This is a genomic window from Leclercia sp. UBA5958, from assembly GCF_002430365.1.
In the GTDB taxonomy this organism is placed as follows: domain Bacteria; phylum Pseudomonadota; class Gammaproteobacteria; order Enterobacterales; family Enterobacteriaceae; genus Enterobacter; species Enterobacter pneumoniae.
Genome location: NZ_DJCE01000001.1, coordinates 285,179 through 341,820, shown reverse-complemented (window position 1 = coordinate 341,820; position 56,642 = coordinate 285,179). Strand labels below are relative to the sequence as shown.

General features: G+C 55.5%; 53 protein-coding genes (2 of these 53 running past the window's edge). 33 read left to right on the top strand and 20 right to left on the bottom strand.

Going from position 1 to position 56,642, the window contains the following annotated elements; genetic code table 11:
* A protein-coding gene (smrA, locus tag B2Q93_RS01690) for a DNA endonuclease SmrA (RefSeq protein WP_233804413.1) crosses the window boundary here: on the bottom strand, positions 1-114 show its beginning. 450 nt of this gene lie to the left of the window's left edge; only the first 114 of its 564 coding nucleotides appear in the window; it begins with the start codon at positions 112-114; its stop codon lies off the left edge, out of view.
* Positions 115-455: 341 nt separating this feature from the next.
* Positions 456-1,379, bottom strand: coding sequence for a LysR family transcriptional regulator (locus tag B2Q93_RS01685; RefSeq protein WP_046887247.1), 924 nt, complete (start codon positions 1,377-1,379; stop codon positions 456-458).
* Positions 1,380-1,554: 175 nt separating this feature from the next.
* On the opposite strand from B2Q93_RS01685, the gene B2Q93_RS01680 reads away from it, so the two are divergent.
* The 5 genes from B2Q93_RS01680 to fnr all read left to right on the top strand — a co-directional run bounded on the left by B2Q93_RS01680 (position 1,555) and on the right by fnr (position 7,338).
* The gene (locus B2Q93_RS01680) at positions 1,555-2,865 is read left to right on the top strand and encodes a M20 family metallo-hydrolase (RefSeq protein WP_233804411.1); all 1,311 of its coding nucleotides are present in this window, start codon (positions 1,555-1,557) and stop codon (positions 2,863-2,865) included.
* A complete protein-coding gene (locus B2Q93_RS01675; RefSeq protein WP_233804410.1) occupies positions 2,865-4,310 on the top strand; it encodes a M20 family metallopeptidase in 1,446 nt (481 codons plus the stop codon). The genes B2Q93_RS01680 and B2Q93_RS01675 overlap by 1 nt, the downstream gene beginning before the upstream one ends.
* Before the next feature lie 39 nt (positions 4,311-4,349).
* On the top strand, positions 4,350-5,876 hold the full coding sequence (gene abgT, locus B2Q93_RS01670; RefSeq protein ID WP_046887244.1) for a p-aminobenzoyl-glutamate transporter: 1,527 nt from the start codon (positions 4,350-4,352) through the stop codon (positions 5,874-5,876).
* Positions 5,877-5,886: 10 nt separating this feature from the next.
* Positions 5,887-6,402, top strand: a complete 516-nt coding sequence (ogt, locus tag B2Q93_RS01665; RefSeq protein WP_212478022.1) for a methylated-DNA--[protein]-cysteine S-methyltransferase — start codon at positions 5,887-5,889, stop codon at positions 6,400-6,402.
* Positions 6,403-6,585: 183 nt separating this feature from the next.
* Positions 6,586-7,338 (top strand): fumarate/nitrate reduction transcriptional regulator Fnr, encoded by a 753-nt coding sequence (gene fnr, locus B2Q93_RS01660; protein ID WP_286931663.1) that lies wholly within the window; start codon positions 6,586-6,588, stop codon positions 7,336-7,338.
* 125 nt (positions 7,339-7,463) lie between these two features.
* Here fnr and B2Q93_RS01655 read toward each other — a convergent pair whose 3' ends face one another.
* Positions 7,464-7,598: a hypothetical protein gene (locus B2Q93_RS01655; protein WP_233804409.1), complete on the bottom strand. Its 135-nt coding sequence runs from the start codon at positions 7,596-7,598 to the stop codon at positions 7,464-7,466.
* A gap of 476 nt (positions 7,599-8,074) precedes the next feature.
* On the opposite strand from B2Q93_RS01655, the gene B2Q93_RS01650 reads away from it, so the two are divergent.
* From B2Q93_RS01650 to uspE, 3 genes are all read left to right on the top strand, one after another.
* Complete coding sequence (locus B2Q93_RS01650; RefSeq protein WP_046887242.1) at positions 8,075-8,314, top strand: hypothetical protein; 240 nt, start codon at positions 8,075-8,077, stop codon at positions 8,312-8,314.
* 11 nt (positions 8,315-8,325) lie between these two features.
* On the top strand, positions 8,326-8,604 hold the full coding sequence (locus B2Q93_RS01645; protein WP_263616278.1) for a biofilm development regulator YmgB/AriR family protein: 279 nt from the start codon (positions 8,326-8,328) through the stop codon (positions 8,602-8,604).
* A 234-nt stretch (positions 8,605-8,838) separates the two neighbouring features.
* A complete protein-coding gene (gene uspE / locus B2Q93_RS01640) occupies positions 8,839-9,789 on the top strand; it encodes a universal stress protein UspE (RefSeq protein ID WP_040075844.1) in 951 nt (316 codons plus the stop codon).
* Positions 9,790-9,824: 35 nt separating this feature from the next.
* Here uspE and B2Q93_RS01635 read toward each other — a convergent pair whose 3' ends face one another.
* The 3 genes from B2Q93_RS01635 to pntA all read right to left on the bottom strand — a co-directional run bounded on the left by B2Q93_RS01635 (position 9,825) and on the right by pntA (position 13,987).
* Entirely contained in the window at positions 9,825-10,946 is a 1,122-nt protein-coding gene (locus B2Q93_RS01635) for a mechanosensitive ion channel family protein (RefSeq protein ID WP_046887240.1), read from the bottom strand.
* A gap of 112 nt (positions 10,947-11,058) precedes the next feature.
* The gene (gene pntB, locus B2Q93_RS01630; RefSeq protein WP_040075846.1) at positions 11,059-12,447 is read right to left on the bottom strand and encodes a Re/Si-specific NAD(P)(+) transhydrogenase subunit beta; all 1,389 of its coding nucleotides are present in this window, start codon (positions 12,445-12,447) and stop codon (positions 11,059-11,061) included.
* A 10-nt stretch (positions 12,448-12,457) separates the two neighbouring features.
* On the bottom strand, positions 12,458-13,987 hold the full coding sequence (pntA, locus tag B2Q93_RS01625; RefSeq protein ID WP_233804408.1) for a Re/Si-specific NAD(P)(+) transhydrogenase subunit alpha: 1,530 nt from the start codon (positions 13,985-13,987) through the stop codon (positions 12,458-12,460).
* A gap of 532 nt (positions 13,988-14,519) precedes the next feature.
* Here pntA and ydgH point away from each other — a divergent pair.
* The 3 genes from ydgH to folM all read left to right on the top strand — a co-directional run bounded on the left by ydgH (position 14,520) and on the right by folM (position 17,796).
* Positions 14,520-15,464 carry a DUF1471 family protein YdgH gene (ydgH, locus tag B2Q93_RS01620; protein WP_046887238.1) on the top strand — a complete coding sequence of 315 codons (945 nt, stop codon included), beginning with the start codon at positions 14,520-14,522 and terminating at the stop codon, positions 15,462-15,464.
* Between the two features lie 187 nt (positions 15,465-15,651).
* The gene (locus tag B2Q93_RS01615; RefSeq protein WP_286808858.1) at positions 15,652-17,034 is read left to right on the top strand and encodes an amino acid permease; all 1,383 of its coding nucleotides are present in this window, start codon (positions 15,652-15,654) and stop codon (positions 17,032-17,034) included.
* A 39-nt stretch (positions 17,035-17,073) separates the two neighbouring features.
* Positions 17,074-17,796, top strand: coding sequence for a dihydromonapterin reductase (gene folM / locus B2Q93_RS01610; RefSeq protein ID WP_040075851.1), 723 nt, complete (start codon positions 17,074-17,076; stop codon positions 17,794-17,796).
* Here folM and B2Q93_RS01605 read toward each other — a convergent pair.
* The gene (locus B2Q93_RS01605; protein ID WP_040075852.1) at positions 17,793-18,128 is read right to left on the bottom strand and encodes a GlpM family protein; all 336 of its coding nucleotides are present in this window, start codon (positions 18,126-18,128) and stop codon (positions 17,793-17,795) included. The genes folM and B2Q93_RS01605 overlap by 4 nt on opposite strands.
* Before the next feature lie 129 nt (positions 18,129-18,257).
* On the opposite strand from B2Q93_RS01605, the gene rstA reads away from it, so the two are divergent.
* The 3 genes from rstA (at position 18,258) to B2Q93_RS01590 (ending at position 21,656) form a co-directional block, all read left to right on the top strand.
* Complete coding sequence (gene rstA, locus B2Q93_RS01600) at positions 18,258-18,968, top strand: two-component system response regulator RstA (protein WP_046887236.1); 711 nt, start codon at positions 18,258-18,260, stop codon at positions 18,966-18,968.
* Positions 18,969-19,183: 215 nt separating this feature from the next.
* The gene (locus B2Q93_RS01595; protein ID WP_046887235.1) at positions 19,184-19,549 is read left to right on the top strand and encodes a hypothetical protein; all 366 of its coding nucleotides are present in this window, start codon (positions 19,184-19,186) and stop codon (positions 19,547-19,549) included.
* A 10-nt stretch (positions 19,550-19,559) separates the two neighbouring features.
* Positions 19,560-21,656 (top strand): pyrroloquinoline quinone-dependent dehydrogenase, encoded by a 2,097-nt coding sequence (locus B2Q93_RS01590; protein ID WP_046887234.1) that lies wholly within the window; start codon positions 19,560-19,562, stop codon positions 21,654-21,656.
* A 52-nt stretch (positions 21,657-21,708) separates the two neighbouring features.
* Here B2Q93_RS01590 and B2Q93_RS01585 read toward each other — a convergent pair whose 3' ends face one another.
* The gene (locus B2Q93_RS01585; protein ID WP_233804406.1) at positions 21,709-22,623 is read right to left on the bottom strand and encodes a LysR substrate-binding domain-containing protein; all 915 of its coding nucleotides are present in this window, start codon (positions 22,621-22,623) and stop codon (positions 21,709-21,711) included.
* A gap of 120 nt (positions 22,624-22,743) precedes the next feature.
* Here B2Q93_RS01585 and B2Q93_RS01580 point away from each other — a divergent pair, with 120 nt between their 5' ends.
* Complete coding sequence (locus B2Q93_RS01580; protein ID WP_154298981.1) at positions 22,744-23,292, top strand: hypothetical protein; 549 nt, start codon at positions 22,744-22,746, stop codon at positions 23,290-23,292.
* A 105-nt stretch (positions 23,293-23,397) separates the two neighbouring features.
* Positions 23,398-24,501 (top strand): NADH:flavin oxidoreductase/NADH oxidase, encoded by a 1,104-nt coding sequence (locus B2Q93_RS01575; RefSeq protein WP_286931662.1) that lies wholly within the window; start codon positions 23,398-23,400, stop codon positions 24,499-24,501.
* 242 nt (positions 24,502-24,743) lie between these two features.
* Here B2Q93_RS01575 and catA read toward each other — a convergent pair whose 3' ends face one another.
* Both catA and B2Q93_RS01565 read right to left on the bottom strand, forming a co-directional pair.
* Positions 24,744-25,421, bottom strand: coding sequence for a type A chloramphenicol O-acetyltransferase (catA, locus tag B2Q93_RS01570; protein WP_286808854.1), 678 nt, complete (start codon positions 25,419-25,421; stop codon positions 24,744-24,746).
* Between the two features lie 325 nt (positions 25,422-25,746).
* Positions 25,747-26,148: a RidA family protein gene (locus tag B2Q93_RS01565; protein ID WP_046887229.1), complete on the bottom strand. Its 402-nt coding sequence runs from the start codon at positions 26,146-26,148 to the stop codon at positions 25,747-25,749.
* A 145-nt stretch (positions 26,149-26,293) separates the two neighbouring features.
* On the opposite strand from B2Q93_RS01565, the gene B2Q93_RS01560 reads away from it, so the two are divergent.
* Entirely contained in the window at positions 26,294-26,884 is a 591-nt protein-coding gene (locus tag B2Q93_RS01560; RefSeq protein ID WP_233804405.1) for a TetR/AcrR family transcriptional regulator, read from the top strand.
* 99 nt (positions 26,885-26,983) lie between these two features.
* Here B2Q93_RS01560 and B2Q93_RS01555 read toward each other — a convergent pair whose 3' ends face one another.
* Complete coding sequence (locus B2Q93_RS01555; protein WP_286931661.1) at positions 26,984-27,877, bottom strand: DMT family transporter; 894 nt, start codon at positions 27,875-27,877, stop codon at positions 26,984-26,986.
* A 106-nt stretch (positions 27,878-27,983) separates the two neighbouring features.
* Between B2Q93_RS01555 and B2Q93_RS01550 the strand changes: the two genes are divergently transcribed.
* Positions 27,984-29,318 carry a PLP-dependent aminotransferase family protein gene (locus B2Q93_RS01550; RefSeq protein WP_233804403.1) on the top strand — a complete coding sequence of 445 codons (1,335 nt, stop codon included), beginning with the start codon at positions 27,984-27,986 and terminating at the stop codon, positions 29,316-29,318.
* 30 nt (positions 29,319-29,348) lie between these two features.
* Here the strand turns inward: B2Q93_RS01550 and B2Q93_RS01545 are convergent, their stop codons facing one another.
* Positions 29,349-29,951, bottom strand: coding sequence for a TetR/AcrR family transcriptional regulator (locus tag B2Q93_RS01545; RefSeq protein ID WP_233804402.1), 603 nt, complete (start codon positions 29,949-29,951; stop codon positions 29,349-29,351).
* Positions 29,952-30,086: 135 nt separating this feature from the next.
* Between B2Q93_RS01545 and B2Q93_RS01540 the strand changes: the two genes are divergently transcribed.
* From B2Q93_RS01540 to tus, 3 genes are all read left to right on the top strand, one after another.
* Positions 30,087-30,968 carry an oxidoreductase gene (locus B2Q93_RS01540; protein WP_046887224.1) on the top strand — a complete coding sequence of 294 codons (882 nt, stop codon included), beginning with the start codon at positions 30,087-30,089 and terminating at the stop codon, positions 30,966-30,968.
* A gap of 122 nt (positions 30,969-31,090) precedes the next feature.
* Positions 31,091-32,392, top strand: coding sequence for a two-component system sensor histidine kinase RstB (gene rstB, locus B2Q93_RS01535; RefSeq protein WP_046887223.1), 1,302 nt, complete (start codon positions 31,091-31,093; stop codon positions 32,390-32,392).
* A gap of 73 nt (positions 32,393-32,465) precedes the next feature.
* Positions 32,466-33,395 (top strand): DNA replication terminus site-binding protein, encoded by a 930-nt coding sequence (tus, locus tag B2Q93_RS01530; RefSeq protein ID WP_046887222.1) that lies wholly within the window; start codon positions 32,466-32,468, stop codon positions 33,393-33,395.
* Here tus and fumC read toward each other — a convergent pair whose 3' ends face one another.
* Both fumC and fumA read right to left on the bottom strand, forming a co-directional pair.
* Entirely contained in the window at positions 33,396-34,790 is a 1,395-nt protein-coding gene (gene fumC, locus B2Q93_RS01525) for a class II fumarate hydratase (RefSeq protein ID WP_040075874.1), read from the bottom strand.
* Between the two features lie 136 nt (positions 34,791-34,926).
* Positions 34,927-36,573 carry a class I fumarate hydratase FumA gene (gene fumA, locus B2Q93_RS01520; RefSeq protein WP_040075875.1) on the bottom strand — a complete coding sequence of 549 codons (1,647 nt, stop codon included), beginning with the start codon at positions 36,571-36,573 and terminating at the stop codon, positions 34,927-34,929.
* 198 nt (positions 36,574-36,771) lie between these two features.
* Here fumA and manA point away from each other — a divergent pair, with 198 nt between their 5' ends.
* The gene (manA, locus tag B2Q93_RS01515) at positions 36,772-37,944 is read left to right on the top strand and encodes a mannose-6-phosphate isomerase (RefSeq protein WP_233804401.1); all 1,173 of its coding nucleotides are present in this window, start codon (positions 36,772-36,774) and stop codon (positions 37,942-37,944) included.
* A gap of 100 nt (positions 37,945-38,044) precedes the next feature.
* On the top strand, positions 38,045-39,580 hold the full coding sequence (locus tag B2Q93_RS01510; protein ID WP_233804400.1) for a YdgA family protein: 1,536 nt from the start codon (positions 38,045-38,047) through the stop codon (positions 39,578-39,580).
* A 50-nt stretch (positions 39,581-39,630) separates the two neighbouring features.
* Here B2Q93_RS01510 and B2Q93_RS01505 read toward each other — a convergent pair whose 3' ends face one another.
* The 5 genes from B2Q93_RS01505 to B2Q93_RS01485 form a co-directional block, all read right to left on the bottom strand.
* Positions 39,631-40,806, bottom strand: a complete 1,176-nt coding sequence (locus tag B2Q93_RS01505; protein WP_233804399.1) for a YncE family protein — start codon at positions 40,804-40,806, stop codon at positions 39,631-39,633.
* Between the two features lie 34 nt (positions 40,807-40,840).
* Positions 40,841-43,060 (bottom strand): TonB-dependent receptor domain-containing protein, encoded by a 2,220-nt coding sequence (locus B2Q93_RS01500; RefSeq protein ID WP_286931660.1) that lies wholly within the window; start codon positions 43,058-43,060, stop codon positions 40,841-40,843.
* A gap of 184 nt (positions 43,061-43,244) precedes the next feature.
* Entirely contained in the window at positions 43,245-43,901 is a 657-nt protein-coding gene (locus tag B2Q93_RS01495) for an energy transducer TonB family protein (RefSeq protein WP_233804397.1), read from the bottom strand.
* Positions 43,902-44,023: 122 nt separating this feature from the next.
* Entirely contained in the window at positions 44,024-44,878 is an 855-nt protein-coding gene (locus B2Q93_RS01490; protein WP_233804396.1) for a ChaN family lipoprotein, read from the bottom strand.
* Between the two features lie 188 nt (positions 44,879-45,066).
* Positions 45,067-46,095, bottom strand: a complete 1,029-nt coding sequence (locus tag B2Q93_RS01485; RefSeq protein WP_207293644.1) for a Mal regulon transcriptional regulator MalI — start codon at positions 46,093-46,095, stop codon at positions 45,067-45,069.
* Between the two features lie 177 nt (positions 46,096-46,272).
* Between B2Q93_RS01485 and malX the strand changes: the two genes are divergently transcribed.
* From malX to add, 3 genes are all read left to right on the top strand, one after another.
* Entirely contained in the window at positions 46,273-47,865 is a 1,593-nt protein-coding gene (gene malX / locus B2Q93_RS01480; RefSeq protein ID WP_046887214.1) for a maltose/glucose-specific PTS transporter subunit IIBC, read from the top strand.
* Between the two features lie 48 nt (positions 47,866-47,913).
* The gene (locus B2Q93_RS01475; protein WP_286931659.1) at positions 47,914-49,086 is read left to right on the top strand and encodes a MalY/PatB family protein; all 1,173 of its coding nucleotides are present in this window, start codon (positions 47,914-47,916) and stop codon (positions 49,084-49,086) included.
* Positions 49,087-49,436: 350 nt separating this feature from the next.
* On the top strand, positions 49,437-50,438 hold the full coding sequence (gene add, locus B2Q93_RS01470; RefSeq protein ID WP_207293641.1) for an adenosine deaminase: 1,002 nt from the start codon (positions 49,437-49,439) through the stop codon (positions 50,436-50,438).
* A gap of 73 nt (positions 50,439-50,511) precedes the next feature.
* Here the strand turns inward: add and B2Q93_RS01465 are convergent, their stop codons facing one another.
* On the bottom strand, positions 50,512-51,552 hold the full coding sequence (locus tag B2Q93_RS01465) for an oxidoreductase (protein ID WP_286931658.1): 1,041 nt from the start codon (positions 51,550-51,552) through the stop codon (positions 50,512-50,514).
* A 246-nt stretch (positions 51,553-51,798) separates the two neighbouring features.
* Here B2Q93_RS01465 and blr point away from each other — a divergent pair, with 246 nt between their 5' ends.
* The 7 genes from blr to rsxD form a co-directional block, all read left to right on the top strand.
* Positions 51,799-51,927, top strand: a complete 129-nt coding sequence (gene blr, locus B2Q93_RS01460) for a division septum protein Blr (RefSeq protein WP_172657838.1) — start codon at positions 51,799-51,801, stop codon at positions 51,925-51,927.
* Positions 51,928-52,157: 230 nt separating this feature from the next.
* Complete coding sequence (ydgT, locus tag B2Q93_RS01455) at positions 52,158-52,373, top strand: transcription modulator YdgT (protein WP_040078505.1); 216 nt, start codon at positions 52,158-52,160, stop codon at positions 52,371-52,373.
* 84 nt (positions 52,374-52,457) lie between these two features.
* A complete protein-coding gene (locus tag B2Q93_RS01450; RefSeq protein WP_233802047.1) occupies positions 52,458-52,898 on the top strand; it encodes a DUF2569 domain-containing protein in 441 nt (146 codons plus the stop codon).
* A 75-nt stretch (positions 52,899-52,973) separates the two neighbouring features.
* On the top strand, positions 52,974-53,555 hold the full coding sequence (rsxA, locus tag B2Q93_RS01445; protein ID WP_046887210.1) for an electron transport complex subunit RsxA: 582 nt from the start codon (positions 52,974-52,976) through the stop codon (positions 53,553-53,555).
* Positions 53,555-54,130: an electron transport complex subunit RsxB gene (rsxB, locus tag B2Q93_RS01440; protein WP_212477993.1), complete on the top strand. Its 576-nt coding sequence runs from the start codon at positions 53,555-53,557 to the stop codon at positions 54,128-54,130. Before rsxA ends, rsxB begins: the two co-directional genes overlap by 1 nt.
* Positions 54,123-56,423, top strand: coding sequence for an electron transport complex subunit RsxC (gene rsxC, locus B2Q93_RS01435; protein ID WP_286931657.1), 2,301 nt, complete (start codon positions 54,123-54,125; stop codon positions 56,421-56,423). The genes rsxB and rsxC overlap by 8 nt, the downstream gene beginning before the upstream one ends.
* On the top strand, positions 56,424-56,642 hold the start of the coding sequence (rsxD, locus tag B2Q93_RS01430; protein ID WP_286931656.1) for an electron transport complex subunit RsxD. The gene runs 831 nt beyond the window's last position; the window shows 219 of its 1,050 coding nt (coding positions 1-219); the start codon lies at positions 56,424-56,426; the stop codon falls past the right edge of the window.

Genomic DNA, 56,642 nt, shown 5'->3' with positions numbered 1-56,642 from the left:
CGACTGTTTGTCACGCGCTTTTGGGGCGGGCTGCCAGTGGATATCGGTGCAGCGTTTCAGAGGCTGGACGTCCTGCATCGCATCAAGGAAAAGCGATCTATCATCGGGTTTCATGGCAATCCTCCTGCTTCTACTGACCCCTTACTATACCTGGGTAGTATAGATGGCTCAATGGGCAGGGGTAAGGCGAATATAACGCTGCCGTGAAATAAAAATAAAAGTTAAATAAGTAAATTAACCGATCCTTTAATCGCCACTTAAGTCAAATTTAATAATAGTTAATACCGAGCCCCAATATAAAAATTGTGACACTGAATGCGTTATTTCCTTTATTTATTCCAGGATAACAGTTATAAATGCATCCATCTGCACAAGGAATGATTAAGCAGTGTATGCATGTGGAGCATTGCTGTGGGTACTGTAGAGTCTGTTGGATGTCGACAGGCTCTATTTTTTTATCCTTCGTCCGCCATACTATTTATCTGCCTCGCATGCCGGCGGAACTGCGTGATCAACGATGTCGTCAGCGGCGTCTGGCGCGTGTCACGGCGCTGGATGAGGTAGTAGGTCGCCTTCGGCAGCGTCTCTTTGACCGGGAGCATCACCAGCCGGTTTGCCAGCAGCGGGTCACACCCCAACTCTTGCGGTAATATGCTCAAAAAATCACTTTGCGCCACCAGACTAATACTGGATGAGAATGTTTCGCATACAACGCCGATATTTGGGAATTGTTCTCGATTAATAAAAACTTCTTCTAACTGTTTATAATAACTACCCCGCGGTGTGGGCATCGTCCAGCTGTATTTTAACAATTCGCTTATCGATGTTGCGCCCAACGCCGGATGCCCCGCCCGGCAGAATATTGCAAAAGGCTTCTCAAAAAGTTTTTCAAAACTAAATTCGTGATCGTAAGGCCCCCGGTAATAGGTATTGATAGTAAAATCCAGTTCACCCTGCCTTAATTCATTGATCATCGACACCAGTTGGCCTTCCATGATGCGCACCTTCACCTGCGGGTGTTGCTGATGAAAGCGACTAATCACCCCGGGCATCAGCAGACGTGCCACGCTGGCCCCCATGCCGATGTTAATCTGCCCCGCGAGTTTCCCCTGACGTTGCAAAATGTCCTCTTGCGCCGAACGCAACTCCTCCAGAATGAGACTGGCATGGTGATAAAAGCTCTCGCCACATTCGGTCAGCGCCACCCCTTTACTGCGGCGGATAAAAAGCTGGGCGGCAATCCCCTCTTCAAGCTCTTTGATTGATTTCGTCAGCGCCGGTTGCGACAGATTCAATACCCGACTGGCACCGCGAATGCTCCCCTGACGCGCCACTTCCACAAAAGCCCGAATTTGATGAAATTTTACCTGGAATGTCATAGCTGCACCGATAACCGTTGTTTATCAGAGAAAAGAAACTGTCATCTACTTTAATGGAAATGATTGTGTCAGGGTAATTCCCGAAAGGTTAAATCTGTGAAAAAGCGGTGAGTGATAAGTAAAAACTATCACACCGTGAGGGAGTTCACATAATCTAATGATGACAGGAAACACGATGCAGGCATTAGCGCACTACCTTGAGACGTTATCTCCGCAACTTACCGCATGGCGGCGCGATTTCCACCATTATGCCGAATCCGGCTGGGTGGAGTTTCGTACCGCCGCAAAAGTGGCTGAAATTCTTGATCGGCTAGGATATGAACTGGCCCTGGGCCGTGACGTTGTGGACGCCGACAGCCGGATGGGCCTGCCGGATGAAGCAACCCTTGCCCGTGAATTTGCGCGTGCCCGTGCGCAGGGGGCGCCGGAAAAATGGCTGAGCGCCTTCGAAGGCGGTTTTACCGGAATCGTGGCTACCCTCCATACCGGACGTCCTGGCCCGACGCTTGCCTACCGGGTAGATATGGATGCGCTGGATCTCGACGAAGCCCTGCATGAGGAACACCGCCCTTACCGGGAAGGTTTTGCCTCTTGTAACGCGGGCATGATGCACGCCTGCGGGCACGACGGCCACACCACTATCGGTCTCGGTCTGGCCCATCTCCTGAAAGAGAACGAGGCGCAGCTTAACGGCACCATTAAGCTGATCTTCCAGCCTGCGGAAGAAGGTACACGCGGGGCCCGGGCGATGGTCGCCGCCGGCGCGCTGGACGGTGTGGATTACTTTACCGCCATCCACATCGGCACGGGCGTGCCGGCGGGCACGGTGATTTGCGGTAGCGATAACTTTATGGCCACCACCAAATTCGACGTGCGCTTTACCGGCGTGGCGGCGCACGCCGGCGGCAAACCGGAAGAGGGTCGCAATGCCCTGCTCGCCGCCGCGCAGGCCGCCCTGGGTCTGCACGCTATTGCGCCGCACAGCGAAGGGGCTTCCCGGGTGAATGTTGGCGTGATGCAGGCAGGTACCGGTCGCAACGTGGTGCCCGCCACCGCCCTGCTGAAGGTGGAGACCCGCGGCGAGACCGAGGCCATTAACCAGTATGTTTTTGAACGGGCAAAGTCAGTTATCGACGGCGCAACGGCGATGTATGGCGTACAGAGCGAGATGCGCCTGATGGGCGCCGCCACCTCCAGTTCGCCATCCCCCGCATGGGTCGACTACCTGCGAGAGCAAACCTCACAGGTAGCTGGCGTTGAACAGGTGCTTGATAAGGTGGCTGCGCCGGCGGGCTCAGAAGATGCCACCCTGATGATGGCCCGGGTACAGCAGAACGGCGGTCTGGCATCTTATATGGTCTTTGGCACCTCCCTCAGCGCCGGACATCACAACGAAAAGTTCGATTTCGATGAGCAGATCATGCAGATCGCGGTCGAAACCCTGGCGCGTACTGCGCTCAATTTTCCGTGGGCGCGAGGTGTGTGATGGAGGCGATTTACCGCTTTATCGACGATGCGATCGAAACACGCGCTCAGCAATTTACCGACATGGCTGACGATATCTGGGATCATCCGGAAACGCGTTTTGAAGAGTTCTGGTCGGCCGAACGGCTGGCCACGGCGCTGCAGGAGGCGGGGTTTAGCGTAACCCGCACCCCCGGCGATATTCCCAATGCCTTTATTGCCAGCTTCGGCAGCGGTAAACCGGTTATCGCGCTGCTGGGGGAGTATGATGCGCTGGCAGGCCTTAGCCAGCGCGCGGGTTGTGCCACTCAGCAGAGTGACACCCCCGGCGCGAACGGCCACGGGTGCGGCCATAATTTGCTCGGCACTGCCGCCCTGGCGGGTGCCGTTGCGGTGAAAAGCTGGCTCGAGCAACACGGCGGCAGCGGTACCGTGCGCTTCTACGGCTGCCCTGGCGAAGAGGGTGGCTCCGGCAAAACCTTTATGGTACGAGAAGGGCTGTTCGATGATGTGGATGCCGCCGTCACCTGGCATCCGGAGGCTTTTGCTGGCATGTTCAACGTCAGCACCCTGGCAAATATCCAGGCCGCCTGGCGCTTCCAGGGTACAGCGGCGCATGCCGCCAACTCGCCTCATCTGGGTCGCAGCGCCCTTGATGCCGTGACGCTGATGACCACCGGCACAAACTTCCTTAATGAACACATTATCGAAAAAGCCCGCGTCCATTACGCTATTACCGATACCGGGGGTATCTCGCCGAACGTGGTACAGGCGCAGGCCGAAGTGCTCTATCTCATTCGCGCGCCGGAGATGGCCGATGCGCAGCAGATCTACCAGCGTATCGAGAAGATTGCGCAAGGCGCGGCGCTGATGACCGAAACCACCGTCGAGCAGCGCTTCGACAAAGCCTGCTCCAGCTACTTGCCTAATCGCACGCTGGAGGCCGCGATGTATTCTGCTCTCACCCATTACGGTACGCCCCAGTGGAGTGATGAAGAGCGGGCCTTCGCAGCGGAGATCCGCGCCACCCTTACCGATAACGATCTGCACAACAGTCTGAAAAATATAGCCGCCACCGGGGGTGAGGCCGGTAAAACCTTTGCCCGTCGACAGCAGCAGACCCTGCTGGTAGACGAGGTGGCCCCCTATGCCGTTACCGACAACGTCCTGGCGGGCTCGACCGATGTGGGCGACGTGAGCTGGAAGATGCCGGTGGCGCAGTGCTTCAGCCCCTGCTTTACCGTAGGCACCCCGTTGCACACCTGGCAGCTGGTGGCCCAGGGGCGCACCTCGATGGCACATAAGGGGATGCTGCTGGCTGCGAAAGTCATGGGTGCGACCGCGCTCTCCCTGTTGCAGGATCGTTCCCTGCTGCAGGCGTGCCGTGAGGAGTTCGAAAAAATGGTGGCCGACACACCGTATGTCTGCCCGATCCCACGCGGCGTGACACCGTCACCTTTAAAATAATAAACACAACACAACATCCAATACGTTCGAGGAACGCCCATGAGTATGTCTTCCATACCTTCGCATTCCCCATCCGGTAAGCTCTATGGTTGGGTCGAAAGAGTCGGCAACAAAGTGCCGCACCCTTTCCTGCTGTTCATCTACTTGATTGTGATTTTGATGGTGGCCACTGCCGCACTCTCCGCCTTTGGCGTCAGTGCCCGCAACCCGGCCGATGGCAGCATGGTGGCCGTAAAAAACCTGCTGAGCGTAGAGGGGCTGCACTGGTTTTTGCCCAATGTGATTAAAAACTTCAGCGGCTTTGCCCCGCTGGGGGCGATTCTGGCGCTGGTGCTGGGGGCCGGGCTGGCAGAGCGATCGGGGCTGCTGCCAGCGCTGATGGTAAAAATGGCGTCGCACGTCAGTGCACGTTACGCCAGCTATATGGTGTTGTTTATCGCCTTCTTTAGCCATATTTCCTCGGATGCCGCGCTGGTAATCATGCCGCCGATGGGGGCGCTGATCTTCCTGGCCGTCGGCCGTCATCCGGTGGCGGGGTTGCTGGCGGCTATCGCCGGCGTGGGCTGTGGCTTTACGGCTAATCTCTTGATCGTGACCACCGACGTCCTGCTCTCGGGCATCAGTACTGAAGCGGCCAAAACCCTGGACGCATCACTCCACGTCAGCGTGATCGACAACTGGTACTTTATGGCCAGCTCCGTCATCCTCCTTACCCTCGTGGGTGGGCTGATCACCGATAAAATTGTGGAGCCGCGCCTCGGTGAGTGGCAAGGCAGCAGCGAGGAGAAACTTGATACCTTATCGCCCGCGCAGCGTTTTGGTCTGCGGGTGGCTGGCGTAGTCTCACTGCTGTTTATTGGCCTGATTGCCCTGATGGTGGTACCCGAAAACGGCATTCTGCGTGACCCGGTACAGCATACCGTCCTGCCCTCACCCTTCATTAAGGGCATCGTGCCGCTGATCATTCTCTTCTTCTTTGTGGTCTCGCTGGCGTATGGCATTGCGGTGGGCAAAATCCGCCGTCAGGCCGACCTGCCGCAGTTGATGATCGAGCCCATGAAAGAGATGGCCGGTTTTATCGTGATGGTCTTCCCGCTGGCCCAGTTCGTTGCCATGTTCAACTGGAGCAACATGGGCAAATTTATGGCGGTAGGCCTGACCGATATTCTTGAATCCGCCGGTCTGAGCGGCGTCCCTGCCTTTGTCGGGCTGGCGCTTTTATCCTCTCTGCTCTGCATGTTTATCGCCAGCGGTTCGGCAATCTGGTCGATTCTGGCACCGATTTTTGTCCCGATGTTTATGCTGCTGGGCTTCCATCCGGCGTTTGCGCAGATTCTCTTCCGCGTGGCAGATTCGTCGGTGATCCCGCTGGCGCCTGTTTCACCCTTCGTGCCGCTGTTTTTAGGCTTCCTGCAACGGTATAAACCTGAGGCGAAATTGGGTACCTACTATTCGCTGGTATTACCCTATCCGCTTATCTTTTTAGGGGTATGGTTGCTGATGCTGGTGGCATGGTATCTTGTCGGCCTGCCCATTGGGCCGGGGGTTTACCCACGTCTGAACTAAGGAAAACAGGATGCTGAGATTACTCGAAGACAAAATTGCGACCCCGCTGGGGCCTCTGTGGATTCTGGCGGACGAGCAGGGTTGTCTTCGCGCCGTAGAGTGGGAAGAACACAGCGACCGCATGGTCGAACTGCTCAATATCCACTATCGCTCGCAAGGCTACGAGCGTATCGGCGCCAGCAATCCGGGCGGCCTGAGCGATAAGCTCACCGCCTGGTTTGAGGGTGAGCTCAGCATCATTGATGACCTGCCTACCGCCACTGCGGGTACGCCGTTCCAGCGCGAAGTCTGGAAAGCGCTACGGCAGATCCCCTGTGGCCAGGTAATGCATTATGGTCAGCTTGCTGCGCTGCTTGGACGCCCAGGCGCCGCCCGTGCGGTTGGCGCGGCCAACGGTTCAAACCCGGTCAGTATTGTGGTGCCGTGTCATCGCGTTATTGGGCGTAACGGCACCCTGACTGGCTATGCTGGCGGGGTGCAACGTAAGGAGTGGTTATTGCGCCATGAGGGTTACTTGCTGTTGTAAATACCAGGCTTTTAGTGCTTAAATTTCCTCGTCTTAGGGGGCATCTCCTCAATCATTCTGTGGAATTTCAAGAAGATGCCTCTGCATGCCCTTTTCTTGCCTTTATTGATGGTTTACCAGGCTTACGCCAGCCCCAAAAAGATGTTAAAATTGACCAATATCAATTAAGGCTTGAGCATACCTATGATCCCGGAAAAGCGAATTATTCGACGCATTCAGTCTGGCGGTTGTGCTATTCACTGTCAGGATTGCAGCATCAGCCAGCTCTGTATCCCTTTTACGCTGAATGAGCATGAACTCGACCAGCTTGATAATATTATCGAGCGTAAAAAGCCGATTCAGAAAGGTCAGACGCTGTTCAAAGCCGGCGACGAACTCAAATCCCTCTACGCTATCCGCTCTGGCACCATTAAGAGCTACACCATTACCGAACAGGGCGACGAGCAGATCACCGGCTTCCACCTGGCAGGCGATTTGGTTGGATTTGATGCTATCGGTTCGGGCCATCACCCAAGCTTTGCGCAGGCGCTGGAAACCTCAATGGTGTGTGAAATCCCGTTCGAGACTCTGGATGACCTGTCAGGCAAAATGCCGAGCCTGCGTCAGCAAATGATGCGTTTGATGAGCGGCGAAATCAAAGGCGATCAGGATATGATCCTGCTGCTGTCCAAGAAGAATGCCGAAGAGCGCCTGGCGGCCTTTATCTATAACCTCTCTCGCCGTTTTGCCGAGCGAGGATTCTCACCACGCGAGTTCCGTCTGACTATGACGCGTGGCGATATCGGTAACTACTTGGGGCTCACCGTAGAGACTATCTCCCGTCTGCTGGGTCGTTTCCAGAAAAGCGGCATGCTGGCGGTGAAAGGTAAATATATCACCATCGAAAACGGTGAAGCGCTGGCGGTACTGGCCGGCCATACGCGTAACGTCGCGTAACGCCTGTTTAAACGTTATACCCGATCGGTAATGCGATATTATCGGTCGGGCTCTCCTTTTATTCCCTCCTCCCCTTTACTTCACCCAGCAAAAAACCGCCCGAAGGCGGTTTAGATGCGAGCCGATCAGAGTGGTTTGTTCACACCATCCGGATCTTCAGGCGCCAGCGGGTCATTCACATCTGGCACATCAGGCACATCATCACCAGGAACGGTGTCATCTTCTGGTAAAGGATCAATTAAATCAGGACGATCAGCCATTACGCCTCCGTCAGACAGGATAGCTTGAGCTATTTACTTTTGCTCGGTTGTTGTTTGTTGCCCTGTTTATCATCAGGCATCTTTTGCGGCTGTTTAGGCTGCTCTTTATTTACGCTAGAGAGTATGGATTTCATTTGAAACTCCAGTAGGGTTTACAGCTTGTGCTGCATTGAAAGTATAAGTTCTGCTTACTATATATTCGAGCGAATCGGCAGCCACATAATTTCATCTTATTGAAATTCTAGCGTTTAAAGATATATAAACATTTCCTTTGCAATAATTCCCTCATAGTATCGTTTACACTTTTTTATTTTTCACTCTTCTCGTGTGCCATACATGAATACCCGAACGAGCTATGGACATCACAAAACCAGGTAAAGACGAAAAAAGTTGTACAACACCACTGTACAGATTTGCGCGACTAGTTTAGATTTAGGTTATTCCAACTCTGGGCTAATAACTAACTGGCGGATTAAATGCGTCACAATCGCGCAAGATCAGCAGCTGAAGCTGCTCTGGTAGTCTATTTCAATAAAAAAATGCTCCCAACGCCGGAAGAGACGTTGGGTGCGATCGTCAGTGAGATTTTAAAAGAACGTGTACAACTTAGTCGTATGACTATTTGCTCGAAGCTGCTTGGCAAAATTGAGATGGCGACTGATGAAGATGAAATCGCGCATTACAACAGTCTCATCGCCCTGTTTTTTGATCGTTAAGAGAGAATTCCATGAATAATGTCAGCACTCAGCACACTTACCTTTTTGATGCCCTTCATGACCGCGGACTGGCTCAACATTTTAGTACGGCGGGGGGGGCACTGCAGGATGAAGCTGCGGTTCTTGGTGCCGCCATTCGCTGCATGATGGTGTGTGGAGAGAGCCTGTCTAATAAAGAGCTAATCTTGCAACTGATACATGCGCTTGATGTGACCACGGATCCTGAAGCCTGCGATATCATTCGTAATACGCTTGAAATCGTTGTCGGGTATACCCGCGATGATATCTAGGAACCCAGGAAAAACGTCTGAAAATAAAAACGGCAAAAAGCCCCATCCAGTGGGCTTTTTCTCTTTTGGGTGAACGGCTAAAACCATTAAAGCCCGTGATATCACAGGGAAACCGGCGTGGAAGTAAAATTTCCTGATTTATTGATCTGACGAAAACTTCCCCCCTGTTTCATTCCACATATATGGGTTACTCTTTGAATTACAGACTGTGGTGACAGTTGTAAGGAGACCTGTATGGCAAAGTATCAAAACATGCTGGTGGCCATCGATCCTAATCAGGACGATCAACCAGCGTTACGAAGAGCTGTCTATTTACATCAACGGATTGGTGGCAAAATCAAAGCGTTTTTGCCGATCTATGACTTCTCTTACGAAATGACCACCCTTCTGTCGCCTGACGAGCGCACCGCTATGCGTCAGGGAGTGATCAGTCAACGAACCGCGTGGATCCGCGAGCAGGCAAAATATTATCTTGAAGCCGGCGTGCCTATCGATATCAAAGTGGTCTGGCATAACCGTCCATTCGAGGCCATTATTCAGGAAGTCATTGCGGGCGAGCATGATTTACTGCTGAAAATGGCCCACCAGCATGACAAACTTGAAGCCGTGATCTTCACCCCGACCGACTGGCACTTGTTGCGTAAATGCCCTTGCCCGGTGTGGATGGTAAAAGATCAGCCGTGGCCAGAAGGCGGCAAAGCCGTAGTCGCCGTGAATCTCGCCAGTGAAGAGGACTATCACAACTCTCTGAACGAGAAACTGCTTAAAGAGACCATCCAACTCGCCGAGCAGGTTAACCATACCGAAGTGCATCTGGTCGGTGCTTATCCCGTTACTCCTATCAATATCGCCATCGAATTACCGGAATTTGATCCCAGCGTTTATAACGATGCTATTCGTGGACAGCACTTGCTGGCCATGAAGGCCCTACGGCAGAAATTTGGTATTGATGAAAAGCTCACCCATGTAGAGAAAGGATTGCCGGAAGAGGTGATTCCGGATCTGGCAGAACATCTCCAGGCGGGGATTGTGGTTTTAGGTACCGTGGGTCGCACCGGTATCTCCGCAGCCTTCCTCGGTAACACGGCGGAACAGGTAATTGACCATCTGCGCTGCGACCTGTTGGTCATTAAACCGGATCAGTATCAGACGCCGGTTGAGCTGGATGACGAAGAGGACGACTAGAGATGAAAAAGCCCGCCGCAATGGCGGGCTTTTTTTTAGCTTTCTGCTGCCCTCTGCTGAGGCGCAGTTTGTTGTCTGTTCTCGCCTTTCTGCATCCAGGGGGCGTGCAGCACCATACTGGGCAGAGCAAGCTTAACGCCGGCTTCATTCAGGCTTTCAAGAATCCGGATATTGATCTCCTGCTGAATATCCATGTACTTGTTGTAATCCGCCGTGTTCACGATATGCACCACCTCAAAGGTGAGCCTGTCAGTATCAAATCCCAGCAGATGGGCACGGTCAAACCGGGTTTCACCGACATCGGTGATAATGTTTTTCACGTTATCGCCAATCACGCGTAATTTTTCTGGCGGCGTGTCGCTGGCCACCCCAAACGTAAAGACGATACGGCGCGTCTGCATGCGCTTATAGTTATGCAGCGTTTGCTGGAGCAGAATCGCGTTCCCGCAAACAATCTGTTCGCCGCTCAGGCTGCGAATACGGGTCGTTTTCAGGCCAATATGTTCCACCGTCCCGGCGACATCGTTAAACACCACAAAATCGCCGATTTCAAAGGGTTTATCAAAACCAATGGAGAGCGACGCAAAGACATCGCTAAGAATCGTTTGCACCGCCAGCGCAATGGCGATACCCCCTACCCCCAGGCTGGCCACCAGCGCAGTGATATTGACGCCCGCATTGGCAAGAATAGAGAGCAGCATGACCGACCAGACCACCGCCCGCAGAATCAACCCGGTGATCACCAGGGTAACGGGGTTCTTGTGGCTTCCCGGCGCCAGCATGATGTGACGCAGCCAGGAGACCACTCCCTGATCCAGCCACAAGGCCACCTGAATGGCAAAGACCAGGAACCAGGCATGGCTCAGCGTCCCGGAGAGATGGGACGGCAAATCAACAAATCGTAGGCTGACCAGCAGCGCCACCACAAACAGCAGGAAACGGCTGGTTCTGTTCAGCATCTCCATCAGTACAAAGCGCATCCGGTTTGTGGTGGGATGCTTGTCGCCCCAGGTGGTGATCCCTTTTTTGATAAACCCTATCAGGCGCGTAAGCAGCCAGTAGACCAACAGCGTCACGATGATAACGGTGGCGACGCCAATCCAGAAAGTGGGTCTCATCATCAGGTCAATGATGTCGAAGCGGGACAGAAATTGCATTACACCTCCTCGTCTTGCGCAAAGCTAAAAGTATAGACAGACGAGAAAGGCTGACCGCAGAAATAAGAAAACCGCCCCGAAGAGCGGTTTGTCATTACGGCCAATGGTTGCGTTACAACGCTTTCAGAATCGCGTCCACGCTGGCTTTGGCATCACCAAACAGCATGTGGGTGTTCTCTTTGAAGAACAATGGATTCTGAACGCCTGCATAGCCCGTATTCATAGAGCGTTTGAAGACGATAACATTCTGCGCTTTCCATACTTCCAGCACCGGCATGCCGGCGATAGGACTCTTTGGATCGTCCTGCGCCGCCGGGTTGACGGTATCGTTCGCGCCGATAACCAGCACGGTGTCGGTATCGGCGAAATCATCGTTGATCTCATCCATCTCCAGCACGATATCGTAAGGGACTTTCGCCTCTGCCAGCAGCACGTTCATATGGCCAGGAAGACGCCCGGCAACCGGGTGAATACCGAAGCGCACCTTGATGCCACGCGCCCGCAGCTTCTCGGTAATTTCCGCCACCGGATACTGCGCTTGCGCAACCGCCATGCCGTAGCCCGGAGTGATGATCACCGAATGGGCATTTTTCAGCATTTCTGCGGTCTCCTCGGCGGAAATCTCACGATGCTCGCCCACTTCGTCTTCAGACCCCGTAGAAGAACCGTCGGTACCGAAGCCGCCGGCGATGACGCTGATAAACGAGCGGTTCATCGCTTTACACATGATGTAGGAGAGGATCGCACCGGAAGAGCCCACCAGCGCACCGGTGACGATCAGCAGGTCGTTGCTCAGCATAAAGCCCGCTGCTGCCGCTGCCCAGCCCGAGTAGGAGTTCAGCATTGAGACCACGACTGGCATATCTGCCCCGCCGATGGAAGCCACCAGATGCCAGCCAAACGCCAGCGCGATCATGGTCATCACCAGCAGCGCCAGTACCTGCATCCCTACGCTTTCGGTACGCACGAAGATCAACAGCAGTACAAAGGATACCACCAGCGCCGCCAGGTTGAGCTTGTGGCGATTAGGCAGCATCAGCGGTTTTGACGAAATTTTGCCGCGCAGTTTGCCGAAGGCCACGATTGAACCGGTGAAGGTCACCGCACCGATAAAGATGCCCAGGAACACTTCCGTCAGGTGAATATTCACCAGAATCGGCTCCATGCCAGGCTCGTGATACAGGTAGCTATTGAAGCCTACCAGCACCGCCGCCAGTCCGACAAAGCTGTGCAAAATCGCTACCAGCTCCGGCATTTCGGTCATCTCAACGCGCTTCGCCAGACGGATACCGATTGCACCACCGATGATCATTGCCACCAGAATCCACGCCACGTTGCCGGTATCCGGCCCAAAGATGGTGGCAATCAGCGCAATCGCCATCCCGGCGATACCAAAATTGTTACCCTGCTGGGAGGTCTCGTGCTTTGAGAGCCCCGCCAGGCTGAAAATAAACAGGATCGCAGCAACAATGTATGCGGCTGTCACTAATCCTCCAGACATATGCTACCCCTTAGCCTTTACGAAACATTTTCAGCATGCGCTGAGTCACGGTGAAACCACCGAAGATATTGATACTGGCGATCAGCACCGCGATAAAGCTCAGGAAGCTGACCCAGCCGCCGTGGCCAATCTGCAGCAGTGCACCGACGACGATGATCCCGGAGATGGCGTTGGTTACCGACATCAGCGGCGTGTGCAACGCGTGAGAAACGTTCCAGACGACGTAGTAGCCCACCACGCAGGAGAGTGCGAAGACGGTGAAATGTCCGAGGAACTCTTTTGGCGCCACGTCGGCCAGCCAGCCAAACAGAATGATACCCAGCGCCATAAAGGCGTATTTGCGCCATGGCGATGCCGGTTTTTCAGGCTCTTTCGGCTCCGGTGCAGCTTTCGTCGCCGCCTGAGGCTGAGCAGACACCTGAATTGGCGGGGCCGGCCAGGTGATTTCACCCTCGCGTACGACGGTCACGCCACGCACCACAACATCTTCAAAATCGACGGTGATGTTGCCATCTTTCTCTTTGCAGAGCAGTTTCAGCAGGTTAACGAGGTTGGTGCCATACAACTGAGAAGACTGCGTTGGCAGACGACCCGGCAGATCGGTATAGCCGATGACCTTGACGCCGTTATCGGTGGTGGTCACCACGCCAGGCACCGTGTATTCACAGTTGCCGCCGTTTTGCGACGCCAGGTCAACGATGACGCTGCCGGGTTTCATGGCGTCGACCATTTCGCGGGTGATCAGCTTCGGTGCAGGTTTGCCTGGGATCAGCGCGGTGGTGACGATAATGTCCACCTCTTTCGCCTGCGCCGCGAACAGCGCCATCTCAGCTTTAATAAAGGCCTCTGACATCACCTTCGCATAGCCATCGCCGCTGCCCGCTTCTTCTTTGAAGTCCAGCTCCAGGAACTCGGCGCCCATACTCTGCACCTGCTCTTTCACTTCCGGACGGGTATCAAAAGCACGGACAATAGCGCCCAGACTGTTAGCCGCACCAATCGCAGCGAGACCGGCGACACCCGCACCAATGACCATCACCTTGGCAGGCGGCACTTTACCGGCTGCGGTGATCTGTCCGGTGAAGAAACGGCCAAACTCGTGGGCCGCTTCGACAATGGCGCGGTAACCGGCGATGTTCGCCATTGAGCTCAGCGCATCCAGAGACTGGGCGCGCGAGATGCGCGGCACGGAGTCCATCGCCATCACGGTGACGCCGCGCGCAGCGAGTTTTTCCATCAGCTCCGGGTTTTGCGCTGGCCAGACAAAGCTCACCAGCGTCGTCCCCGCGTTAAGCAGGCCAATTTCACTCTCTTCCGGTGCGTTAACCTTCAGAATGACGGGTGACTGCCACACTTCCGCGCCGTCTACAATTTCTGCACCAGCCTGAATAAACGCTTCATCGTCGAAGCTAGCCAGCTTGCCGGCGCCGCTTTCAATCGCGACGGTAAAACCCAGTTTAAGCAGTTGCTCCACCGTTTTTGGTGTTGCTGCAACGCGGGTTTCATTGGCCGACCGTTCTTTTGGTACCCCAATACGCATAGTTTTCCCTTCCATCGGTTTGTGATGATGGTTTGTTGGTCGCTTCTACGGGCGCCATCGCCGCTGAGAGCGCTCAGCGGTAACCACAAATTACCCGCAGAAAATTAAACAGTAACAAACTTTCTATAACCTACTGAAAATAACGCCTGTGATCCACCGTCAGAAAAGAGTATTTCTTTTTATATCGGTCAAAAATAGGTGATCCGGGTCGCTGACAGAGATATTTGCCTTAAATTCTTCTCGAGAGCCGATAAATACTCAGGCGAAGCGGGAAAAACACGATATAGCCCCAGCGTAGATCAACTTATTAACATTAATTTTACTTGTGAAAGTTATAGGCTTCATCAGTTTTGCTGGTCTAACGTCTGTTTTTTCAACATATCACTAAATGTTATAGAAACTGGATTGCAGGGTAGCACCCGGTGTGAAAAATGGCGCAGACAGCGACTGGGATTAAATGCAATAATCATCAACGTTTTCAAATTAACAACAACACCAGTACCTGGTTTGCGTAAGGCGAAGGATTATTTTTATGAAGCTTAAGAACACTCTCCTGGCGTCCGCACTCCTTTCTGCGACCGCCCTGTCTGCGAATGCCGCGACAGAGTTAACGCCGGAGCAAGCGGCAGCGTTAAAACCCTTTGATCGTATTACTATCGTAGGTCGTTTTAATTCCATCGGCGATGGGGTAGACGCCGCTTCCCGCCGCGCGGATAAAGAAGGTGCCGCATCATTTTATGTAGTGGACTCCGCAGATTATGGCAACAGCGGCAACCAGCGCGTTATTGCCGATCTCTATAAAGAAGATGCGCCAAAAGCTGAAACCAAAGGCAATCGCGTCATTAATGGCGTAATGGAATTGCCAAAAGATCAGGCCATCTTACTAGAGCCGTACGACACCGTGACCGTTCAGGGCTTCTACCGTAGCCAGCCTGACGTGAACGACGCCATTACCAAAGCGGCCAAAAACAAAGGCGCGGACTCTTTCTACATTGTGCGTCAGATCGATGCCAACTCGGGTGGTAACCAGCGTATTACCGCTTTCATCTATAAAAAAGATGCGAAGAAACGCGTACTGCAGAGTCCTGACGTGATTCCGGCAGATTCTGACGCAGGCCGTGCGGCGATCGCTGCAGGCGGCGCAGCGGCGAAAAACGTTGAAATTCCGGGCGTCGCGACGACTGCCACCCCAAGTTCTGACGTTGGCCGTTTCTTCGAAACCCAGACCACCAAAGGTGGCCGTTACAGCGTCACGCTGCCGGATGGGACGAAAGTAGAAGAGCTGAACAACGCCACCGCAGCGCAGATGGTTCCGTTCGACAGCATTAAGTTCACGGGTAACTACCCGAACATGACCGAGATCTCCTACCAGGTCGCGAAGCGTGCAGCCAAAAAAGGGGCTAAGTATTACCACATCACCCGCCAGTGGCAGGAGCGTGGTAATAACATGACCATCAGTGCTGACCTGTATAAGTAATTATCCAGGTTGATTAAGGCGGCGCGTAGCCGCCTTTTTTTATGCTTTTTATGCACTTTTAGAGCGTTGCGCATTGCATGACTTCCTGACACTCCGTAAAATCCCGCGCCTTAGTGTGATCCACCATTTTTATGCGCCATAGCGAAATAATTATTCTGGATTCGGTCCGTTTTTTAACAGGAAGCCAATGGAAAAGAAACTTGGCCTGAGTGCATTAACTGCGCTCGTATTAAGCTCCATGCTCGGGGCAGGCGTATTCAGCCTGCCGCAAAACATGGCCGCCGTCGCCAGCCCTGCCGCCCTGCTGATTGGCTGGGGCATAACCGGTGCGGGTATTCTGCTGCTGGCCTTCGCCATGTTGTTGCTCACGCGGCTTCGCCCGGATCTTGACGGCGGCATTTTCACCTACGCCCGTGAAGGCTTTGGCGAGCTCATTGGCTTCTGCTCGGCGTGGGGGTACTGGCTCTGTGCGGTGATCGCCAATGTCTCCTATCTGGTCATCGTCTTCTCTGCCCTCAGTTTCTTCACTGATACGCCGGAGCTGAAGCTCTTTGGCGACGGCAACACCTGGCAATCTATTGTGGGATCCTCGGTCCTGCTGTGGTTTGTCCACTGGTTAGTGCTGCGTGGCGTGCAGACGGCGGCCAGCATCAACCTGGTCGCTACGCTGGCGAAGCTGGTGCCGCTGGGTTTGTTTGTTGTGCTGGCCTTTATTGGCTTTCGCCTCGATGTCTTCAGTATGGATTTTTCCGGCCTGGCGCTGGGCGTGCCCGTCTGGGAGCAGGTCAAAAACACTATGCTCATCACCCTGTGGGTGTTTATTGGCGTAGAGGGGGCTGTGGTGGTTTCTGCCCGTGCCCGTAACAAGCGTGACGTCGGCCGCGCCACGCTGCTTGCCGTACTGGCGGCGCTGGGGGTCTACCTGCTGGTCACTCTGCTGTCGCTGGGGGTGGTAGCCCGTCCTGAGCTGGCTGGTATGCGTAACCCGTCGATGGCCGGTCTGATGGTCAAAATGATGGGCAACTGGGGCGAAGTGGTGATTGCCGCAGGGCTGATTATCTCGGTATGCGGAGCCTACCTGAGCTGGACAATTATGGCGGCGGAAGTGCCCTTCCTGGCCGCAACGCATAAAGCGTTCCCCCGCCTGTTTGCCCGCCAGAATAAAAATAATGCCCCGGCGGCCTCGCTGTGGCTGACCAATATCAGCGTACAAGCGTGTCTGGTACTGATCTGGCTCACAGGTTCTGACTATAACACCTTGTTAACCATCGCCTCAGAGATGATTCTGGTACCGTATTTCCTGGTAGGCGCATATCTGTTAAAAATAGCCACCAGACCCCTGCATCAGGCGGTGGGGATCGGCGCCTGCCTTTACGGGCTATGGCTGCTGTATGCCTCCGGTCCGATGCACTTGCTGCTCTCTGTAGTGCTCTATGCCCCTGGCCTGCTGGTGTTTATCTACGCCCGCAGAACACATGAGATTGAAAGTTCGCTGCAGCGCAAAGAAATATGGTTAATAGGTTTGTTACTGGTTGCCGCTGTGCCGGCAACGTGGATGCTGATGGGCTAACTTGTCGTTACCCATCGTCTTACGGTTAAGGAGAAAACGATGGGAAACGCGCAACCGCTCCCGATTCTGATCACCGGTGGAGGCCGTCGTATCGGCCTCGCTCTGGCTCACCATTTTTTAAATCTACGCCAGCCCGTAATCGTCAGTTATCGTACGGAATATCCCACCATTGATACCCTGCGCAAGGCTGGCGCGGTCTGCGTTCAGGCCGACTTCTCCACCGACGAGGGTATTCTGGCCTTTGCCGATAAAGTGAAAGCCGATAATCGCGGCCTGCGCGGAATTATTCATAATGCCAGCGACTGGCGCGCTGAAAAACCGGGCACCTCGCTGAGCGAGACACTCTCCTGCATGCTGCAGATCCACGTTCACGCCCCCTATCTTCTTAACCATGCTTTGCAGGATCTGCTGCGCGGGCACGGGCATGCAGCGAGCGATATTATTCATTTCACCGATTATGTCGTGGAGCGCGGCAGCGATAAGCACATCGCTTATGCTGCCAGTAAAGCGGCGCTGGATAATATGACGCGTTCATTTGCGCGCAAGCTGGCACCGGAAGTGAAAGTGAACGCCATCGCCCCCTCTCTCATTCTGTTTAACGACCACGACGACGCGGATTACCGTCGTGAGGCGCTGAATAAATCGCTGATGAAGATCGCGCCGGGCGAGAAAGAGGTGATCGATCTTATCGATTATATCTTTACCAGCTGCTACGTAACGGGTCGCACGTTTGGCGTCGACGGCGGACGCCCGCTGCGTTAGTGGAAACGGCTCCAGAAGAAGATGAGTACCCAGGCGCTGAGGCTCCAGCAGACCACGGCCCCGCCCAGCGCCAGGGGCAAACGCAGAAAACCGGTGAAGTACCACAATGACAGTAGATAAAGAAAATAGGGAATGATCGACCACATGCCAAAGACAATCGTTGCCCGTAAGGCTTCGATTCCCCGTTCTGACGCAACGATATAGTGGGCAATCAGGGCGAAGGTCGGAAAGAGCGGAATGAGCCCCGCGATATAGTAATTTTTGGTTTTGGCCAATACCCCTATCAGTACGACCACCAACGCACCCAGCGCGGCTTTAATGAGCAATCCCATCACTCTTCCCTGCAACAATTTATTCACAATAATGAGCAGCATAACGGAACGGCTGCAATTTGCGAAAGATTAATGGAAGGTTAAGGGAGTGCGGTGTATGTTGGCTTTTTTCGCCATCTCAGACGTTGTATGAATAAGATTGTATATGTAGAAGATGAACCGGAAGTGGGCCAGCTGATTGCAGCCTACCTGGGAAAACATGATTTCGAGGTCATCGTTGAACCTCGCGGCGATCGCGCCGAGGAGGTGGTGGCCCAGCAAAAACCGGATCTGGTGCTGCTGGACATCATGTTGCCCGGCAAAGACGGCATGACCCTGTGCCGGGATCTGCGTTCACAATATAGCGGCCCCATCGTTTTACTCACCTCGCTTGATAGCGACATGAACCACATTTTGTCGCTGGAGATGGGGGCAAATGACTATATTCTGAAGACGACACCGCCCGCCGTCTTGTTAGCGCGGTTGCGTCTGCATTTACGCCAGCGCGTGGGTGCCCCGGCGGATGCCCCGGGTCTAACGCCCCATAAAATGCTGCGCTTCGGTACGCTTTCCATCGACCCGGTTAATCGCCAGGTGATGCTCTCGGGCGATGAGGTTGCGCTCTCAACTGCCGATTTTGATCTGTTATGGGAGCTGGCCACCCACGCGGGGCAGATAATGGATCGGGATGCGTTACTGAAAAACCTGCGCGGCGTCAGTTATGACGGCCTGGATCGCAGCGTTGACGTGGCTATTTCGCGCCTGCGTAAGAAGCTGCTCGATAATGCCACCGAGCCGTTCCGTATTAAAACCGTGCGTAACAAAGGCTATCTCTTTGCACCCCATGCCTGGGAGATGTAAAACCCATCACCTGGACGCAAAGCATCATTTTGCGCCAGGTTTCCTCTCCCCTTAAAAAAATCCTCTTCTATACTCATTTACGTTCAGAGAATTCTGTGGTCGTTATTCCCAGCACCTTGATTTATTTATGGTTGCTTTCAGGGTCCCGGCCGCAGTGTTTCCGATAACAACATAGTGATGATTTGTTCTTTTTTTTGATAGGGGGAGTTCCTGGTATGTTGCAATCTCAACCTTCGCGCGTCGGCAGCCTGTTGCTGCTGCTGGCCGCGGTCATTGGCTTCGCCGTGGCGTTATACGCCTGGCTGACGCCGCTAACCGGCGTCACCGGCACTATCGGCGCGCTGGGCGTGGCTATCGCCTGCGTGGTGCTGGCGGTACTTACCCTGATGTTACGGGCCGCCTCCCGTCGCGGTTCCCGCATTTTCCTGATTATTATCACCCTTGTGGTACTGGTGGGTATTGGCTTTGCGGCCGCGCTGCTGCACCAGTACATCATCACGGCAGCGATGGTGGTCGGCCTGATTGGTCTGATTGCGTTGAGCAGCAATTCCGTTCGTCACAATCACCACGTCAACGTCTGAGGAGCCACCCGTGCATAACGATAAACACTATCCCTTCATGAAGGTCAGCCTGACGGCGATAGCGCTGCTGGTTGCTCCGCTCTCGCTGCAGGCGCAGGATAAAGCCGCTGAGGCCTCCCAGGGGACCCAGGAAGAGCTCAATGTGGACGCGGCCGATCAACAACAGCCGGGCACCACTAAAACTACCGATGAAGCCTCCACTGGTAAACGCGAGGGGCAAAAAGTCGCCTCGGCCAACCAGCCGGCTACGCCGCTGGTGCCCTCTACGGCCACCTGGGACAGCTTCCACGGGCAGCTAAACGCGCAGAAATACAGCCCGCTGAAGCAGATTACGGCAGAGAACGTGGGCAAGTTAACCAAGGTGTGGGAGTTTCATACGGGCGACGTGTCGGATGGTAAAGGCGACACGCCCGCTACCGTCTGGTCAGCGACGCCTATTTTTGCCAATGACACCCTTTATATTGGTACCCCCTTCGATCGCCTGATTGCGCTGGATCCGGGTACCGGCAAAGAGAAGTGGCACTATGACACCAAATCACCGCGCAAGGCGTTGACCCAGCCGGTGCTGAAGAACCGCGGCGTCTCTTACTGGCAGGCCAAAAATCCGGTTGCCGGCGAAGCCTGCCAGAAGATCGTCTATATGGGCACGGTCGATGGCAAGCTCTACGCGATAGACGCTGACTCCGGCAAGCCATGCAGCAACTTTGCAGATAACGGCATGCTGGACGTTAACCAGTGGAATACAGTGAATGCCAAATTCCCGCTCTCTATCCTGCAGCCGCCAACCGTGGTGGGTGATCACCTGATCGTAGGCTGGGCCGGTAAGGACTGGGCCTATGCGGAAGCGCCTCCGGGCAGCGTGTTCTCAATTAATGCACGTACTGGCGAGCGCGAGTGGACCTTTGATGCAATACCGGCCGACATCCGGAAACGCACCGGTACGGCCAACGTCTGGACGCATATGTCTGCCGACGAGGCTCATGGCCTGGTCTATCTGCCGGTCTCCTCCCCGTCACCTAACTACTGGGGTGGTAACCGCACCAAGCCTATCCCTCTTGGCACCTCCACCACCGCGCTGGATATCAACACCGGTAAAGTGGTCTGGTCCCGTCAGTGGGTGCACCATGACGTGTGGGATTACGATATCAACTCTGCGCCAACCCTGATGGATATCACCGTCGACGGCAAGCAGATCCCGGCGCTGATTCAGGCCACTAAACAGGGCTTCCTGTTTGTGGTTAACCGCCTGACCGGGGAAGATGTCTGGCCTATCGAAGAGCGTCCGGTACCACAGGGTGATGGCTCGGTGCAGGGGGAAGTCCTCTCGCCTACGCAGCCGTTCCCGACCAAACCCGCGCCGCTGCTCGATCAGTCGAAAAAGCCCGCTATCTGGAAACTGGCGGATATTGTCGGCGCCGGGCAGTGTAGCCGCCTGTGGGACAATTTGACCTACGAGGGGATGTATACCCCGCCCACCACGAAAGGTGAAGGTGCATTAACCTATCCGGACAGCGCCGGTGGCGTTCAGTGGGGCGGCGTGGCCTTTGATCCGCATAAGCAGATTGCTATCGTTAACACCTCACATATCGTGCAGTACGTGAAGCTTTATAGCCGCGAAGATTACGATAAGGCGGACAAAAGTGCTGGCAATGAGAGCGGCTTTGCGCCACAGGAAGGGGCACCTTACGGCCTGCGTCTGATGGTCGCCAATAACTGGCTGGGCATGCCGTGCTGGGAACCGCCATTCGGCGAGATTGTCGCGCTGGATATGCACACCGGGGATGTCAAATGGCGTCGTCCGGTTGGCGCATCGCAGCAGTATGGCTTCTTTATGCCGGAAAGCTGGGGCTCGCCGACCATTGGCGGGCCGGCTGTAACGGCGGGAGGCGTGGTCTTCATCGGTGCCTCAATGGATGCCAAAGTGCGCGCCTACTCGGTGGAGAGTGGCGATGAGCTATGGTCCGATCAGGTTGAAGCGCCTGCGGTGGCCAACCCCTCCGTGTATGAGTACAAAGGCCGCCAGTACGTGGCGTTCGTTGCCGGGGGGAACACTATCCTGAAGGATCAGGTGGGCGACCAGGTAGTGGTTTACGCGCTGCCTGAGTAAAGTGCCAGTCAACAGCAAGGGGCCCGAAGGCCCCTTTTTTTATGGCTACGTTTTACGTGTTCGCGTGTACAGAGGCGGTCGATCGCTGCATCTCCTGAATTATCCACTCCCGAAGCAGCACCACCTCCGGCCGCACGGCACTCTCGTTCATCGTCACCAGATAATAATTGGCACCCGGTAACGAGCAATTAAACGGCGTCGTCAGCATGTTGCGCGTAATCAGATCTTCCGCCAACAGACTGCTGGCAATGACGACCCCCTGTCCCGCCACGGCTGCCTGCAGCGCGTGAGTTTCATCGCTAAAATAGAGCCCCTTACTGGCGTTGAGCGTTTCCGGCCCGTAACGCCTTTTCCAGTGCTGCCAGTCCGGGGATTCAGCCGGTACGTGCCGGTTCTCCACATGGAAAAGCGTGGCATTAAGCAGATCCTCCGGGTTTTGCAACCTGAGTGCCGGGCTGGCCGCCACGACAAACTTGTCCTCATACAGCAGCGTGTTGTGCAGCCCCTCCTCAGGGGTTTCGCGATAGCGGATCGCCACATCAACGGTACGCTGTGTTAAATCCACTTTTTCAACGCTGGTGTGCAGGTGCAAATCTATCTGCGGAAATTGCGCCTTGAAATCCGCCAGACGCGGCACCAGCCAGTTCGTTAAAAAATTGGAGGTGGTAGTGATCGTCAGCGCAGGCGGATGTCTGGCCCGCTCTATCTGCTTAACCGCCGATGATAACGCGGTAAACGCGCTGGAGGTTCCCGCATAAAGCAGCTCCCCGGCCAGGGTCATCTTTACCCCCTGGGCATTACGTTCGAATACCCGGCACGCCAGCGTCGATTCGATGAGCCGGATCTGATGGCTGACAGCGGTCGCACTCACGTTAAGCTGCTTAGCAGCCTCTTTAAAGCTCAGCGCGATGGCAACGGCATGAAAAGCGCGTAGCGCGCCGAGCGGCGGTAAACGGGATAATTTCATGATGAATTAATCTCATCTATGGCTGAAAACAATGACTTTGATTCACTGATAACGCAGGCAATAAGCTTATTACACATCTCTTAATGGATGAATTTTATTTTCGCTTACCCTGAGGTTTTTATGTCACTGTCCACTTTACACAACGCAGGTCGCCTCCCGGCAGAGGCGCGAAACATCGCCTCCTGTATGCTATTCAGTCTGCTGGGCGCTGAGCTGACGCTGTTTTTCACGGCTGAAACCAGTCTCAGCCTCATAGATGCCGCAGTCTGGCTGATGGCCTTCTTGTGCAGCTACCGGCTGACAAAGAGAGGCATGATGTCCCCCCTGCCGACGTTACGTCGTCTATGCTATGGATTTGTCGCCACTGCTGGCGGACTGATACTGATACGCTTTGCTACGCATCATTACCTTCAGGAGTATGGGCAGCTTGTCGGCATGGTCTGCGTTGGGGCTGGGCAGGGAGTAGCGAGCAGAGCAGTGCAATGCCAGTGGCAGGGCGAACGTCCCGGACGTTTACTGCGCCTTGTCATTGTACTCTTTGTCATCCTGAGCAGCCTGCTGATCCTGAACGTCTCTGCGCTGTTGGGCGTAACCCCTGCGGTCGCCCTGCTGGTCGATCTGGCTCTACTGGGAGCGCTCTACTGTAAAATCGTGCAGCAAGCCCCCTGACCTGCATTGCCAGTCACCGCGCCTTTAGGGCACAAATGCGTAACCGGATTAGAAATAAGTATCAGTAAGGTAGAGAATCTTTACGTTAAAGCTGGAGCGATAAGCATGTCTAAACCGAAATTGTTTACACCGTTACGTATTCGTAATCTGGAAATTGAAAACCGTATCGTCATCGCCCCGATGTGTCAGTATTCCGCCGAAGAGGGCTGCATGACTGACTGGCACACGCTCCATCTGGGGCAGCTGGCCCTCTCCGGTGCTGGCTTGCTGACGATTGAGGCGGCGTCCGTCTCCCCGGAAGGGAGGATCACCTGGGCGGACGTCGGGCTATATGATGATAAAACCGAAGCGGCAATGGGCCGGGTGCTGGAAACCATTCGCAAGTGGTCCCCTATCCCTGTTGCCATTCAGCTGGCGCATGCAGGCCGTAAAGCCTCCACCCACAGACCCTGGGAGAAGACGGGACAAATCGCACCCGACCAGCAGGGTGGCTGGCAGACGCTGGCCCCCTCTCCGCTCCCCTACAGCGAAGGCTATACCGTTCCCACCGCCCTTGACCGGGAGGGTCTAGCCGAAATCCGCGAGCAGTTCGCCAGCGCTGCTAAACGCGCCGCCCGGCTGGGTATTGACCTGATCCAGATCCATGCCGCACATGGCTATTTGCTGCATCAGTTCCTCTCTCCACTTTCTAACCAGCGCACAGATGAATACGGCGGTTCCCTGGAAAACCGTGCCCGATTCCCGCTGGAAATTTTCGACGTGGTACGCGAAGCCTTCCCGGCAGAGAGAGCAATCAGCGTGCGAATTTCGGCAACGGACTGGGTGGAAGGCGGCTTTGACCTGGAAGAGGCCGTCGCCTTTTCTAAAATGCTGGAAGCGCGTGGGGTGGATGTGATTCACGTCTCCAGCGGCGGCCTGCATCCGGATCAAAAGATTGAGGTCTATCCCGGCTACCAGGTTCCACTGGCCAGAGCGGTGAAAGCGGCCGTTAACATTCCGGTGGTGGCGGTCGGACTCATCACCGAGCCTGAACATGCGGAATCGATCGTGGCCAGCGGCGACGCCGACTTCATCGGCATTGCCCGTGGCGCGCTGTATAACCCGCGCTGGCCATGGCACGCCGCCGCTGCGCTGGGAGCCCAGGTGCATGCCCCGGATCAGTATCTGCGTTGCCAGCCCCATACGCTGAAAAACCTGTTTAAATCCTGACGAATGGGCGCGATCCCGGCAACGCGGTCGCGCCCTCATTTGGCTGGCATTTTCTCTTTCAGAGAGAAACACCTACCTGAAAAGCCCTCTTTTTCCTCCGCCGCCTTCGTCTTAACGTGTTCCTGAATTCAACGCGACAGTGCCACCGCGTTGTCGAAATCATTCAGAAAACAGGAGACACAATGAGTCATTTACAGTCACTGCAACAATCTCCTGCGGACTGAATCTATGCAGGTGCCCTTCTACGCTTGCTGGGCATCTGCCAGGCTCTCGATGTCATTACACAGCGCTTGCAACTCGTTATACAGTCTTGCCAGATGGAAGCCATCGCACACGGAATGGTGCACCTGAACGGCGAGCGGCAAGACCATTTTTTCCTCTTTTTGATGATATTTACCAAGCGTAAACATCGGAGAAAAAAAGTTCTGCATGTTCGCGACGTTGACATTGAAACTGGTAAAGGTGACCCAGGGAATAGCCGAGACGAAAAAGACATTTTCCAGCGACTGTTCTTTAGGCCAATAGGCTAAATTATCCCCATAGCGTGCCACATCTTCTGAATAGACCTGCTGAAAATGGTGAATATTGCCATCGTAATGGCTCCATAATGATGAAAAGGTCTCCGTTTCATTATGGAAAATAGTGTATTGCGGATGTATTTCATCCCAGATGACAAGCTCGTTATCTTTTATAGCCATGCGGAACTCCGCATGGCTATTAACGATTTTCGAAATAAGAAAAATTATCGTCGGGTAAAACTTCCAGCCAACGTTTTTGATATGTTTGTGCAGCGCGTTAATATCCAGTTCTACGGTCTGGTTGATTGTACTTTGCGCAAAGGACTGAAATACCTCAAAGTGCTCTTTTCTGGGCCAACGAGATAAATCGACAGGCGTATATCCAGGCGTTATTTTTTTCATTCTCTAACCTTTGATGACAATTACCTATAAATGTCAGGCCACCTGCTTTGATGAATTAAGCAAGTACACAGATTCCATATCGCATTGAGTGCAAACGCATTTATCAGAGTAGCGCATCTTTATACGGCAGGGAAGAGAAGGCTCTTAAGCCGATAAGCCTGACATTAATCCTGGTTGTGCTATCCGGGGGTGTTTTATCGCCAGGGAATCGCCTACAGAGCAGCGCCAGGCGGGTCGTTAACCTTGATTTCAGAGAATTAACGTTTTGGCCTGCTTCGCTAGCGAGTCTCACAACCGACCCGCCAGCGTGGATAAAGATTCAGCGTTATTGCGCAGCGCCAGGGATACGGGCAATAACCTTAATTTCAAAATCAAACCCAGCAAGCCAGGTTACGCCAACTGCGGTCCAGTTTGGATAAGGGGGCTGCTGAAATATTGCGTTTTTAACCTGCATAATGACAGGAAACTGGTTTTCTGGATCGGTATGAAAGGTCGTGACATCAATAAGATCATCAAATGTGCAGCCGGCCGCCGAAAGCGTCGCTTCCAGGTTATCGAAGGCTAACTGAACCTGGGCGGCAAAATCCGGTTCGGGTGTGCCATCATCGCGACTTCCGACCTGGCCTGAAACAAAAAGCAAATCGCCTGAACGAATTGCCGCAGAATAACCGTGCGCATCATAAAGCGCATGGCGGTTTGGGGGAAAAACAGGTTCGCGTTGGATCACAGGGATTCCTCTTTTTGTTCCAGGGTAGAATTCGATAAGCTAGAGAGCTGCAGTTGGTTTAACATACGCTATGTATGTTAAATAGATATCACATACGCGATGTATGTCAAGTGAGATACACAGCGTATGTCAAAAGGAGAGTGCTATGGCTGCGAAACGCCGCGTCGAGATGATGGAAGAAAACCGCGCAAAAATGATTGCCGCAGCGCGTAAGGCGTTTGCTGAAAAAGGCTTTGCCGAGGTTTCAATGGATGAGTTGACCGCAAGCGTAGGTCTCACCCGCGGGGCGCTCTACCACACCTTTGGCGATAAAAAAGGGTTACTCGCCGCGGTTGTTGCGCAGGTGGATGGTGAAATGGCGCAACGTGCTAAAGCGGCCGCCGTGACGGCCCGCGACGACTGGGAGAGGATACTGGCAGAAGGCATTGCCTACATAAAAATGGCCCTGGATCCTGAAGTCAGGCGCATCGTGCTGCTTGATGGCCCCGCTTTTTTGGGCGATCCCTCCCAATGGCCAAGCCAGAATAGCTGTCTGGAAGCCACCCGCCAGACTGTTTCTGAGCTAATCGAGCGCAACATTCTCAAAGAGGTAGACGCGAAAGCCGCGGCTCACCTGTTGAACAGCGCTGCGCTGAATGCGGCACTTTTGATCGCCGCCAGCGATGCTCCGCAACAGACGCTGCCAAAAGTGATTGAGGTATTTACCCTACTTGCAGGCGGCTTACGTAATACATGAAACGAAACCGCCTGACGGTTGTGCAGGGCTCAAAGGCGGACGCAGAGTGCATACAGCACCACCCGTGTTCGGCCATAGCCGATACCCGGAAGCCCGCCCTCATACCTGAGCATACCTGCGGGATCCGATGACGCAGAGGATCACCCCCAGCGTAACCAATAGCATTAGTGGGCTGACTGTTTCGGAGAGCAGTGTTGCCGAGAGGCCCAGGCCGAAGAAGGGCTGCAGCAACTGGAGCTGCCCTACCGCGGCAATGCCGCCAGCCGCCAGTCCCCGGTACCAGAAAATAAAACCGATCAGCATACTGAACAGGGAGACATACCCCAGCGCGGCCCACCCTTGCAGGCTTATCACCGCCATGTTTTCTGGCATTGTCGCATAAGTAGCGAGCAGCATCAGCGGCAGGGAGAGGATCAACGCCCAGCAGATCACCTGCAAGCCTCCCAGTTCACGTGAGAGCACTGCGCCTTCAGCATAGCCAAGACCACAGACAACCACGGCGGCCAGCATCAGCAGATCGCCCGTGAAGGAGACGGTGGATCCCTGCGACAGCGCAAAACCCATCACCAGCAGGCTGCCAATCGCAGAAAATAGCCAGAAAGCCAGCCGGGGCCTCTCCCCCCCTCGGACAACGCCAAACGTAGCGGTCGCCATTGGCAACAGCCCCAAAAATACAATGGAGTGAGCGGAGGTCACATGCTGCAGCGCCATGGCAGTCAGCAAAGGAAAACCCACCACTACGCCCAGGGCGACAATAATCAGCGACAGGCATTGTTGAGCCCTGGGGCGTTGTTGTCGGCAAAACAAGACCAATGCTAAGGCCAGCCCACCGGCAAGGGAGGCGCGCAGAAATGTCAGAAAAAAGGGATCGATTTCCTGAACCGCTATCCGGGTTGCGGGGAGCGAACCACTGAAAATAACCACTCCAATCAGGCCGCTTAGCCAGCCAGATCTTCCCCCTGGGCGCGTTTCACTGACTTCGTTTGTTACCACTTTAGACCTCTCAAAGTTAGGACACTACTTCAGCGACTTAAGTTGACGCCCGCTATGCTAAGGCCCACCATTTATGACAATCAAATAATCGTCATGGATACAATCTATGAAAGCGCGGTATAAATCCATCGTGGATGCGTTTGCCTCCGCCATCCGCAGCGGCACGCTTGCTCCGGGCACACGTCTTCCTACCCACCGGGCACTTGCTGCTGAGAAACATATTTCGCTGGCCACCGCTACCCGCGTTTACGCTGAGCTGGAAGCCATGGGTCTGGTGAGTGGAGAAACCGGCAGAGGAACGTTCGTCAGAGAAATTTCCCTGCCCGCGGGGTTGGGCATTGATCAGTACGCGGTAGCCTCGGATATTCTGGACCTCAACTTCAACTACCCCTCTCTGCCGGATCAGGCGGAACAGTTACGCGAAGCCATGCGGCAACTGGCCACCTCAGGCGATCTGGCTTCCCTGCTGCGTTATCAGCCGCACGCCGGAAGACAAAACGACAGGGAAACCATTGCATCATGGCTTAGTTCGGCCGGTATTCAGCGTTCTGCAGATGACGTTCTGATCGTGAATGGTGCCCAGCACGGTCTGACGGTTACGGTGATGGGGTTACTGAATCCGGGGGATGTGGTGGCTGTTGATGCGCTGATCTATCCCGGTTTTATCGCGCTGGCCCGTCTGTATCATCTGGAGCTTGTCGCCATACCTGTTGAAGCTACCGGCCCCGATCTGAACGCGCTCAGGGAGCTGTGCCAGCGCAGACGCATTCGCGCGATATATACGATGCCCACGCTACATAATCCGCTTGGCTGGGTTCTGAACGACGCCCAACGACGCGAACTCGCGCTGATCGCCAGAACCTACAATCTGCTCATCATTGAAGATGCAGCCTATGCTTTTCTTGTTCAGCGCCCCCTGCCCCCGCTTGCCGCCTACGCGCCCGAACGGACGGTTTACGTAACCGGATTCGCGAAAAACGTGGCGACCGGCTTACGCGTCGGCGTCGTCGTTTGCCCTGTGATGATGCGGGGGGCGCTGGAACGGGCTATCAGAGCAACGACATGGAATGCTCCTTCCCTGATGGTCTCCATCGTTTGCGGCTGGATTAAAGATGGCACGATTAAACGCTTCGAATCACTCAAAAGACGGGATGCACGTCAACGCCAGGCGCTGGCCCGAAAAATACTCTCTAACTATGCCTGCGTAAGCCATCCCAACGCTTACTTTCTCTGGTTACCGCTTCCGCAGGAGGTTCGGGCTGACCGGCTAGTTCAGCAGTTAGCCCAGCAACAGATTTCGGTCTCAACGGCAGAACCGTTCTGCACCTCAACGCATGTGCCGCACGCCATTCGCCTCGCCCTTGGTTCAGTCAGCATGCCGCAGTTAAAGGATGCCCTGACTGCAGTGGACGCGGCCATTGTCTGGGAGACCGATCGTTAAGCGAACCCTGGAATGGCCGGCGCCCGGGGCTTAATCGCCAAACAGTTCAGACTGCAAAGAGAGAATGTTCGCCCTGAGGTAATCGCCAAGCGGCTTTTGGCACGCTTCGCACAGCCAGTCATCGACTGCGAGGCGCATCGCGCCTGTGGCTGCCATGGCCGCCATTTTTAGCGCCGGCGCGCCTTGTGGTGCAGGCCAGAGCGCGCAAAGTGCGGCATAAGCGGCCTCTTCCATTCTGAGAAACTTCATCTGATTACCCATGCGCAGTTGTTCGTTCGACTGCGTCAGTCGGGCAATCAGTGCGGCAATATCCGGATCCATGCTGATAGTCATGGCCAGCAGCGCTTCACTGACCACGCCGAACGGCGTCGTGCTGTTGCCACGGCTGACTATTTCTGCATACAAAGATTCGGGCAGGCCGTTCTGCCATGCGAGGATAATCTCTTCTTTGGAGCTGAAATAGTGGAAAAAGGTCCGGCGTGCAATGCCCGCCGCACTGGCAATGTCATCCAGCGTTGTACCCTCAAACCCTTTCTGCGCAAACAGAGTTAACCCCCTTTCGGTGAGCTTTCGATGCGTTTCCCGTCGCTTTCTTTCACGGGTACCTTCTGCTTTTTTTAATCCGTCCGACACGTTACTTTTCCGTCACCATTGAAATATTGCACTCAGTGCAATATATTTATTTGCACCCGGTGCAATATTAGCCCGGCAAACCCGGCCTCTACAAGCGCTCCACCGGCCTTCTTTCTCCCATTCCAGGATAATTTCATGATCAATCACATGCCTAAAACGTACACCCCCGCCGGCACCCGGCTTAATCTGGGCCGGATGGGTTATGGCACCATGCAGTTACCCGGCCCACATGTATGGGGTCCCCCACCAGATAAAGAGGCGGCCCTTTCGGTACTGCGCGAGGCTGTTGCGCTCGGTGTAAATCATCTGGATACGGCGCAGTTTTATGGCCCTGACGTTTCCAACCAGCTGATACGCGAAGCGCTCTGGCCCTATCCTGAAAACCTGACGCTGGTCACCAAGGTGGGCTACGTGCGCGGCGCTGACGCCTCATGGCGGCCTGAGATCAGCCCGGACGGACTTGAACGTGCCGTGCATGAAAACCTGGAGACGCTGGGCCTGCAGGCGCTGGATGTGGTTAACCTGAGGCTTGGCGGGGTAAACGGGCCCGAAGCGGGATCGCTTGCAGCCCCTCTGGAGGCGCTGGTCAGGCTGCAGGAACAGGGTCTTATTCGCCATCTGGGATTGAGCAACATCACGCCTGCCCAGTTCGCCGAGGCTAAAGCCATCACGGACATTGTTTGTGTACAGAATCAATACAATATCGTCAGCCGAAACGATGACGCATTTATCGACTCACTTGCCGGGCTGGGCGTTGCTTACGTCCCCTTCTTCCCGTTAGGCGGCTTCACACCGCTACAGTCGTCGCTGCTCAATCAGATTGCCGATGAGGCGGACGCCACGCCGAAGCAGATAGCCCTTGCGTGGCTACTCCATCGCTCGCCAAATATTCTGCTTATCCCCGGCACCTCTTCGGTGGCGCATCTGCGGGAAAATCTGGCGGCAGCGGAGGTGCTGCTCTCACCGGAGCAGATGAACCGGCTCAACAGGCTTAGCGCCAGTGGCGGCCACGGTTAGCCTGACGAATAAGGTAACTGAAGCAGCCCGGTTCAGAAGCAGTGCAATTAGCGATACACTAGCGCCTTCGTACGACTCTGCTGCAATACTGCAAGGTTAAATCGTTGTTTTGGTGGTGATCCGTGAAAAAACTGTTTGTGCAGTTTTATCTCCTGCTGTTCGTCTGCTTTCTGGTGATGACTATCCTGGTCGGGCTGGTCTATAAATTTACCGCCGAGCGCGCGGGCCGACAGTCGCTGGATGATTTAATGAAAAGCTCGCTCTACCTGATGCGCAGCGAGCTGCGCGAGATCCCGCCGCGCGACTGGGCGCAGACGTTGAAAGAGTTGGATCTGAACCTCTCCTTCGATTTGCGCATCGAGCCGCTGAACCATTACCGGCTGGATGCTGCCACCGCTCAGCGCCTTCGCGACGGCGATATCGTCGCGCTGGATGATGAATACACCTTCATCCAGCGCATCCCCCGCAGCCATTACGTGCTGGCAGTCGGCCCTGTGCCCTATCTCTATTTCTTACATCAGATGCGGTTGCTGGATATTGGCCTGCTGGCTTTTATCGCCATCTCTCTCGCCTTTCCGGTCTTTATCTGGATGCGCCCTCACTGGCAAGAGATGCTGCGGCTGGAGGCCGCCGCCCAGCGTTTTGGTGAGGGGCACCTGACCGAGCGCATCCATTTTGACAGCGCCTCCAGCTTCGAACGGCTCGGCGTCGCGTTCAACCAGATGGCGGACAATATCAATGCCCTGATTGCCAGCAAAAAACAGCTTATCGATGGGATTGCCCATGAGCTGCGTACGCCGCTGGTACGCCTGCGTTATCGCCTGGAGATGAGCGAAAACCTCACCGCCGGGGAGTCGCAGGCGCTGAACCGGGATATCGGACAGCTTGAGGCACTGATTGAGGAGCTTCTGACTTACGCCCGCCTCGATCGCCCGCAAAATGAGCTGCAGCTCAGCACCCCTGACCTCCCTGCCTGGATCCGCAGCTATGTGGATGACGTCCAGAGCGTCACCCCCACGCGCACGCTGGTCCTGAGCCAGGTGACCGCCGGGGAGTACGGCGCGCTGGATATGCGCCTGATGGAGCGCGTGCTGGATAATCTGGTGAATAACGCGCTGCGTTACAGCAACCAGACGTTGCACATCGTGCTGGAACTGACGGGAAGCCGGGCAAGCCTGACGGTGGAAGACGATGGCCCCGGCATCGCTCCGGAATCACGCCAGCGGGTCTTCGAGCCCTTTGTCCGTCTTGACCCAAGCCGCGACCGTGCTACCGGCGGGTGCGGCCTGGGGCTGGCGATTGTTCACTCAATCGCGCAGGCCATGGGCGGCGATGTACAGTGCGATGAGAGCACGCTGGGCGGCGCCCGTTTTTGCTTTAGCTGGCCGGTTTACCACGCCATTACCCTCCCCACCCCTGCCTGACCCCACGCGCACGCTGGCCTGACCCGGCGTGCTGTGCTATACAGTAAGTATGTTGTAACTAATGAGACTGACTATGGCGACTTACGATCTTATCGAGCGGCTTAACGGAACCTTCCGGGAGATGGAGCAGGCTCTGGCCGCACTAACCGAAGATCTTCAGCAGTGCCGCCTGCTGGCCGCCCGGGTGTTTTCCCTGCCGGAGGTGGTGAAAGGGGCCGAACAGGATCCGCTGAATACGATTGAGGTAAAACAACATCTTGGGCAAGAGGCGCTCTCGATGGCCTTGCAGCACTACCGGCACCTGTTTATTCAGCAGCAATCCGAACGGCGCAGCAGCAAAGCCGCCGTCAGGCTGCCAGGGGTGATCTGCCTGCAGTTAGAGAGCAAACGGCGGGAAACGGTTGAAAACCGCATTACGCAGATTAATGAGCTGAAAGCGGCGTTCGAGAAGATCGTCGTTGAGGAGTCGGGCCTCGCCCCCGCCGCCCGCTTTGAATGGGTGCACCGCCACCTGCCCGGCTTGATCACGCTTAATGCCTACCGTACCCTCACGGTGCTGCGCCACCCGGCTACGCTGCGCTTCGGCTGGGCGAATAAACACATCATTAAGAACTTTACCCGCAACGAGGTGCTGGAGATGCTGGAAAAGAGCATTAAAGCACCCCGCACCGTCGCCCCCTGGTCACGGGAACAGTGGCTGGAGCGTCTGGAGGCGGAATACACGGCCATCGCCGCATTGCCGGCCGATGCGCGGCTGAAAATAAAACGTCCGGTGAAGGTGCAGCCTATCGCCCGCGTCTGGTATGCCGGGCAGCAGAAGCAGGTACAGTACGCCTGCCCCACGCCGTTGATTGCGCTGTACGATGCGGATCAGGGGGCGGTGATGCCGGATATCGGGGAACTGCTCAATTACGATGCTGAAAATATTCAGCATCGCTATAAGCCCGAGGCGCAGCCGCTGCATCTGATTATTCCGCGGCTGCACCTCTATGTGGCGACCTGATTATTTCATGCTGCCGACCATCTCTTCCGGACGGACCCAGCTGTCGAACTCGGCTTCGCTAAGATAGCCCAGCGCCAGGGCTGCTCCCTTCAGGGTCAGCCCCTCTTTATGGGCTTTTTTGGCGATTTCTGCCGCCTTATCGTAGCCGATATGGGTATTGAGCGCGGTCACCAGCATAAGAGACTCATTCAGCAGCTGGCTGATGCGTTCCCGGTTCGGTTCAATGCCCACCGCACAATGTTCGTTGAAGCTCTCCATTCCGTCCGCCAGCAGTCGCACCGACTGCAGGAAGTTATGGATCACCATGGGACGATAGACGTTCAGCTCAAAGTTACCGGATGCACCACCCATATTGACCGCCACGTCGTTGCCCATCACCTGACAGCAGAGCATGGTCATGGCTTCGCACTGGGTAGGGTTGACCTTACCCGGCATGATGGAGCTGCCCGGTTCGTTCTCTGGAATGCTGATTTCGCCGATGCCGCAGCGCGGGCCCGAGGCGAGCCAGCGGACATCGTTGGCAATTTTCATCAGCGAGGCGGCCAGCCCTTTCAGGGCGCCGTGAGCGTGAACCAGCGCATCGCAGGTGCCCAGCGCTTCAAATTTGTTTGGTGCGGTTACAAACGGCTGGCCGGTGATGGCCGCCAACTCTTCAGCCACCCGCACGGCATATTCCGGATGGGTGTTCAGACCCGTGCCTACCGCCGTGCCGCCGAGCGCCAGCTCCGCCAGGTGCGGCAGGCTGTGTTCGATATGGCGCAGGTTGTGCTCCAGCATCGCCACCCAGCCTGAGATCTCCTGACCCAGCGTCAGTGGGGTGGCATCCTGCAGGTGAGTACGACCAATCTTGACGATATCGCTGAACGCCTGGGATTTCGCCGCCAGCGTTTGCTTTAACACATTCAGTTGCGGGATAAGTTGCTCACGCAGAGCGATCACCGCCGCCACGTGCATCGCCGTCGGGAAGACGTCGTTAGAACTCTGGCTTTTGTTGACGTCATCGTTCGGGTGAACCTTGCGCTCCATCCCACGCACACCGCCCAGCAGTTCGCTCGCCCGGTTAGCCAGCACTTCGTTCATATTCATGTTGCTTTGGGTGCCAGAGCCGGTTTGCCAGATGGCGAGGGGAAACTCGTCGGGATGTTGACCTGCCAGCACTTCATCGGCGGCGCTGATAATGGCGGTGGATTTCTCGGCCACCAGCAGGCCAAGATCCTGGTTTACTTTCGCCGCGGCGCGTTTGGTCAGCGCCAGGGCCTGAATCAGCGAGACGGGCATCTTTTCAGTCGAGATGCGGAAGTGCTCCAGCGAGCGCTGCGTTTGCGCGCCCCAGAGCTTATCCGCCGGGACGTCGATGGCGCCCATGGAATCTTTCTCACTGCGTAACGTTGTCATTACTTTCTCCTTGATAAACAAATGGGATTGCTCACGTGCTTAAGGAATAAGTATTGATGGCTTCAAAGAAAACGCATGGCGCTTTGTGCGCTCTTATTAAGACCGGGTAGCCCAGGGCTACCCGGCAGAAACATCTTTATTTCACGCAAGCCGCGCACTGAGAGGACTGGATCTGTTTGAAGAAGTCGTTGCCTTTGTCATCCACCAGGATAAACGCCGGGAAATCTTCTACTTCAATTTTCCAGATGGCTTCCATCCCCAGCTCAGGGTATTCAACGCACTCCAGGCTCTTAATACTGCCCTGCGCCAGCACCGCTGCCGGGCCGCCAATGCTCCCCAGATAGAAACCGCCGTGCTTATGGCACGCATCGGTCACCTGTTGGCTACGGTTACCCTTCGCCAGCATGATCATACTGCCGCCGTTGGCCTGTAGCTGATCGACGTAAGAGTCCATACGCCCTGCGGTGGTCGGCCCCAGGGAGCCAGACGCATAGCCCTCTGGCGTTTTGGCCGGGCCGGCGTAATAGATCGGGTGATCTTTAATGTACTGCGGCAGCCCTTCACCGTTATCCAGACGCTCTTTCAGCTTCGCGTGGGCGATATCGCGCCCCACGATAATGGTGCCGTTAAGCGACAGACGGGTAGAGACCGGGTACTGAGAGAGCTGCGCCAGAATGTCACTCATCGGGCGGTTCAGATCTACACGCACCGCTTCACCCTCTCCCGCTCTGCGAAGCTCGGCCGGAATGTATTTACCCGGATTGTTCTCCAGCTTCTCGATCCAGATGCCGTCGCGGTTGATCTTAGCTTTAATGTTACGGTCCGCAGAGCACGACACGCCCATCCCCACCGGGCAAGAAGCCCCGTGACGCGGCAGGCGAATCACGCGAATATCGTGCGCAAAGTATTTGCCGCCAAACTGTGCCCCCAGGCCCAGATTCTGCGCTTCAGTCAGCAGCTCTTGCTCCAGCTGGATATCGCGGAACGCCTGACCGTGTTCGTTACCTTCCGTTGGCAGCCCATCGTAATATTTTGTGGAGGCCAGCTTAACGGTTTTCAGGGTGCTCTCGGCGGAGGTACCGCCAATCACAAAGGCGATGTGGTACGGCGGACAGGCCGCGGTGCCCAGGGTACGCATCTTCTCCACCAGATAGTTTTTCAACTTACCGGGGCTTAGCAGCGCTTTGGTCTCCTGGTAGAGATAGGTTTTGTTCGCGGAGCCGCCGCCCTTGGCGATACAGAGGAATTTATACTCATCGCCATCCACGCTGTAGAGGTCGATCTGCGCGGGCAGATTCGTGCCGGTGTTGACCTCTTTATACATATCCAGCGCCGCGTTTTGCGAGTAGCGCAGGTTGTCTTCGATATAGGTGTTATACACGCCGCGAGCCAGAGCGGCTTCGTCACCGCCGCCGGTCCAGACACGCTGACCTTTTTTCCCGGAGATGATCGCGGTGCCGGTATCCTGGCAGGTAGGCAGAATGCCCTTGGCGGCGATATCGGAGTTACGCAGGAACTGCAAGGCTACGTACTTATCATTTTCGCTGGCCTGCGGGTCGCTGAGGATATCCGCTACTTGCTGCTGGTGCGCCGGGCGCAGCATAAAGGACGCATCGTGGAAGGCCTGCTGCGCCAGTAGCGTCAGGGCCTGCGGATCCACTTTCAGGATCTCCTGGCCTTCAAATTCAGTGACGGAAACGTGGTCGCGGGTTAACAGGTAATATTCGGTTTGATCCTTCGCAAGAGGGAAAGGATCTTGATAATGAAAGGGTTTGTTCGACATTGTGCTCTCACTTACGACATTGCAGATTATGGTTCGGGCAATTTTCCGTTGCCCTCTATAAAAGCGAGTTAGCTTATCCTACACAATTTTTTAACAAAAACTGAGACTAGTACGACTTTTTGCGCCCGCAGGTTACTTCCGGGCGGTTTATTGCTTTAATACGGGCAGTTAATTCTACTTATGAAACAGGGCTTGATAATGCAAAAACTCATCAACTCAGTGCAGAACTATGCCTGGGGAAGTAAAACTGCGTTAACGGAACTCTACGGTATCGCCAACCCAGACCAGCAGCCAATGGCCGAGCTGTGGATGGGTGCCCACCCGAAGAGCAGCTCAAAGATTGACGTTCACGGCGAAGTGAAATCCTTGCGTGACGTGATTGACGGTGACAAAGCCGCATGGCTTGGCGACGCCGTTAATCAACGTTTTGGCGAACTGCCCTTCCTGTTTAAAGTGCTCTGCGCCGCACAGCCACTTTCCATTCAGGTGCATCCGAATAAACAGGCGTCTGAAATCGGCTTTGCCAAAGAGAACGCGGCGGGTATCCCAATTGATGCCGCCGAGCGTAATTACAAAGACCCGAACCATAAGCCGGAGTTGGTCTTTGCCCTTACCCCCTTCCTGGCGATGAATGCGTTTCGCGAGTTTTCGGAAATCGTCTCGTTGCTGCAACCGGTCGCCGGGGCCCATACCGCTATCGCCCACTTCCTGGAAAATCCCAATGCCGAAGGGCTAAGCCAGCTGTTCGCCAGTCTGCTGAACATGCAGGGCGAGGAGAAAGCCCATGCGCTGGCCGTGCTGGCCGCGGCGCTGAACAGCCAGCAGGGTGAGCCGTGGGAGACCATCCGTCTGATTGCGCAGTTCTATCCGGACGACAGCGGCCTCTTCTCTCCGCTGCTGCTGAACGTGGTGAAGCTGAATCCAGGGGAAGCGATGTTCCTCTTTGCCGAGACGCCGCATGCGTATCTGCAGGGTGTCGCGCTGGAGGTGATGGCCAACTCCGATAACGTGCTGCGCGCAGGCCTGACGCCGAAGTACATCGATATTCCGGAGCTGGTGGCCAACGTCAAGTTCGAGGCCAAACCGGCGGCAGAGCTGTTAACCCAGCCGGTGAAAAACGGTGCCGAACTGGACTTCCCTATCCCGGTTGATGATTTTGCCTTTGCTCTGCACGACCTGAGCCGCAACGAAACGGCAATTGCCCAGCAAAGCGCGGCAATTCTCTTCTGCGTTGAAGGGGAAGCGATACTCAGCCAGGGCGAGCAGCGTCTGGTGCTCAAACCTGGCGAATCGGCCATTATCAGTGCCAGTGAGCCGCCGGTGAGCGTCAGCGGCGTGGGTCGCCTGGCCCGGGTTTTCAATAAGCTATAGTCACTTACTGAATTTTTTAACAACTCTTGCTAAGCTAGTGAGAGCCTTTTCCATCGCCAGGCGGTATTTACCGCCTGGTTTCATTTTAGGGATAATCAGAATGAAAAAATCGGTCGTAGCGGTTGGCGTTATTGTTGCATTAGGCGTGATCTGGACGGGTGCGTCCTGGTACACCGGAAAACAGCTGGAAAGCCGTCTGGCCGAGATGGTGGCGCAGGCGAACAGCGAAATTAAGCGCACCGCCCCGGAAGCCGGGCTGGCGCTGAGCTATCAGGATTATCAGCGCGGGCTGTTCAGCAGTAAAATGCAGCTGGTGGTTAAGCCAGTTGCGGGCAGCCAGGAGAGCTGGCTGAAGCCAGGCCAGAGCGTGGTGCTGGATGAGGTGGTCGATCATGGTCCCTTCCCTGCGGCGCAGCTAAAACATTTCAACCTCATCCCCTCGATGGCGTCGGTGAAAACCACCCTGGTGAACAACGAAGCGACAAAGCCGCTGTTTGATCTGGCGAAGAACCAGTCCCCGTTTGAGGTCAATACGCGCATCAGTTACGGCGGTGACACCTCCTCTGACATCGACCTGAAGGCGCTGAACTATGAACAAGGCGACGAAAAAGTGGCCTTTAGCGGCGGTCACTTCAAGCTGGATGCCGATCGCGAGGGCAACGTCTTCTCGCTGACCGGTGACGCCGCCAGCGGGCTGGTGAACGCGGTTAACGAATATGGCCAGAAGGTTCAGTTGACCTTCAACAACCTGAAAACCGATGGCAACAGCCGACTGACCTCCTTTGACGAACGCATCGGCGATCAGAAACTGACCCTGGATAAGCTGGCCATCGCCGTGGAAGGGAAAGAGATGGCGGTGCTGGAGGGTATGGATCTGGACGGCAAGTCCGAGGTCTCTAAAGATGGCAAGAGCATCGATAGCCAGCTGGATTACACCCTGAAGAGCCTGAAAGTGCAGAATCAGGATCTGGGCAGCGGCAAGCTGGCCCTCAAAATTGGCAATATTGACGGCCAGGCATGGCACCAGTTTAGCCAGCAGTATCGCGCCCAGAGCCAGGCGGCGCTGGCGGACAAAGCGCTGATGGAGAGCAACCCGGCGCTGTACCAGCAGAAAGTGATGGACGCATTCTATGGCAATCTGCCGCTGCTGCTGAAAGGCGAACCGGTGATCACCATTGCGCCTCTGAGCTGGAAAAACAGTAAAGGCGAAACGAACTTCAACCTGTCGCTGTTCCTGAAAGATCCGGCCACCGCGACCGGCGAAGCCCAGACCCTGACCCAGGAAGTGGATCGCAGCGTGAAATCGCTGGAGAGCAAACTGACGGTGCCGGTGGATATGGCGACCGAGCTGATGACCCAGATTGCGAAGCTGGAAGGGTATAAGGACGAGGATGCCGGCAAGCTGGCGAATCAACAGGTGAAAGGCGTTGCGGCGATGGGCCAGATGTTCCGCATCACTACCCTGCAAGATAACGTGATTGGCGCCAGCCTGCAGTACGCTAACGGCCAGGTCACCCTGAACGGACAGAAGATGTCGCTGGAAGAGTTTATCGGTATGTTCGGTATGCCAACGCTGGGTCTGCCGACACCGGCAGCACCTGCTGCTCCTGCGGCGCCTGCTGTTCCTCAGCAGTAAGCCTGAACCTGAAAAGCCCCGCCAGTGCGGGGCTTTTTTTATATCTGGCTTCAGGATTTATTCAAATCGATACGCAAAATTCGCTCTTTTGCCCCTTTCACAAACACGTCCGGATCCCAGTCGCGGTTAAAGCCCTCTTTGATGCCGACAAAGAGCGTATCCATATCCGCTGAGAGCGCCATCTGGTTCGGGTAGACCGGTACCACAAATTCTCTGGTCACCTTATAGTTTTTCGCATCGATAACGCTAAGGGTACCGCTGGTAAAATTCGTGACGTAAAGCTCGTTATACTTCGGGTTGTATTTTACCGCATTGGCGCCCGCCCCGGTGTGCACGAAGCCGAGCTGTTTTCCATCGCGCAGATCGAAAATATAAAGGCCGTCATCGGGGCCGCTGCGATCTTCATGGTTAAAGACCACCACGAACGCGCGCTGCGAAGCCGAATCCACGGCCAGATTCTGCACGCTGCTGATCTGCGGCTTAACATTTTTCAGGGCGATGGTGCGTTGTACCTTCTGCGTCTTCGCATCGATCTCATTGATATAATCCCGGCCGCCCACGTAGATTTTCTGTGTCTTCTCATCCAGCGTCAGGCCATAGGCGGTGCCGCTATAGGCTCCCTCCACTTCACCCTTCAGCGCCAGGGTTGCCCCATCCAGCATCAACAATTTATGCACCGGCTGCATCCCTTCCCCGCTTTTCAGCATATTGCTGTAACTGACGAAAAGGGTGTCAGAGGCCGGGCTGTAAACCATATGCCGCAGATGTTCGAAGCGCGCATCGGCCGCGTTGGCGAGATTGAAACTCAGCTTGTCGCTGGTTTTAAGCAGTTTACCCGTTTCGCTGTCCAGCAGGCTGATACGCAGCGAAGCCGACTGGGTATGGCCCACATAAAGCCGATGCCGCGTCGGGGCGAGCGCCAGAGAGAAGGCACGGTATGGCATCTCAAGACGCCGCTCTACCGCCAGCGTTTCCGGGTTAAAGGTATAGAGAAAGCCCTTATTGGCCGCCCGGTTCATGCGGTCTGTCACCGCGACGAAAAGATGGTGGCCGCTGTTGTCGTATGCCAGCTCGTAAAGACCTTCGTTGGCATCCTCAAGATAGTTCGTCGAGAGCGCAAAGCGGGTCAGTTCGCGCGCGGGTGGATCGATGGCCAGCGCCAGGGTGGGGATCAGCGTGGCCAGACAGAGCCCGGCAAGTTGTAGTGATAAACGAGAACGGTTCATAAAATTTCCTGATCAGTGTACAAAAAGTTGATGCTCAGAACTGAATTTCGCCGCCGAAGACGTAAGTCCGCCCGCGCGCGGTGGTGTTCACGCTGGCGCCCTCCTGGGCGTAATCGAGACTCTGGTTCATGCGATTGAGGGCTTCGGCGTAATCGCGGTTCGTCACGTTCTGTACGCTAAAGCGCAGCAGGACGTTGTCGGTCATCTGCCAACTGCTATAGAGGTCGATCACCGTCGGGATATTGGGCATCTTCTCTTTAGGAACGCTGTTGGTGTCGGTGCTTATCCCTTCAGTGCTCAGGCGTTTGGATTTACCGGTAAATTTCACCAGGCTGCCAAGGGTGACTTTTTGATCGAACAGACGCCCGCCAATATCCAGCGTGGCGTAGCTCTCGGGAAGATCGCTCATATCGCTGTAGGCGAAGCTGTAAACGGTGCTGGCAATAGAAGTGGGCTGGTCGGTCTGCTGTTTGCTCCACGCGAGGTTGGCATAAGCGAAGCCCACATCGTAGCCCGCCTCGATCTCATACCCTTTGGTGGTGACAGGTGACGTGGTGTTGACGTAGACGTTCGCGTTGAAGCCACCAAAGGAGTTTTCAAGGTCATGACAGAGCTGGCCGCTGTAGCAGAGCATAAAGGATTCACTGGTGATGTAATCTTTTATCCGGGTGTGATAAGCCAGCGCCTTCAGGTGGAAACTGTCCTGCTCCAGCAGCAACCCTTTCTTGTTCACGTTAAAACCAGCCTCCCAGGTCTCGGCTTTCTCGGGCTTAAGGAAGGGGTTCATCGAGGCGCCGCCCTCGTTAGCGAAGAAGACCTCCTGCACGTTTGGCGCGCGTGACGAGTGACTCCAGCTCACGAAAGGTTGCAACCACGGGGTGACCTGTGCAGAGAGCGTGGCCGACGGATTAAAGGCCTTGTCATCCAGTCGGAGCGTGGTGGCCCCCTGTGGGAAACATTTCTCGTTATCGGCACAGGCGGGTTTATGCCCCTCGACCTGGCTGCGGGTATAATTGAGGTTGAGATCCAGCTGGTAGATATCTTTATTCAGCGTCAGTCCTGTATAGAGGGCGGAAATCTTCTGTTTACCTGCGGGGGCAAAGGCGTTGCGATCGGTTTCCGTACTCTGCACAAAACGGCGACTGTAGCGCGTGTCCATCACTTTGCCGCCGACCTGAAATTCGGCATACAGATCCTGTGCCAGCGTAAACCGGCTGGTGTTATTCAGATCGACAGCATTGGATTTATTGGTGGTGGACGAGCGGTTGAAATTATAGAGCGACTCGGGCTTATAAGATTGATTCCCGCGGCTGGTGCTGGCCAGCAGATTAATATCGATCAGCTCATTCAGCGGTGTATAGTTATAACGCACAGCGTAATCGTCGCTGGTAATATCCCTGCGGGTAAAGGTATTACTGTAATTTCTGCCGGAGAGTTCGATTTTATTAAATTCGTCCGGATTGAAATTCAGTTTATAGATTTCTGAATGCGGCTCCTGGCGCAGGTATTTATTATCTTCGCCGATAAAATCTTTACTGCTGCGCCCCCCGCCGTTTTTATAGGTGGCATAGGTCCGCGTGCCGCTAATGCCGACCATTGCCCCGAGTCCGCCACCGTTGGCAAAGGGATCCGTTTTCCCGGCAACCGCCACCATGCCGGTGCGCCCCAGGCCGTTATCACCAACCTTAAAGCGTGAAAGCACCCCGATCTGTCGCCCCGCCATCAGCACATCATCAACGCCCAGGGTACGCATATTGGCGCTTCCGGCCAGAGCGTTAACTCCCTGAGAACCGGCGCTATTTCCACGTGTGACATCAACCTCGGCCAGGAAGTTAGGATCGAGTGGCACGCCTGCCGCGGTGTTGGCGCCGCCGTGATAGTTCGCCGGAGCCATCCCAAAGAAGGTCTGGGTAACGCCATCCACCATCGTATTGACGCGACCCAGCCCGTTCATCCCGCGGATATTTACGCTCACCGTTCCCTGTAAAGGATCGATTTGGGTATAGGTCCCCGCCATGCTGCGAAGCGAAGCATCCAGACTCTGCAAATTTTTATTCAGCGTCCTTGAGCTGTAAGCGCCCGGCCGGGTATAGCTCTCGACAGAAGAGCCAACCTGTTGTTTCTCCTCCAGCGGATTATCGGTAATGGTCAGCGGTGAAAAGACCGATTCCCCCTCCTGTTCCGCCGCAAAGGCATGACCGTGCACAATAAGCAGCCCGGTCAGCAGCCCCTTAACCATGTGTGACTTTTCCATAATCAATTCCTGATATTTTTATTTTCAAGGAAAAATGAGCAGCCGCGCCCCTCCTTCTTATTTCGAAGGATGACAGCGCATTGCTCAGAGCAAAAAAAATCCGCAGAGCGCGTGTTAGTTAATTAGCGCCCCTGCATGTAATGAAATCGACTTCGCGAAAATGAATTATGTGGATCTGTTTTTATTAGATATTTGTTAAACCAAATTCCACCGGCAATGTGACTATTTGCATGCCGCTTTTGACAATCTCCTTTGGCGGCGGTGGGAGCGGGCTCGCCTTCTCCAGCGCCATGAGTGCCGCTCTGTCCAGTGACAGCGTGCCGGACGAAGAGACCAGCTGTGAGCTCAGCACATCGCCCCGCTCATTGACGCGAAACATAATCACGGCCGTACCGGAGCGTTTACGCCGACGAGCATCTTGTGGGTAGTTGCGCATTTTGTTGATCTTGCCTTTAACCAGCGATTCCCAGCCGATTTTACGCTGGCTGATATGCGCCGAATCGGTATCCAGCGGGGCGGCGGTACGCTGCGTCTGCACCGTCTGAACTGGCGGGGCGGCCAGACTGGTCATGCTTGCGTTGCCCTTCTCCTCTTTTTGCTCTCGCTGGGCTTTTTTCTTTATTTCCCTCTTTTTTCTACTTTCGGGTTTCGGGCTGGCGGCGGCCAGTTTAACCTCAGCGTCGTCGCGTTCAGGCAGCGCTGGCGCTTCCTTTTGCCGCGCGGTCTCCTGTTCACTCATTGCCTCCAGACTACGCTGCTGACTAATACCGGGCGATGAGTCGGGATGGATCAGCGAAACCTCAAACTCTGTAGATTGTTCCATCATTACGGCGGCAGGCATCGGCGCGTCCTGCTCCCGCGTGAAGTGAAGAAGAAAAGGCATGGCCAGTGCAAAATGAAAGAGGGCGCTTGCAGCACCGCTTCTGAGCCATGAAGCGCGCGGTAGGGCCGTTATCTGAGCGTTCATCGGGAAACGGGCACCGACCAGACAAAATCAGCCTGTTTTGCCGATACTGTGGTGCCGTCCGTGGTAAGCATGACCACTATCGGTGCCTCCGCGTGTAAATCCGCCATGTGCAGCGGCACGCCAATGTCTTTCGCTGCATGGTAGCCTCCTGCAATTAATAAAGCCGGGCGCGCCGCCTTGCGCAGCTGTTCCGCCATAAAGCGATCTCGCTGTTGCTGGATGGCGATCATCGCGCGCATCTGGTCGTCTTCGATCTTCCCGTCGTGCATCAGCCAGATGATGGCCGACAGGGCTTCATGCACCTTCGGCTGCGAGGCGTGCTCCCCCGCAGGGAAAACCGGGTGCGTGTAAAGTTCGCTGACCTGCTGGCGGCTGATATTTGCGGCGAGCAGCGGATAAGGTCCTTCCAGCGCCGTCATAACCAGTTCACCATATAGCGTCCACGGCCAGCCTGGATCCCAGCGTAAGGCATGCGCCGCGCGGTTACTGCTTACCGTCGTGCCAGATCGCGTCGCCTCCTTCACCCGATTGACCGCCTCCTGCTGGCTGCTGTTGATCATCTCCAGCAACACGCTCCCCTGCGGACGACGCTTATTCAGGTTTTGCAGTAGCGCATTTTCAATACGGTGATGTTCCACATTGGTATGCTCTTCGCCAACAATCACCATGGGGACGGTCGCCAGGCGGGCAAACAGTTGCTCCGGGGTCAACGTCTCGCCAGTTGCGGTATCGCGTATCGAGGCGCGCGCTGTGTCGATAGAGGAGAGTGGCTGCTTTTCGGTCGGCAGACTGTGACAGCCGCCAAGCAGCAATGCGCTGCAGAGCAATAACGAAGTAAAAGCGTATTCCATACGTAATCCCAGTTTCAGACGCCATTTTTTAGCATTATTTTTATATGCTATTAATTTGCGCAGAATTATATTCAGTAATGATAATAATTATCAAGATCATTCGCATTCACATGATTAGTGGGGAGATTTGCATCAAGGGGGCGGTTCCCGCGAAACGCGTCGCCGGGAACCGGAATGAAGAGAACGACTTAGCTGGTTGCAACCAGGCGTGCAGGGAAAATGTGGTGCCCCATCGGCAATTCGGTTTTTTCGATACGCTGCATAATACGGTCTGCCAGCTGATAACCCATTTCACGGGCAGGCGTGGTCGCCCAGACAATGGGCAGATCGTCGAGCGCGTTTTCTGCGACGTCAGCGAAGGCTCCCAGCCCGATCTGCTGATCAAAGAAGGTCCCCACCCCGCTCTCCCCGCTCTGCCGCCCGGCGCGAATCAGGCCAAACCACGCCCCCATGGCAATGGTTTCGTTGTAGCAGATCACCGCGCTCAGGGTGGGATTGTGGCGCAGCAGTGTGCCCATCGCTTCGGCCGCTTTTTTCTGACTGGATTCACACTCCACCACCCACTCGCTATGGAAAGGCAGGCCATATTTCAGCAGGGTGGCGCAGTATCCGCCGACGCGCTCGGCGCGGGTCAGAGAAGAACTTTTACCGCCGAGCCAGGCGATGCGCTGATGACCGCGGCGAATAAGATGTTCGGTCAGCATTTGTGCGGCCTGCATATTGTCCGGGCGTAGCGTATCGGCTTCATCGAGATAACTTGCCCGCGAGGCAAACACCAGCGGGATGCCCTTTTCGGCCGCGCGTTCACACAGCTCGCTACTCACTCCCGAAGCACCGGCAATGATCACCCCGTCTACACCCTGAGTTAATAACATTTCGAGACGCTGCACTAACTGCCCGGCCTCACGCCCGCCATGCAGCAGAAAGACCATCCGCCCCTGCGCCTCCAGCGCTTCGGTCAGCCCTGCGGTCAGTTCAGCGTAAAAGGGAGAGGTCAGGTCGCGCACGATAAGCCCAATCACCCCGCTCTGCCCGCCGCGCAGCGATGCCGCCTGGCGATTACGCACAAAACCCAACTGCTCCACGGCGTCGTTAACGCGCTGGCCGGTCGCGGGAGAGATTCGCCCTTTGCCGCTCAGAACCAGCGATACCGTGCTGACAGAGACCCCCGCCGCCAGCGCGACATCGTTAATCGTGATTTTTTTTGCTACTGCCATACGCTCCCGCCACCCTTGTGTTCCATTCCGGTAAAACGTTTTATCAATAGGTTATATTTATACTGCCTGTCAAAGCCTGAGAATGTGATTTACACCGCACTAAATCTTGATAAAACGTTTTATCTTTTCGCAGCATCGAAGCCGCTACACTGATTTTAACAATAAAGGAGTCGTTTGATGACGACGAAAACAACACAAAAAGTCTCGCTATGGGAATTTTTCCAGCAGTTAGGAAAGACCTTCATGCTGCCCGTTGCCCTGCTCTCCTTCTGTGGGATTATGCTCGGTATCGGCAGTTCATTAAGCAGTCACGACGTAATCAGTCTGATCCCGGTGTTGGGCAACCCGGTGCTGAAGGCCATTTTCGTCTGGATGAGCAAGGTCGGTTCCTTTGCGTTTAGCTTCCTACCCGTCATGTTCTGTATCGCTATACCGCTGGGCCTGGCGCGCGAAAATAAAGGCGTGGCCGCGTTTGCCGGTTTCGTTGGTTATGCGGTGATGAACCTCGCTGTCAACTTCTGGCTGACGGCGAAAGGTATCCTGCCAACGACCGATGCCGCCATCCTGAAGGCCAACAATATCCAGAACGTGATCGGCATTCAGTCCATTGATACCGGTATCCTCGGGGCGGTGATCGCAGGGGTCATTATCTGGTTACTGCATGAGCGTTTCCACAATATCCGCCTGCCCGATGCGCTGGCTTTCTTCGGCGGCACTCGTTTCGTCCCCATCATCACTACCCTGGTGATGGGGCTGTTTGGTCTGGTGATCCCGTTGATCTGGCCCGTATTTGCGCTGGGTATTACCGGCATTGGTCACATCATCAACAGCGCGGGCGACTTTGGACCGATGATTTTCGGTACCGGCGAGCGTCTGCTACTGCCCTTTGGTTTACAGCATATACTGGTGGCGCTCATCCGCTTCACCGAAGCCGGCGGCACCATGGACGTATGTGGCAACTCCGTAAGCGGGGCGCTGACCATCTTCCAGGCGCAGCTGAGCTGCCCGACCACCCACGGCTTCTCTGAAAGCGCCACCCGTTTCTTATCGCAGGGCAAAATGCCCGCTTTCCTCGGCGGCCTGCCAGGTGCAGCGCTGGCGATGTACCACTGCGCTCGCCCTGAGAACCGCCATAAAATTAAGGGCTTGCTAATCTCCGGCGTGATCGCCTGCGTAGTCGGCGGCACTACCGAGCCAATCGAATTCCTGTTCCTGTTCGTCGCCCCGGTGCTTTACCTTATCCACGCCGTACTGACCGGGATTGGTTTTACTACCATGGCGGTGCTGGGCGTGACTATCGGCAATACCGACGGCAACGTTATCGATTTTGTGGTGTTTGGCATCCTGCACGGTCTGTCGACCAAATGGTATCTGGTGCCGGTGGTGGCCGCGATCTGGTTTGTGGTCTATTACGCCATTTTCCGCTTCGCCATCACCCGCTTTAACCTGAAGACGCCGGGCCGCGATATCGATACCGCGGCTGCCGTTGAGCAGGCCGTGGCCGGCGTGACCGGTAAATCGGGCTATAACACCCCGGCCATTCTGGCGGCGCTGGGCGGCGCTGATAATATTACTTCGCTGGATAACTGCATCACCCGCCTGCGTCTGTCGGTTAAGGATATGTCCCTGGTAGACACCAACGCCCTGAAGGCAAACCGCGCCATCGGTGTCGTGCAGTTGAATCAGCACAACCTTCAGGTGGTCATTGGTCCACAGGTACAGTCAGTAAAAGATGAGCTGGCGACGCTGATGCGAACGGTAGAAGCCTGACGTCTCGCCCCCTTCTGCAGAAGGGGGCTTTTTCATTAAGGACGAAAAATGTTTGATTTTTCCACCGTCGTGGATCGCCACGGCACCTGGTGTACCCAGTGGGATTATGTGGCAGACCGCTTCGGTGCTGCCGATCTGCTGCCGTTTACCATCTCCGATATGGATTTCGCCACCGCCCCCTGCATTATCGACGCGCTGCATCAGCGAATTGACCACGGCGTATTTGGCTATAGCCGCTGGAAGAATGCTGAGTTTCTTGCCGCCGTGGCCCACTGGTTCCGCCAGCGTTTTCACTGCGCAATCGACACCGAGGCCCTGGTTTATGGCCCATCGGTTATCTATATGGTCTCGGAACTGATTCGCCAGTGGTCGCAGCCCGGCGACGGCATCGTGGTTCATACCCCCGCCTACGATGCGTTTTACAAAGCGATTGAAGGAAATGGACGCCAGGTTGTGCCCCTCCCCCTGCACAGGGATACCGAGGGTTGGCAGTGCGATATGACGGCTCTGGAGCGTGCTCTGGCGCAACCGCAGAACAAAATTTTACTGCTGTGCAGCCCGCAAAACCCGACGGGGAAAGTCTGGTCCCGGGAAGAACTGACCCGGATGGCCCAGCTCTGCGCACGCCACAACGTGGCGGTGATTAGCGACGAAATTCATATGGATATGGTCTGGAGCGGCCATCAACATACTCCCTGGAGCGCAGTGGCGCAGGGGCCGTGGGCGTTACTCACCTCGGGCTCCAAGAGCTTTAATATTTCGGCGCTCACGGGGGCGTATGGTCTGATTGGGGATGAGGCGACCCGGGCGGCTTATCTGGATGCACTCAAAGGCCGGGATGGATTGTCATCACCGTCGGTGCTGGCGCTGGTTGCCCACATCGCCGCCTATCAGCAGGGCGAACCCTGGCTGGATGCCCTTCGCCACTATCTTGAAGAGAATCTGCGCTTCGTCGCCACGACGCTTAACCACGCTTTCCCGCAGTTGAACTGGCAGCCGCCGCAAGCTTCTTACCTCGCCTGGATCGATCTTCGCCCGCTCGGTATTGACGACAAAGCGCTGCAGAAAGTGCTGATTGAGCAGCAAAAGGTAGCGATAATGCCCGGCTATACCTATGGTCAGGAGGGGGTTGGCTTTGTGCGCCTTAATGCGGGTTGTCCACGCAGCAAACTGGAACAAGGGGTGGCGCGCTTAATTGCTGGTATTCATGCCTTAAACTAGCGATACCCTTCCAGAACCGCGCCCTGGTCGTAACCGGGGCGCTTGCTTTTTTGTCGCACCGCGTCGATATTTATTCATTACATCAATGAGTTAAGGATATTATTGTGATGATACGCCAGTCTTTCCGCTTAACGGCGGCGGTTCGCGAGTGGCTCATGGGGTTTTAATGACCCTGCGTGTTTATAGCGGGTATACGCTGCGCTGCCGGTCCGCTGGATAGCGAAAGAAACTGCTCCTGCGGTACGCTTCCTCCGCAGCAACCTTTTTACCTGCGGGTTAACGCAGCATTTTTAATACATTATTGACCTGTTGTATAATGACCTGCACTTCACCTAAATAAGAGTGCGTCCATGATTGATACCCGCCTGCCTTTAACCGACATCCATCGTCACCTTGATGGCAATATTCGCGCCCAGACCATCCTCGACCTTGGCCGCCAGTTTAATTTGACTCTGCCCGCCCAGTCGCTTGAGGCGCTAATTCCGCACGTTCAGGTGACTCAAAACGAACCGGATTTGGTGAGTTTCCTTAGCAAGCTGGACTGGGGGGTGAAAGTGCTCGCCTCGCTGGACGCCTGTCGCCGCGTCGCATTTGAAAATATTGAAGATGCCGCGCGCAATGGTCTGCATTATGTGGAGCTGCGATTCTCGCCGGGGTATATGGCTATGACCCACCAGCTGCCGGTAGCCGGTGTGGTAGAAGCGGTTATCGCCGGGGTACGTGAAGGCTGCAACGCGTTTCCGGTAGAGGCGCGTTTAATTGGCATTATGAGCCGCACCTTCGGTGAGTCCGCCTGCCTGCAAGAGCTGGAAGCGCTGCTGGCCCATCGCGATCAGATCACGGCAATCGATCTTGCCGGTGACGAGCTGGGCTTCCCGGGTAGCCTCTTCCTGTCCCACTTTAACCGGGCGCGTGATGCGGGCTGGCACATTACCGTTCATGCGGGCGAAGCCGCAGGCCCAGAGAGTATCTGGCAAGCGATTCGTGAGTTGGGCGCTGAGCGTATCGGTCACGGGGTGAAAGCCGTAGAAGACCCCGCGCTGATGGCGTTCCTTGCCGAGCAGCGCATCGGGATCGAATCCTGCCTGACCTCCAATATCCAGACCAGCACCGTGCCGTCTTTGGCACAGCATCCGCTGAAAACCTTCCTGGAACAGGGCGTACTGGCCTCGATTAACACTGACGACCCGGCGGTTCAGGGCGTGGATATCATTCATGAGTACAACGTAGCGGCACCGCAAGCGGGGCTTAGCCGCGAGCAGATCCGACAGGCGCAGATTAACGGACTGGATATTGCGTTCCTCAGCCAGGCAGAAAAAACGGCGCTGATTGCCCGCGTGCAGAACGGCTGAGTGATTCCCCGCCGCCTGGCGGGGTTTAGCGTTGTTGTCCCTGGCGGCATAGCCACCGCCAGGGAACAGGCTATCAGGTGAGATTCAATGCTGCGCGATGCTTCGCCGACTCGATACCGAGCTCGATCAGCTCCATAATCTGAATCGCCTGGCTGGCCGGTACCGGGTTTTCGCCGTCGCCGTTCAGGGCATCGCGGATCCCCGCGTAGTACGCAGGGTAGTTCCCCGGCAGCGTCAGCCAGGTCTCTTCGACGCGTTCTTCACCTTCCACGCGGGTTAGCACGCCATCACGCATGTCATAACCCCAGTCTTCCTGCGGCAGACGCTCACCATTCTTCAGGCGATCTTCCTGCGGGTCGAGGCCGTATTTCACATAGCTGCCCCGGGTACCGTGCACGATATAGCGCGCCGATTCCGCCGCCGCCAGCATGGTGCCGTGCAGTACAACGCGACGCTGGGGATAGCTCAGAACCGCATGGAAATAGTCCGTCGCCTGCGCGCCAGGGCGCAACTGGGCCAGGTCCACCGACAAGTTGACCGGCAGGCCAAACAGGTTGACCGCCTGATCCAGCAGATGGGGTGCCAAATCGTACCAGATGCCGCTGCCCGGCCCTGCCTGTTCACGCCAGCGGTCGCGCACTTGCGGACGGAAGCGGTCAAAATGTGATTCAAAGAAAGCGACTTCGCCCAGCGCACCCTCGGCAATCAACGCTTTTACCGTCAGGAAATCGCTATCCCAGCGACGGTTGTGAAAGACCGACAGTAAACGTCCCAGGCTTTTCGCCAGCGCGTCCAGCTCGCGGGCCTGTGACAACGTCACGGTAAACGGTTTATCGACCACGACATGTTTGCCCGCTTCGAGTGCCGCTTTCGCCAGGGGGAAGTGTGTATCATTCGGGGTAGGTATAACGATTAAATCGATATTGGGGTCGTTGAAGAGTTGCTTCGGCTCAGAAACCACCGGGACGGTTGGCCAGTCCGCATGAACTTTCGTGGCATCACTACTTGATATTGCCGCCAGCTCCATTCCTGCCGTTCCCGCAATCAGGGGGGCGTGGAATGTTTTACTGGCGTAACCATAACCTATTAATCCAACGCGGATTTTATCGCTCATGACGTTGCCTCTCATCTTATGACCCTTCTATTTCACACGATCTCTCCTGCCCTCACAATAAATTAATACCGAAGGGGAGGCAGCCCCGGCGCGCCTTAAATAAGTAAAATCTTATATCAAATTATAACCTACTGTTTACCATCACAAACCCAGTCCGCAAAGCGCTTGCCGCCACGCGTACTGCGCTGTAAAATTTAGCCCCTGTATTTATGGATAAAACAAATATCAACGATGATGACGTCAATTATTAATCGAATTATTGAGTTAACGGGATGGATTGTCCTGGGGGTCTCTGTGATCCTGCTGGGTGTCGCCAGCCATATTGATAACTATCAGCCTCCCGTCCCCGTAACCAGCGAGGCGCCGCATAAGTAACGCCCTCCTAAAAAAGGGTGACATATGATGTCAGTTGCTTATTGCCAGCGATGATGAACAGCGCTAATCTTCTTCCCCAGGCGTCGGTCGACGCCTGACTTCATCGGCAAAGAAAACTCTTAATTGTGCATGGTGCGCTGTGCAATTTGTTTACCTCTTTTTTTATCCGTTTATTATTCGAACGAATTACCCTGCTGGTATTACTAACTCTTAAATGGAAACTTATTAAAATGACAGTTCAGGACTATTTATTAAAATTTCGTAAGATCAATTCTCTTGAAAGTCTGGAAAAATTGTTTGATCACCTGAACTACACCCTTACAGATAATCAGGACATTATTAGTATGTACCGCGCCGCCGATCATCGCCGCGCAGAACTGGTCTCCGGTGGGCGTTTGTTTAATATCGGCGAGGTGCCAAAGTCCGTCTGGCGCTTCGTACAATAAGAAAGTAGCCATTAGCGCGAAATGTTATATAATCTTGCCCCGGCTATTCTGCCTACGATTTCGCGCTAACTTTCGGGAGATACCATGACCACAACCGCTGGAGAAAGAATTGGAGGCTGGTTACTTGCCCCTCTCGCCTGGTTGCTGGTGGCACTATTAAGCGCATCGCTGGCGCTGGTGCTTTATTCAACGGCTTTAATTACGCCGCATGCTCTCGAGACCCTCAGTGCGCAAAATGCCAGTAATAAAGTGATGTGGTTTATTTCCTTCGGTTTCGCCATCGCCATGTGGTACTACACCCTGTGGCTGACTATCGCCTTCTTTAAGCGACGTCAATGCGTACCAAAACACTATATTATCTGGCTGCTGGTTGCGGTGTTATTAGCGGTGAAAGCCTTCGCTTTCTCGCCGGTTTCTGATGCGCTGGCCGTTCGTCAACTGCTCTTCCCGCTACTGGTTACGGCGCTCTTCGTTCCCTACTTTAAGCGCTCTGTACGCGTGAAGCAGACCTTTGTGAACCCGTAATAACCTTACAGTTATCCTGTTGTCGCTTACCGGACTTTGTCCGATAATAGGCGGCTTTTTATTTCAGGCTGAATAATGACTGACTACTTACTGCTTTTTGTCGGCACAGTGCTGGTGAATAACTTCGTCCTGGTGAAGTTTCTCGGCCTGTGCCCGTTTATGGGCGTTTCCAAAAAGCTCGAAACCGCGATGGGAATGGGGCTGGCAACCACCTTCGTCATGACCCTCGCCTCTATCTGCGCCTGGTGGATCGATAACTGGATCCTGATTCCTCTGGGTCTGACCTATCTTCGCACCCTGGCATTTATCCTGGTCATTGCCGTAGTGGTGCAGTTCACCGAAATGGTAGTGCGTAAAACCAGCCCGGCGCTCTATCGCCTGCTCGGCATTTTCCTGCCCTTGATCACCACTAACTGTGCGGTGCTTGGCGTGGCGCTGCTCAATATCAATCTTGGGCATAATTTTATGCAGTCCGCGCTGTATGGTTTTTCTGCAGCGGTTGGCTTCTCGCTGGTGATGGTACTGTTTGCCGCCATCCGTGAACGCATGGTTGCGGCCGATGTTCCGGCGCCGTTTCGTGGTAACGCCATCGCGCTGGTGACCGCAGGACTGATGTCTCTGGCCTTTATGGGCTTCAGTGGTCTGGTGAAGTTGTAATGAATGCAATCTGGATCGCCATCGCCTCGCTCAGCGTGCTGGGTCTGGTGTTTGGCCTCATTCTTGGATATGCCTCCCGCCGCTTTGCGGTCGAGGATGATCCCGTTGTTGAAAAAATTGATGAACTACTGCCGCAGAGCCAGTGTGGGCAGTGCGGCTACCCCGGCTGCCGCCCTTATGCCGAAGCGGTCGGTAACGGCGGAGAGAAAATAAACCGTTGCGCCCCTGGCGGCGAAGCGGTAATGCTCAAAATCGCTGAGCTGCTTAACGTCGATCCCCAGCCGACCGACGGCGAAGAGGCCGCTGAGCCCGTGCGTATGCTGGCGGTTATTGATGAGCCAAACTGCATCGGCTGCACCAAATGTATTCAGGCCTGCCCGGTAGATGCCATCATCGGTGCCACCCGCGCCATGCACACCGTGGTTGAAGATCTGTGCACCGGCTGTAATCTCTGCGTTGCGCCGTGTCCAACGCAATGTATTGAGCTGCGTCCGGTCAGCCCTACGACTGACAGCTGGAAATGGGATCTTCAAACCATTCCGGTTCGTATTATTCCTGTGGAACACCATGCTTAAGTTATTTTCTGCCTTCAGAAAAGAGAAGATCTGGGATTTCGATGGCGGTATTCATCCGCCGGAGATGAAAAACCAGTCCAGCGGTACGCCGCTGCGTCAGATTCCGCTGGCAACGCGTTTTATCATCCCGCTTAAACAGCACATTGGTGCTGAGGGTGAACTGTGCGTGAAGCCGGGTGATACTGTACTGCGCGGCCAGCCGCTGACCTTTGGTCGTGGCCGGATGTTGCCGGTACATGCGCCAACGTCAGGTCAGGTGGTGGCCATCGCGCCTCATACCGTCCCCCACCCTTCCGCCTTATCTGAACTGTGCGTCGTGATTGAAGCCGATGGCGAGGATCGCTGGTGTGAGCGCGAGGGCTGGAGTGATTATCGCAGCCAAAGCCGCGAGGCGCTGATTGAGCGTATCCACCAGTTCGGCGTGGCTGGCCTCGGCGGGGCGGGTTTCCCTACTGGCACCAAACTGCGTGGCGGTGGCGATAAGATTGAAACCTTGATTATCAATGCCGCCGAGTGCGAGCCTTATATCACCGCCGATGACCGTCTGATGCAGGACTGCGCAGCGCAGGTTGTGGAAGGTATCCGCATTCTGGCGCACGTGTTACAGCCACGCGAAGTGCTGATTGGCATTGAAGATAATAAACCGCAGGCCATCTCTATGCTGCGTGCGGTGCTGGCGGGCAGCCATGATATCAGCCTGCGGGTGATCCCCACGAAATACCCCTCTGGCGGTGCGAAGCAGCTCACCCAGATTTTAACCGGCAAGCAGGTTCCTCACGGCGGTCGTTCGTCGGATATCGGCGTGCTGATGCAAAACGTCGGTACCGCCTATGCGGTTAAACGCGCGGTGATTGACGGCGAGCCGCTGACCGAACGTGTCGTGACCCTGACCGGTGAATCCGTTTCACGGCCGGGTAACGTCTGGGCGCGCCTGGGTACCCCAATTCGCCATCTGCTTGAGCAGGCAGGTTTCTGTCCAGGCCCTGAACAGATGGTGATTATGGGTGGCCCGCTGATGGGCTTTACCCTGCCCTGGCTGGACGTCCCGGTCGTAAAAATTACGAACTGCCTGCTGGCTCCCTCGGCCAGCGAGATGGGCGAGGAGCAGGAAGAGAAAGGCTGCATCCGTTGTAGCGCCTGTGCCGATGCTTGTCCGGCGGATCTGCTGCCCCAGCAGCTCTACTGGTACAGCAAAGGTCAATTGCACGATAAAGCCAAAGCGCACAATCTGGCCGACTGCATTGAGTGCGGCGCGTGCGCCTGGGTCTGCCCAAGTAATATTCCGCTGGTGCAGTATTTCCGCGTCGAGAAGGCTGAAATTTATGCCATTTCGATGGAAGAGAAACGGGCTGCAGAAGCAAAAGCCCGTTTTGAAGCCCGTCAGGCTCGTCTTGAGCGTGAAAAAGAGGCGCGACAGGCACGTCACAAGCAGGCTGCGGTGCAGCCTGCAGCGAAAGATCAGGATGCTATCAAGGCGGCGCTGGCGCGCGTACGTGTGAAAAATGCCAACGCCACCGAAGAGGTGGTGATTCAGTCCGGCACCCGTCCGGATAACAGCGAAGCGATTGCCGCACGGGAAGCGCGTAAAGCCCAGGCCCGCGCGCGTCAGGCTGAGAAAACCGCCGAGCTTCACGATCCGAAAATTGATCCATCCGTCGAGGCGGTCGAAGAGGCGATTGCGCAGGCGGAGATGCGTAAAGCGGAAGATCATGATGAGGTCTCCTCAGCAACCGTGGATCCGCGTAAAGCTGCCGTAGAGGCGGCTATAGCTCGCGCTAAAGCCCGTAAAGCACAGGCCGAGGAAACTCCGGTCGACGCCCCGGCAGAGCCGGTTGACCCGCGCAAAGCCGCCGTCGAGGCCGCCATCGCCCGAGCCAAGGCCCGTAAAGCCCAGGCCGAGGAAACCCCAGTCGACGCGCCGGCAGAGCCCGTTGACCCGCGCAAAGCCGCCGTTGAGGCTGCCATCGCCCGTGCCAAGGCCCGTAAAGCCCAGGCCGAGGAAACCCCGGTCGACGCGCCGGCAGAGCCCTTGGACCCACGCAAAGCCGCCGTTGAGGCTGCCATCGCCCGTGCCAAAGCCCGCAAGGCCGAGGCGCAGGAAGCCGCCCCGGCGGAGCCCGTTGACCCGCGTAAAGCCGCCGTTGAGGCTGCTATCGCCCGCGCTAAAGCCCGTAAAGAAGCGCAACAAGAAGAACAGGCCGCCAACGACGACCCGCGCAAAGCCGCCATCTCGGCCGCTATTGCGCGCGTACAGGCAAAAAAAGCCGCACAGCAAGCAGTAAACGAGGATTAAATGGTTTTTAGAATCGCAAGTTCCCCCTATACCCATAACCAGCGCCAGACCTCACGCATCATGATGCTGGTCTGCCTGGCGGCACTACCCGGCATTGCCGTTCAGCTCTGGTTCTTTGGCTGGGGAACGCTCTTCCAGATACTCCTCGGCTGTATCAGCGCCCTCGCCGCTGAAGCGCTGGTGCTCAAATTGCGCAAGATGCCGGTCAGCAAGATTGTC

What these genes read in the sequence shown, in the direction of transcription:
- B2Q93_RS01685 (WP_046887247.1), bottom strand. Translation starts at nt 1,379, where the DNA reads ATGACATTCCAGGTAAAATTTCATCAAATTCGGGCTTTTGTGGAAGTG.
- B2Q93_RS01680 (WP_233804411.1), top strand. Translation starts at nt 1,555, where the DNA reads ATGCAGGCATTAGCGCACTACCTTGAGACGTTATCTCCGCAACTTACC.
- B2Q93_RS01675 (WP_233804410.1), top strand. Translation starts at nt 2,865, where the DNA reads ATGGAGGCGATTTACCGCTTTATCGACGATGCGATCGAAACACGCGCT.
- abgT (WP_046887244.1), top strand. Translation starts at nt 4,350, where the DNA reads ATGAGTATGTCTTCCATACCTTCGCATTCCCCATCCGGTAAGCTCTAT.
- ogt (WP_212478022.1), top strand. Translation starts at nt 5,887, where the DNA reads ATGCTGAGATTACTCGAAGACAAAATTGCGACCCCGCTGGGGCCTCTG.
- fnr (WP_286931663.1), top strand. Translation starts at nt 6,586, where the DNA reads ATGATCCCGGAAAAGCGAATTATTCGACGCATTCAGTCTGGCGGTTGT.
- B2Q93_RS01655 (WP_233804409.1), bottom strand. Translation starts at nt 7,598, where the DNA reads ATGGCTGATCGTCCTGATTTAATTGATCCTTTACCAGAAGATGACACC.
- B2Q93_RS01650 (WP_046887242.1), top strand. Translation starts at nt 8,075, where the DNA reads ATGCGTCACAATCGCGCAAGATCAGCAGCTGAAGCTGCTCTGGTAGTC.
- B2Q93_RS01645 (WP_263616278.1), top strand. Translation starts at nt 8,326, where the DNA reads ATGAATAATGTCAGCACTCAGCACACTTACCTTTTTGATGCCCTTCAT.
- uspE (WP_040075844.1), top strand. Translation starts at nt 8,839, where the DNA reads ATGGCAAAGTATCAAAACATGCTGGTGGCCATCGATCCTAATCAGGAC.
- B2Q93_RS01635 (WP_046887240.1), bottom strand. Translation starts at nt 10,946, where the DNA reads ATGCAATTTCTGTCCCGCTTCGACATCATTGACCTGATGATGAGACCC.
- pntB (WP_040075846.1), bottom strand. Translation starts at nt 12,447, where the DNA reads ATGTCTGGAGGATTAGTGACAGCCGCATACATTGTTGCTGCGATCCTG.
- pntA (WP_233804408.1), bottom strand. Translation starts at nt 13,987, where the DNA reads ATGCGTATTGGGGTACCAAAAGAACGGTCGGCCAATGAAACCCGCGTT.
- ydgH (WP_046887238.1), top strand. Translation starts at nt 14,520, where the DNA reads ATGAAGCTTAAGAACACTCTCCTGGCGTCCGCACTCCTTTCTGCGACC.
- B2Q93_RS01615 (WP_286808858.1), top strand. Translation starts at nt 15,652, where the DNA reads ATGGAAAAGAAACTTGGCCTGAGTGCATTAACTGCGCTCGTATTAAGC.
- folM (WP_040075851.1), top strand. Translation starts at nt 17,074, where the DNA reads ATGGGAAACGCGCAACCGCTCCCGATTCTGATCACCGGTGGAGGCCGT.
- B2Q93_RS01605 (WP_040075852.1), bottom strand. Translation starts at nt 18,128, where the DNA reads ATGGGATTGCTCATTAAAGCCGCGCTGGGTGCGTTGGTGGTCGTACTG.
- rstA (WP_046887236.1), top strand. Translation starts at nt 18,258, where the DNA reads ATGAATAAGATTGTATATGTAGAAGATGAACCGGAAGTGGGCCAGCTG.
- B2Q93_RS01595 (WP_046887235.1), top strand. Translation starts at nt 19,184, where the DNA reads ATGTTGCAATCTCAACCTTCGCGCGTCGGCAGCCTGTTGCTGCTGCTG.
- B2Q93_RS01585 (WP_233804406.1), bottom strand. Translation starts at nt 22,623, where the DNA reads ATGAAATTATCCCGTTTACCGCCGCTCGGCGCGCTACGCGCTTTTCAT.
- B2Q93_RS01580 (WP_154298981.1), top strand. Translation starts at nt 22,744, where the DNA reads ATGTCACTGTCCACTTTACACAACGCAGGTCGCCTCCCGGCAGAGGCG.
- B2Q93_RS01575 (WP_286931662.1), top strand. Translation starts at nt 23,398, where the DNA reads ATGTCTAAACCGAAATTGTTTACACCGTTACGTATTCGTAATCTGGAA.
- catA (WP_286808854.1), bottom strand. Translation starts at nt 25,421, where the DNA reads ATGAAAAAAATAACGCCTGGATATACGCCTGTCGATTTATCTCGTTGG.
- B2Q93_RS01560 (WP_233804405.1), top strand. Translation starts at nt 26,294, where the DNA reads ATGGCTGCGAAACGCCGCGTCGAGATGATGGAAGAAAACCGCGCAAAA.
- B2Q93_RS01550 (WP_233804403.1), top strand. Translation starts at nt 27,984, where the DNA reads ATGAAAGCGCGGTATAAATCCATCGTGGATGCGTTTGCCTCCGCCATC.
- B2Q93_RS01540 (WP_046887224.1), top strand. Translation starts at nt 30,087, where the DNA reads ATGATCAATCACATGCCTAAAACGTACACCCCCGCCGGCACCCGGCTT.
- tus (WP_046887222.1), top strand. Translation starts at nt 32,466, where the DNA reads ATGGCGACTTACGATCTTATCGAGCGGCTTAACGGAACCTTCCGGGAG.
- fumC (WP_040075874.1), bottom strand. Translation starts at nt 34,790, where the DNA reads ATGACAACGTTACGCAGTGAGAAAGATTCCATGGGCGCCATCGACGTC.
- fumA (WP_040075875.1), bottom strand. Translation starts at nt 36,573, where the DNA reads ATGTCGAACAAACCCTTTCATTATCAAGATCCTTTCCCTCTTGCGAAG.
- manA (WP_233804401.1), top strand. Translation starts at nt 36,772, where the DNA reads ATGCAAAAACTCATCAACTCAGTGCAGAACTATGCCTGGGGAAGTAAA.
- B2Q93_RS01510 (WP_233804400.1), top strand. Translation starts at nt 38,045, where the DNA reads ATGAAAAAATCGGTCGTAGCGGTTGGCGTTATTGTTGCATTAGGCGTG.
- B2Q93_RS01505 (WP_233804399.1), bottom strand. Translation starts at nt 40,806, where the DNA reads ATGAACCGTTCTCGTTTATCACTACAACTTGCCGGGCTCTGTCTGGCC.
- B2Q93_RS01500 (WP_286931660.1), bottom strand. Translation starts at nt 43,060, where the DNA reads ATGGAAAAGTCACACATGGTTAAGGGGCTGCTGACCGGGCTGCTTATT.
- B2Q93_RS01495 (WP_233804397.1), bottom strand. Translation starts at nt 43,901, where the DNA reads ATGCCTGCCGCCGTAATGATGGAACAATCTACAGAGTTTGAGGTTTCG.
- B2Q93_RS01490 (WP_233804396.1), bottom strand. Translation starts at nt 44,878, where the DNA reads ATGGAATACGCTTTTACTTCGTTATTGCTCTGCAGCGCATTGCTGCTT.
- B2Q93_RS01485 (WP_207293644.1), bottom strand. Translation starts at nt 46,095, where the DNA reads ATGGCAGTAGCAAAAAAAATCACGATTAACGATGTCGCGCTGGCGGCG.
- malX (WP_046887214.1), top strand. Translation starts at nt 46,273, where the DNA reads ATGACGACGAAAACAACACAAAAAGTCTCGCTATGGGAATTTTTCCAG.
- B2Q93_RS01475 (WP_286931659.1), top strand. Translation starts at nt 47,914, where the DNA reads ATGTTTGATTTTTCCACCGTCGTGGATCGCCACGGCACCTGGTGTACC.
- add (WP_207293641.1), top strand. Translation starts at nt 49,437, where the DNA reads ATGATTGATACCCGCCTGCCTTTAACCGACATCCATCGTCACCTTGAT.
- B2Q93_RS01465 (WP_286931658.1), bottom strand. Translation starts at nt 51,552, where the DNA reads ATGAGCGATAAAATCCGCGTTGGATTAATAGGTTATGGTTACGCCAGT.
- ydgT (WP_040078505.1), top strand. Translation starts at nt 52,158, where the DNA reads ATGACAGTTCAGGACTATTTATTAAAATTTCGTAAGATCAATTCTCTT.
- B2Q93_RS01450 (WP_233802047.1), top strand. Translation starts at nt 52,458, where the DNA reads ATGACCACAACCGCTGGAGAAAGAATTGGAGGCTGGTTACTTGCCCCT.
- rsxA (WP_046887210.1), top strand. Translation starts at nt 52,974, where the DNA reads ATGACTGACTACTTACTGCTTTTTGTCGGCACAGTGCTGGTGAATAAC.
- rsxB (WP_212477993.1), top strand. Translation starts at nt 53,555, where the DNA reads ATGAATGCAATCTGGATCGCCATCGCCTCGCTCAGCGTGCTGGGTCTG.
- rsxC (WP_286931657.1), top strand. Translation starts at nt 54,123, where the DNA reads ATGCTTAAGTTATTTTCTGCCTTCAGAAAAGAGAAGATCTGGGATTTC.